Origin of the sequence: Bacteroides clarus (genome assembly GCF_015555825.1) — a bacterium.
GTDB classification, from domain to species: domain Bacteria; phylum Bacteroidota; class Bacteroidia; order Bacteroidales; family Bacteroidaceae; genus Bacteroides; species Bacteroides clarus.
Genome location: NZ_JADNLF010000017.1, coordinates 1 through 57,671, shown reverse-complemented (window position 1 = coordinate 57,671; position 57,671 = coordinate 1). Strand labels below are relative to the sequence as shown.

The 57,671-nt window shown below is 46.1% G+C and carries 31 protein-coding genes and 1 pseudogene (1 of these 32 running past the window's edge); 28 read left to right on the top strand and 4 right to left on the bottom strand.

The features are described 5' to 3' along the window. The 20 genes from I2F54_RS15305 to I2F54_RS15210 form a co-directional block, all read left to right on the top strand. A protein-coding gene (locus I2F54_RS15305; protein WP_009121888.1) for an HU family DNA-binding protein crosses the window boundary here: on the top strand, positions 1-190 show its final stretch. 206 nt of this gene lie to the left of the window's left edge; the window shows 190 of its 396 coding nt (coding positions 207-396); its start codon lies beyond the left edge, outside the window; the stop codon is at positions 188-190. A 235-nt stretch (positions 191-425) separates the two neighbouring features. Then, positions 426-2,930 (top strand): glycoside hydrolase family 88 protein, encoded by a 2,505-nt coding sequence (locus I2F54_RS15300; protein WP_195501762.1) that lies wholly within the window; start codon positions 426-428, stop codon positions 2,928-2,930. Between the two features lie 7 nt (positions 2,931-2,937). Next, positions 2,938-5,727, top strand: coding sequence for an alpha-L-rhamnosidase (locus tag I2F54_RS15295; protein WP_195501761.1), 2,790 nt, complete (start codon positions 2,938-2,940; stop codon positions 5,725-5,727). Continuing rightward, positions 5,724-7,559, top strand: coding sequence for a rhamnogalacturonan lyase family protein (locus I2F54_RS15290; protein WP_195501759.1), 1,836 nt, complete (start codon positions 5,724-5,726; stop codon positions 7,557-7,559). The genes I2F54_RS15295 and I2F54_RS15290 overlap by 4 nt, the downstream gene beginning before the upstream one ends. A 57-nt stretch (positions 7,560-7,616) precedes the next feature. Then, positions 7,617-9,137, top strand: a complete 1,521-nt coding sequence (locus I2F54_RS15285; protein ID WP_022219204.1) for a glycoside hydrolase family 28 protein — start codon at positions 7,617-7,619, stop codon at positions 9,135-9,137. 131 nt (positions 9,138-9,268) lie between these two features. Further along, complete coding sequence (rhaB, locus tag I2F54_RS15280; RefSeq protein ID WP_195501757.1) at positions 9,269-10,735, top strand: rhamnulokinase; 1,467 nt, start codon at positions 9,269-9,271, stop codon at positions 10,733-10,735. Positions 10,736-10,767: 32 nt separating this feature from the next. Further along, a complete protein-coding gene (locus tag I2F54_RS15275) occupies positions 10,768-12,021 on the top strand; it encodes an L-rhamnose isomerase (RefSeq protein ID WP_009121896.1) in 1,254 nt (417 codons plus the stop codon). Positions 12,022-12,111: 90 nt separating this feature from the next. Continuing rightward, positions 12,112-13,143, top strand: a complete 1,032-nt coding sequence (gene rhaT, locus I2F54_RS15270; protein WP_195501755.1) for an L-rhamnose/proton symporter RhaT — start codon at positions 12,112-12,114, stop codon at positions 13,141-13,143. A 35-nt stretch (positions 13,144-13,178) separates the two neighbouring features. Beyond that, entirely contained in the window at positions 13,179-13,988 is an 810-nt protein-coding gene (rhaD, locus tag I2F54_RS15265; RefSeq protein ID WP_009121898.1) for a rhamnulose-1-phosphate aldolase, read from the top strand. Between the two features lie 15 nt (positions 13,989-14,003). Then, on the top strand, positions 14,004-15,158 hold the full coding sequence (gene fucO, locus I2F54_RS15260) for a lactaldehyde reductase (protein WP_087426767.1): 1,155 nt from the start codon (positions 14,004-14,006) through the stop codon (positions 15,156-15,158). An 18-nt stretch (positions 15,159-15,176) separates the two neighbouring features. After that, positions 15,177-16,499 carry a glycoside hydrolase family 88/105 protein gene (locus I2F54_RS15255; RefSeq protein WP_195501753.1) on the top strand — a complete coding sequence of 441 codons (1,323 nt, stop codon included), beginning with the start codon at positions 15,177-15,179 and terminating at the stop codon, positions 16,497-16,499. A 145-nt stretch (positions 16,500-16,644) separates the two neighbouring features. Beyond that, entirely contained in the window at positions 16,645-17,571 is a 927-nt protein-coding gene (locus tag I2F54_RS15250; RefSeq protein ID WP_195501752.1) for a helix-turn-helix domain-containing protein, read from the top strand. 275 nt (positions 17,572-17,846) lie between these two features. Continuing rightward, positions 17,847-21,059 carry a SusC/RagA family TonB-linked outer membrane protein gene (locus tag I2F54_RS15245; RefSeq protein WP_195501750.1) on the top strand — a complete coding sequence of 1,071 codons (3,213 nt, stop codon included), beginning with the start codon at positions 17,847-17,849 and terminating at the stop codon, positions 21,057-21,059. A 20-nt stretch (positions 21,060-21,079) separates the two neighbouring features. Next, a complete protein-coding gene (locus I2F54_RS15240; RefSeq protein ID WP_195501768.1) occupies positions 21,080-23,119 on the top strand; it encodes a RagB/SusD family nutrient uptake outer membrane protein in 2,040 nt (679 codons plus the stop codon). Positions 23,120-23,233: 114 nt separating this feature from the next. After that, positions 23,234-24,616 (top strand): pectate lyase family protein, encoded by a 1,383-nt coding sequence (locus I2F54_RS15235; RefSeq protein ID WP_087426763.1) that lies wholly within the window; start codon positions 23,234-23,236, stop codon positions 24,614-24,616. Positions 24,617-24,724: 108 nt separating this feature from the next. After that, on the top strand, positions 24,725-26,869 hold the full coding sequence (locus I2F54_RS15230; RefSeq protein WP_022219196.1) for a hypothetical protein: 2,145 nt from the start codon (positions 24,725-24,727) through the stop codon (positions 26,867-26,869). A 195-nt stretch (positions 26,870-27,064) separates the two neighbouring features. Beyond that, positions 27,065-30,352: a DUF4450 domain-containing protein gene (locus I2F54_RS15225; protein WP_195501748.1), complete on the top strand. Its 3,288-nt coding sequence runs from the start codon at positions 27,065-27,067 to the stop codon at positions 30,350-30,352. Positions 30,353-30,376: 24 nt separating this feature from the next. Beyond that, positions 30,377-31,990 (top strand): DUF5060 domain-containing protein, encoded by a 1,614-nt coding sequence (locus I2F54_RS15220; protein ID WP_195501746.1) that lies wholly within the window; start codon positions 30,377-30,379, stop codon positions 31,988-31,990. 144 nt (positions 31,991-32,134) lie between these two features. Beyond that, positions 32,135-33,094, top strand: a complete 960-nt coding sequence (locus I2F54_RS15215; protein WP_195501744.1) for a polysaccharide deacetylase family protein — start codon at positions 32,135-32,137, stop codon at positions 33,092-33,094. A gap of 57 nt (positions 33,095-33,151) precedes the next feature. After that, positions 33,152-37,504: a hybrid sensor histidine kinase/response regulator transcription factor gene (locus I2F54_RS15210; protein ID WP_195501743.1), complete on the top strand. Its 4,353-nt coding sequence runs from the start codon at positions 33,152-33,154 to the stop codon at positions 37,502-37,504. Between the two features lie 39 nt (positions 37,505-37,543). Here the strand turns inward: I2F54_RS15210 and I2F54_RS15205 are convergent, their stop codons facing one another. The 3 genes from I2F54_RS15205 to I2F54_RS15195 all read right to left on the bottom strand — a co-directional run bounded on the left by I2F54_RS15205 (position 37,544) and on the right by I2F54_RS15195 (position 41,566). Beyond that, complete coding sequence (locus I2F54_RS15205; RefSeq protein WP_195501741.1) at positions 37,544-37,960, bottom strand: hypothetical protein; 417 nt, start codon at positions 37,958-37,960, stop codon at positions 37,544-37,546. Positions 37,961-37,980: 20 nt separating this feature from the next. Next, positions 37,981-39,552 carry a right-handed parallel beta-helix repeat-containing protein gene (locus I2F54_RS15200; protein ID WP_195501739.1) on the bottom strand — a complete coding sequence of 524 codons (1,572 nt, stop codon included), beginning with the start codon at positions 39,550-39,552 and terminating at the stop codon, positions 37,981-37,983. Between the two features lie 88 nt (positions 39,553-39,640). Next, positions 39,641-41,566 carry a rhamnogalacturonan lyase gene (locus I2F54_RS15195; protein ID WP_195501738.1) on the bottom strand — a complete coding sequence of 642 codons (1,926 nt, stop codon included), beginning with the start codon at positions 41,564-41,566 and terminating at the stop codon, positions 39,641-39,643. A gap of 247 nt (positions 41,567-41,813) precedes the next feature. Here I2F54_RS15195 and I2F54_RS15190 point away from each other — a divergent pair, with 247 nt between their 5' ends. From I2F54_RS15190 to I2F54_RS15175, 4 genes are read left to right on the top strand one after another with little or no spacing between them, the layout of a single operon-like run. After that, a complete protein-coding gene (locus I2F54_RS15190) occupies positions 41,814-43,484 on the top strand; it encodes a fimbrillin family protein (RefSeq protein ID WP_195501736.1) in 1,671 nt (556 codons plus the stop codon). Between the two features lie 10 nt (positions 43,485-43,494). Then, complete coding sequence (locus I2F54_RS15185) at positions 43,495-44,772, top strand: rhamnogalacturonan acetylesterase (RefSeq protein WP_195501734.1); 1,278 nt, start codon at positions 43,495-43,497, stop codon at positions 44,770-44,772. Between the two features lie 27 nt (positions 44,773-44,799). Further along, positions 44,800-45,576 (top strand): hypothetical protein, encoded by a 777-nt coding sequence (locus I2F54_RS15180; RefSeq protein WP_195501732.1) that lies wholly within the window; start codon positions 44,800-44,802, stop codon positions 45,574-45,576. Between the two features lie 10 nt (positions 45,577-45,586). Next, a complete protein-coding gene (locus tag I2F54_RS15175) occupies positions 45,587-48,463 on the top strand; it encodes an exo-beta-1,4-galactosidase (protein ID WP_195501730.1) in 2,877 nt (958 codons plus the stop codon). A gap of 117 nt (positions 48,464-48,580) precedes the next feature. Here the strand turns inward: I2F54_RS15175 and I2F54_RS15170 are convergent, their stop codons facing one another. After that, positions 48,581-49,489, bottom strand: a complete 909-nt coding sequence (locus tag I2F54_RS15170; RefSeq protein ID WP_195501728.1) for a sialate O-acetylesterase — start codon at positions 49,487-49,489, stop codon at positions 48,581-48,583. A gap of 277 nt (positions 49,490-49,766) precedes the next feature. Here I2F54_RS15170 and I2F54_RS15165 point away from each other — a divergent pair, with 277 nt between their 5' ends. The 4 genes and pseudogenes from I2F54_RS15165 to I2F54_RS15150 form a co-directional block, all read left to right on the top strand. Continuing rightward, positions 49,767-52,856 (top strand): SusC/RagA family TonB-linked outer membrane protein, encoded by a 3,090-nt coding sequence (locus tag I2F54_RS15165; protein WP_195501725.1) that lies wholly within the window; start codon positions 49,767-49,769, stop codon positions 52,854-52,856. Between the two features lie 27 nt (positions 52,857-52,883). Then, positions 52,884-54,449 (top strand): RagB/SusD family nutrient uptake outer membrane protein, encoded by a 1,566-nt coding sequence (locus I2F54_RS15160; protein WP_009121921.1) that lies wholly within the window; start codon positions 52,884-52,886, stop codon positions 54,447-54,449. Between the two features lie 47 nt (positions 54,450-54,496). Continuing rightward, positions 54,497-57,469, top strand: a complete 2,973-nt coding sequence (locus tag I2F54_RS15155; protein ID WP_195501723.1) for a glycoside hydrolase family 2 protein — start codon at positions 54,497-54,499, stop codon at positions 57,467-57,469. An 8-nt stretch (positions 57,470-57,477) separates the two neighbouring features. Continuing rightward, positions 57,478-57,618, top strand: a pseudogene (locus tag I2F54_RS15150) (SDR family oxidoreductase); the annotation flags it as partial. Positions 57,619-57,671 lie beyond the last annotated feature (53 nt).

Sequence of the window (57,671 nt, the reverse complement as noted above, 5' to 3'; positions counted from 1 at the left end):
TCTGGACGGGCTTGGCTCTTTCTACTACAAATTGAGCTGCGCGGGAAACGGAGTGGATACGCCCGAAGAGGTCAGTACGGAGCAAGTGAAAGCTGTCCGCGTGCAGTTTATCCCCGAACGCCGTAAGGAAAACGGTAAATATTGCCGTGTCTTGGGCGAAAGGGTAGAGCTGGTGAAATTCGGCGATTGATTCTCTTTGTACGTAAGTGTGTCAAGGTAAGACTTTTGTGCCGTTCGTTGCTTTGAACGGCGGATAGTATAAGGTTTGTAAAAATAAGACAGCTTCTGGCCTTTGTAAAGGCGATAAACGACAAAAACAATAAGAGAACCGCCAAAAGACTCAGAACTCGTTTGCCGTGAAGCTCTTATTTTTGCAATGCAGAATAAAGTTCGTTTCTTAATTCTATTAAAACTATCAAAGGCACATGAAAAAACTACTTGGATTTATTTCCTTTCTTTTAGTATTGGCAGGTTCCGTTTCTGCCAAAGTGGTACTTCCGGCCATCTTTTCCGATAATATGGTTTTGCAGCAAAATGCGCAAGTCAATCTGTGGGGAAAGGCGACGCCCGGTGAACGCGTTTCGGTAAAAACATCATGGACGGATAAAACCGTAACAACCAAAGCTGCGGCTGACGGTAAATGGACCGTGAAGTTGAAAACGCCTGCGGCCGCAAAGGGGCAGTCCGTTACGGTGAGCGGTGAAAATTCGATTACTATTAATAATGTGTTGATAGGTGAAGTATGGCTTTGTACCGGACAATCCAATATGGAATATCCGGTTTCCAAGCATCCCGATAAAAAATGGATGACCGGTATGATAACGGAAGCCGAGGAAATGAAAGATGCGGATTATCCGGAGCTGCGTTTGTTCCGGGTGGAACATCAGTTGGCTCCCGAGGGTGAAATGGATGATTGTCAAGGCCGGTGGCTGGTGTGCACGCCGAAAAACCTGTATGACTTCTCGGCGGTGGGATTCGTTTTCGGACGCAGATTGCATAAAGAACTGAATGTACCGGTAGGTATGATACAGTCTACCTGGGGCGGCACGCATGCGGAGTCGTGGACGAAAATGGGTGTCATGAAGAATAATCCGCTTTATACGGACGTACTCGAAGATTTCGCCCTGAAGAACGTGAAGCAGGAAAAAGGATATTGCAAGGTTCCTTCCACGCTTTGGAACGGAATGATTCATCCTATTCTGGGATATACGGTGAAGGGAAATATTTGGTATCAGGGAGAATCCAATGCCATTCGCCATGAAAAATATCAGCAGGTATTTACCAATATGATCAACAGTTGGCGGAAAGAATGGAAACAACCCGATATGCCTTTCTATTTCATGCAGATTGCTCCGCATAAAGGGCAACCGGCCGGTATTCGTGAAGCGCAGCTCAAAACATGGCAGAGCGGGCTGAAGAACGTGGGTATGGCGGTCGTTACGGATATTCATCCGCGTAATAAGCGGGTGGCCGGTGAGCGCATGGCTTTATGGGCGCTTGCCAAACAATATGGTAAGGATGTGGCTTATTCCGGTCCGCTCTTTAAAACGATGAAGGTCAGCGGCAATAAGGCCGTATTGAGTTTTGAATATGCCGAAGACGGATTGATGACACCGGAAGATGCTCCGGTCAAGGGTTTCCTGGTTGCAGGGGCCGACCGTCGTTTTTATCCGGCGGTGGCTGTGATAAAAGGCAGCCGGTTGGAGGTTTCCGCTCCGCAGGTGGCGGAACCGGTTGCCGTACGTTACGGTTTTTGTAACTTCTTCCGTGTGAATCTCTATAATAAGTCCGGCTTACCCGCAGTGCCTTTCCGTACGGATACATGGGAACAAGGCTCGTATGCACGTTGGTTTGCCGACTCCGAGATGATGCGTTTCCCGCAGGCTTATCAGTTGGACCACGGTAAGCGTTTGTTTTTCGGCTATGCCCAGGGAGTAGGCTGTTGCGCCATGTTGCAGATGTGGAAGACTACGGGCGAACGTCGTTACTATGACTACGTGAAGCAGTGGGCCGACTCTCTGATTAATGAAAAAGGAGAAATTCATCTGTATGATAAGTCTACTTACAACTTGGATTTCATCAACTCGGGAAAGGTGCTGTTCGACCTCTATCGTGAAACCGGCGATCAGAGATATAAGGCGGCAATGGATATTCTTATCAGACAATTGAAAAACCAGCCTCGTACTTTGGAGGGCGGCTTCTGGCATAAACTGATTTATCAGCATCAGATGTGGCTGGACGGGCTGTATATGGCTTCTCCGTTTATGGCGCAGTATGGCGCGGAATTCAACCGGCCGGAATGGATCGATGAGGCGGTGAAGCAATTCCGTCTCTGCCATAAACATACCTATGATGCCGAGACAGGATTGTACCATCATGCGTGGGACGAGAGCAAGAGCCAGCGTTGGGCCGATCCGGCGACCGGACATTCCCCCAACTTCTGGGGACGCAGTATAGGCTGGTGGTTTATGGCGCTGGTGGACGCCTTGGACTTTATACCGGAAAATCATCCGGGACGCGCTGATATGCTCGGCTATATTCGCGGACTGGCGGAAACACTGCCGAAATATCAGGATAAGGCCGGACTTTGGTACCAGGTTATCGACCAACCCAAGCGCAAGGGGAATTTCCCCGAGGCATCCGTAACCACCCAATGTATGTATGCTTATGCAAAAGCGGTGAATAAAGGATATATCGATGCAAAATATCGCGCTGTGGCGGAAAAGGCTCTGCAAGGTCTGAAAGACAAGCTGTTGGTGGAGAAACAGGACGGTACTTTGACTTTGACCCGTTGCTGCCAGGTTGGCGGCTTGGGCGGTCATCCGTATCGTGACGGAAGCTTTGAATATTATATAGGTGAGAAGATGAGGGATAACGATGCTAAGGCAACAGGTCCGTTCATTATGGGATGTTTGGAACTGGAAAAATAAGACAGGTATGAATCGGTTGTTTTGTATTGCCATGTTTGCATTTTGCGCAGGGGCTTTGTCCGCACAAGATGTTTCGTGGCCGGAGATTAGTTTGGATGCCAGGCCGGCTGCCCGCTGGTGGTGGATGGGAAGCGCGGTGGATAAGGAAAACCTGACCCGTAATTTGGAAGCGTATGCTGCGGCGGGAATGGGTACGATGGAGATTACTCCGATTTATGGCGTGCAGGGAAATGACGCGAAGGATATTCCGTTTCTCTCTCCCCGATGGATGCAGATGCTGCAATATACGGAAAGTGAAGCGTCCCGTTTGGGAATGCAGATTGATATGAATACCGGTACCGGCTGGCCGTTCGGCGGTCCTGAAGTGGGAATAGAAGACGCAGCCTGCAAACTGTTTGTCACGGAATACCGGTTGGAGGGCGGGAATACGCTCGACAAAAAGATAGAAGTCGCCGATAGAAAACAGCGGCCTTATGCCGAATTGGAACGTCTGATGGCTTTTTCCGATAAGGGAAAGTGTCTGGATTTGACGAATAAGGTGAAAGACGGAATGCTATGTTGGAAAGCTCCGAAAGGCAATTGGCGTTTGATTGCCGCCTTTTGCGGCAAGACTTTGCAGAAAGTGAAACGTGCGGCTCCCGGCGGTGAGGGGTATGTGATGAATCATTTTTCGGCCCGTGCCGTGAAAAACTATCTCGGACGTTTTGAACGCGCTTTCGATGGACGGTTCAAGGATACGTCCGGCAGCGCTACCGCTTATCCTCATAATTTCTTTAACGACTCCTATGAGGTTTACGGGGCGGACTGGTCGGAAGGACTTTTTGATGAGTTTCTGGCACGTCGCGGTTATAAACTGGAAGAACATCTGCCGGAGTTTCTGGCGACAGGGGAGCGTTCGGACAAAACCCGACGCATCATCTCCGATTATCGCGAAACTCTCAGTGAATTATTGCAGGAGAACTTTACCCGTCAGTGGACGGAGTGGGCGCATCTGCACGGTTCTAAGACCAGAAACCAGGCTCATGGTTCGCCGGGAAATCTGATAGACCTTTATGCTACGGTGGATATTCCTGAGTGCGAAGGCTTCGGCCTATCCGATTTCGGTATACGGGGATTGCGTAAGGATTCGCTGACGCGTCCCAATGACTCCGACCTCTCCATGCTGAAATACGCTTCTTCGGGCGCTCATATCGCCGGCAAACCTTATACTTCTTCGGAGACTTTTACTTGGCTGACGGAGCATTTCCGTACGTCTTTGTCGCAATGTAAGCCGGATATCGACCTCATGTTCGTTTCCGGCGTCAATCATACGTTTTTCCATGGCACGACCTATTCTCCCGCCGAGGCTGCCTGGCCCGGTTGGAAGTTTTATGCTACGGTGGATATGAGCCCGACGAACAGTATATGGCGGGATGCGCCCGCATTCTTCCAGTATATATCCCGTTGTCAGAGCTTCTTGCAAATGGGACAGCCGGATAATGACTTTCTTGTGTATCTGCCGTTGTATGATATGTGGCAGGAGCAGGACGGACGACTGCTGATGTTCGATATTCATAAAATGGCACAGCGTGCTCCGGGCTTTATAGAGGCGGTGCACCGTATCAATGATGCCGGTTACGATATGGATTATATTTCCGATAATTTCATCCGTACGGCTGCTTGTCGCGATAAGAGAATCGTAACGTCCGGCGGAACAACGTATAAGGCATTGGTGGTTCCCGGGGCGCGTTTGATGCCTGCGGATGTACTTGCCAAGCTTCTTGATTTGGCGAAAGAGGGGGCGACTGTTGTATTTTTGGATCAATATCCGGAAGATGTTCCGGGATATGCCGGATTGGAACGGCGCCGCACGGAATTTAAACGTACTTTGGAGCAGATAAAGAAATTAGGGAATGAACGTGGTAAAGACCAAACGGTGCTCTTCGGTACGGATTATGCCCGTACGCTGGCACAGACCGCTGCCATACCGGAGGCGATGAAGACATCTTTTGATTTGAGTTGTATTCGTCGCAAAAACACGGAGGGCTATCATTATTTCATATCCGCACTGACCGGGAAAGATACGGAAAGTTGGATACCGTTGGCCGTACCTGCACGTTCGGCTATGCTTTATAATCCGATGAACGGATCTTCCGGTAAGGCTCTTCTGCGCCAGAAGGATGGCAAGACGGAAGTTTATTTACAATTGGCTTCCGGGGAATCAGCCATATTGAAGACTTTCACGGAAGCTGATGTACAGGTTCCGGAATGGAAGTATCAGACTGTTGCGCAGGGAACTGTCGAACTGTCCGGTTTATGGAGCCTGCGGTTTGTGGAAAGCGCTCCTGCGGTACATAGTGCACCGGATTCCGTTTCTTTGGGCTCATGGACGGATTTATCCTTTGAAGGTGCCGGAACAACTATGGGAACAGGTTGCTATACAACCGCTTTTGTGATTGAAAATCCCGCCTCTGCTCAGGATTGGCTGCTCTCACTCGGTGACGTTCGTGAAAGCGCCCGTGTACGTATCAATGGTAGGGAGGTTGCTATTTTGTGGGCTGTACCCTATTGTTGCCCCATCGGGCAATACTTGCGTTCGGGAAAGAATATTCTGGAAATAGAAGTGACCAATCTTTCTGCCAACCGCATAGCCGATATGGATCGCCGTGGAGTGAAGTGGCGTATCTTCAAAGATATAAATATTGCGGCGCTTGGTTATAAAAAAGGGACTTATGCCGGTTGGGAACCTGTACCGAGCGGTTTGTTAGGCCCTGTACGTATTATACCGCTGAAGATAACTAAAAACGAAATGCAATGAAAAAAATCAGTTGGGCCGGGGTAGCGTTTGTTTGCGCTTTCTGCTCCTTACACGCTCAAGACCCGCGTGAACGAAACTATTTCTATGAGATTCTTGACCCTAAGCACGAGCCTAAACCGTTGGTAGAGGGATTCGCTCAAGAACGGATTACTGAGAAATTAAACCGCGGACTGGCGGTCGCTCCTTCCCGGGACGGCAAATCCGTGTATCTCAGCTGGCGTTTGCTGGCATCGGATGCTCCTGCCACGGCTTTCCATGTATATCGTGAAGTAGACGGAAAGACTCGTCGCTTGACGAAAAAAGCTGTTTCCCGTACTTGCGACTTTGTGGATGCCACCCCTCATGAACAAGCCGTTTATTGGGTGGAGGCTGTTGTAAAAGGACAGAAACCGGTTGTATCGGAAAAACGGAAGGTTGTATCGGCCGATTTGAAACCTTATACATCTATTCGCCTGAAAGATAATGCAAAAGCCGGAAAGATAGCGTTGGCCGACCTGAACGGTGACGGGGCCTATGATTATATCATCCGTACTCCCGAAACAAATGTCGACCCGGGCATGCCGGGTGACACTACCGGAAAAACTTATAAAATATCCGCTTATTTGAGTGACGGCACTTATCTGTGGACATACGATATGGGGCCGGGTATTGAACCGGGTATCTGGTACTCGCCTTTCATCGTTTACGATTTCAATGGAGACGGTAAGGCCGAAGTGGCGATTAAAACGGCGGGTACCGACTATGTGAAGAACGGGAAAGGGCGTGTTTGCGGCGGGAGTGAATATCTTTCCGTATTGGACGGCATGACCGGACAGGAGATAGACCGCGTGGATTGGCCTGAACGCAATGACCGTTACGGAAATCTGATTCGACAGAATCGTAATCAGATGGGAGTTGCCTATTTAGACGGAAAGACGCCGTTCATTCTGGCGGCACGCGGTACTTATAAGTTGATGGTTGTGGATGCCTGGATGTTGAAAAACGGTAAATTGGAACGTGTGTGGCGTTGGGATGGTGATGAGGAAAATCCTATTGTCCGTAGTATGGGCGCGCATAGCATGGTTACTGCCGATGTAGACGGTGACGGTCGCGATGAGGTTATGTTAGGCTCTTGTATGCTCGATGATAACGGAACGCTTTTGTGGTCCTCGGGATTGGGACACAGCGACAAAGCGTATCTTTGCAAGTTGCGTCCCGATATGGAGGGCATGCAGGTGTTTATGGTAAGTGAACCGAAAAAGGAAGACGGCCGTGGCGTTTCGGTAGTGGATGCTGCTACGGGTAAATTGATATGGGGTATCGGACATACGACCTATCATGTAGGCGACGGCATGGTAGCGGATTTTGACCCTGCTCATCCCGGATTGGAGTGTTTTGCCAGCGAAGACCGTAAAGGAGGAAGCACCGATAGATATTTGCTTACTGCCGACGGAAAGAAACTGCAAGTATCTCAAGATGAGATACCCGGTTGCCGTAACTGGATATGGTGGGATGCCGATTTGTTGCGTGAGACATTCAAAGGAGACGATAACCGTTGGGGAGCAGGTTCCTCTTCCGGTGGACGTGACCAGAGTATCTGGAAATGGAAAGGTGAGATATTAACGGAAAATATCAAAGGGGATATATTGCTGATGGCTGATATGGAAGGTGATTGGCGCGAGGAACTGATAACGGCTTTACCCGGCGAACTGCGTATCTATCGCACCAATATTCCTGCGACAGACCGTAGGGTAACGTTGATGCAGGACGCTTTGTACCGTAGCTATGTAGCTCATCGTAGTATGGGGTATCCTCAGGCGCCTGTACCGTCTTATTATTTAGGAGATAATTAATGTATGTATCGGAAAATATGTTCCGGTACGTTTGCTAACTTTAAAACGCTATTAAGAATGACAAAACCATTGTATGTAATCGCTGCTATTTGTTTATGGCTATTCAGTGCTTGCCAGTCTGCGGACTATAAGTATGAAGCTGTTTATCGTAACCTGCCTTTTGACATGCCTCGTGTGGAAGCGCCGAGATTTCCCGACCGTACGGTTAATCTGGCAGAGTTCAATGCTGTCGGTAATGGAGAAACTCTATGTACATCGGCTTTTGCCGATGCAATCAATACTCTTTCCGAACAAGGGGGAGGGCATCTTGTTGTTCCTGCCGGTGTTTGGCTGACAGGACCTATTGTGTTGAAAAGTAATATCGATTTGCATTTGGAAAAAGGAGCCGTTATCCTTTTCTCTCCCGATGTAGACCTCTATCCTTTGGTGGAAACTGTATTTGAGGGTTTGGATACCCGTCGTTGCCAGTCGCCTATTTCCGGTCGTAATTTGGAGAATGTGGCGATAACAGGCGAGGGAGCTATCGACGGAAACGGTCATTACTGGCGCCCGCTGAAGCGTGAGAAAGTCACGGAGAGTGTTTGGAAGCAGACGACAGCCCGTGGTGGCGTATATAAACGTCCTACTTACTGGTTTCCTTATCCTGAAACTTTGAAAGGAGATACTATCAGTAATATGAATGTCCCTCAGAATCTGCAAACGGAAGAAGAGTGGCAAAGTGTCCGTCATTTCCTTCGTCCGGTAATGGTGAGCCTGATAGAATGTAAGAATGTATGGTTGCAAGGAGTGATATTCCAGAACTCTCCGGCATGGAACTTACATCCGCTGATGTGTGAGAATGTACTGGTTGAAGACGTGCAGGTGCGTAATCCGAGCTATGCGCAGAATGGTGACGGACTGGATTTGGAATCTTGTAAAAACGCGCTGATTGTGAATTCTACTTTTGATGTGGGAGATGACGGAATCTGCCTGAAAAGCGGTAAGGATGAAGATGGCCGCCGTCGTGCACGTCCTTGTGAAAATGTAGTGGTAGATGGCTGTACGGTATTTAAAGGACATGGAGGTTTTGTTGTCGGCAGTGAGATGAGCGGCGGGGTACGCAACGTGTCTGTCAGCAATTGTCAGTTCTTGGGAACGGATGTGGGATTGCGCTTTAAAAGTAAGCGCGGCCGTGGCGGTATTGTTGAAAATATCTGGATTACCAATGTTTCCATGATGGATATTCCTACCGAACCGATTACTTTCAATCTTTATTATGGTGGAAAATCTGCCGTTGAAGTGTTGGAAAGCGGTGAAAAGGTTCCGGCTAAAGTCGATCCGCTTCCTGTGGACGAAACAACTCCTTGTTTCCGGAATATTCATGTGAAGAATCTGATATGTGCAGGAGCCCGTCGCGCATTATTCTTCAACGGTATTCCTGAAATGCCGATTGAGAATGTCGTGTTGGAAGATATTGATATTACTTCACGATTGGGCGCCGAATTTATTTATAGCAAGGCTGTTACGATGAAGAATGTAACTATCCGCAATACGGAAGGCGAGCAAGTTGTTACCCGTTTTTGTGAGGATATGAAATAAGAAGTCGGATGTGGTAATAGCGGACGAAATGGATTGTCAAATCTGACACCCTTTCAGTCAAAATAAGTACAAAGAATAGGGGATGATTCCCCTATTTTTGTATCATGAAATAGCGACTAAAACTAATTACCATGAAACAATGTTTTTTTGCGGTCGATTTGGGTGCTACCAGTGGCCGTACTATCTTGGGAACCTTCACACCGGAAGGATTGGAAATGGAAGATGTGAATCGCTTCCCGAATCGTTTGATTGAAACCGGCGGACATTTTTACTGGGATATATATGAACTTTACCGGCATATTATCGAAGGATTGAAAATAGTCGCTCAAAAAGGAGATGTTGAAATTACTTCCATTGGTATCGATACATGGGGAGTGGATTTTGTTTGCGTGGGTAAAGATGGTGGATTTCTTCGTCAACCTTATTCGTACCGTGATCCCCATACTGCCGGAGCGCCTGACGCTTTCTTTGAAAAAGTAGCCCGTAAACAAGTCTATGAGTGGACGGGTATTCAGGTTATGAACTTCAATTCTTTGTTCCAGCTCGATACATTGAGACGGAATGGTGACAGTGCATTGGCCGCTGCCGATAAACTGCTTTTTATACCTGATGCTTTAAGTTATATGCTGACCGGGGAAAAGGTAACGGAGTACACCATTGCCAGCACGGCGCAGCTGGTAAATGCGAAAACCCGTAAACTGGAAAATGCTTTGCTGCGCGAGCTCGGACTGACGGAGAATAATTTTGGCCGCTTTGTTTACCCCGGTGAGAAAATAGGAACATTGACAAAAGAAGTACAGCGTATGACCGGATTGGGAGAGATACCTGTAATTGCGGTTGCCGGGCACGACACGGCTTCTGCTGTGGCTTCAGTTCCTGCAATGAATCCTGATTTTGCATATCTGAGTAGCGGGACTTGGTCTTTAATGGGAGTGGAAACAGAAAGCCCGGTTATTACAGAAGAAACCGAATCTTTAAATTTTACGAATGAAGGCGGCGTGAATGGCACTATCCGTTTATTGAAAAATATTTGTGGAATGTGGCTGTTGGAACGCTGTCGTGCGGCATGGGGAGAGACTTCGTATCCGGAGCTGATATCCGAAGCGAATGCCAGTGAACCGTTCCGCAGTCTGATTAATCCTGATGATGCTTTGTTTGCCAATCCTGCCGATATGGAACAGGCTATAAAGACGTACTGTTCGGATTCTCACCAGCCTGTTCCGCAGACACGAGGTCAAATTGTTCGTTGTATCTTTGAGAGTCTTGCCCTGCGCTATCGTCAGGTTTTGGATAATCTTCGCACTCTTTCTCCTCATCCGATAGATACACTTCATGTTATCGGCGGTGGAAGCCGTAATGATTTATTGAATCAATGGACAGCCGATGCTGTCGGTATTCCTGTTGTGGCAGGCCCGTCTGAGGCTACGGCAATCGGTAATATTATGATTCAGGCGTTGGCGGCAGGAACGGCAAAAGATATTGCTTCCATGCGTCAATTAATCAATCGCTCTATTTCTTTGGAAACTTTCTATCCGGAAGATGCGGAAGTGTGGGATACCGCATATTTACATTTCAAACAGGTGACAATGAATCATTAATGTTTAACAATCATATAAAATAAATCAGTATCATGAAAGAAGAACTAATAACAAAGGCTTATGAAGTAGCTAAGGAACGTTATGCTGCTCTTGGGGTAGATGTAGAAAAGGTAATGGAACAACTTCAGAAGGTTGCGATTTCCATGCACTGCTGGCAGGCTGATGATGTCCTCGGTTTTGAGTCGGGCAGCTCGTTGACCGGCGGTATCCAGACTACAGGTAATTATCCCGGTAAGGCTCGTAATATGGAAGAATTACGCGGCGATATTTTAAAGGCCGCTTCTTATATCCCCGGTAAGCACCGTTTGAACCTGCATGAAATTTACGGTGATTTTGGCGGTACCTTTGTTGACCGTGACCAAGTGGAAGTGAAGCATTTCGAGAGCTGGATGCAGTGGGCCGCTGAAAACGGAATGAAACTGGATTTCAATTCAACCTCTTTCTCGCATCCGAAAAGCGGTAACTTATCTTTATCTAATCCGGATAAGAGCATCCGTGATTTCTGGATTGAACATACCAAACGTTGCCGTGCCATTGCAGAAGAGATGGGACGCCGTCAGGGTGATCCTTGTATCATGAATCTTTGGGTACACGACGGTAGTAAGGATGTGACTGTAAACCGTATGAAATATCGTGAGTTGTTTAAGGACTCTCTCGACCAAATTTTTGCTACGGAGTATAAGAATATGAAAGACTGCCTGGAGTCCAAGGTGTTCGGTATCGGTCTGGAAAGCTATACGGTAGGCTCTAATGAGTTCTGTGTAGGTTACAGCGTGCAACACCAGAAACTGATAACAATCGATACGGGACACTTCCATCCGACGGAAAGCGCTGCGGATAAAGTTTCGTCTATGTTGTTATTCGTGCCGGAATTGATGCTTCATGTAAGCCGTCCGATTCGTTGGGATTCCGACCATGTGACTATCATGGACGACCCGACTCTCGAACTTTTCCAGGAAATTGTTCGCTGCAATGCTTTAGACCGCGTACATATCGGTCTTGACTATTTCGATGCTTCTATCAACCGTATAGGCGCTTATGTCATCGGTACCCGTGCTGCGCAGAAATGTATGTTGCGTGCGTTATTGGAACCGCTGGCTAAACTTCGCGAGTATGAGGCTGCCGGTCAAGGTTTCCAACGTCTTGCTTTGTTGGAAGAGGCCAAAGCTTTGCCTTGGAATGCCGTTTGGGATATGTTCTGCTTGAAGAATAATGTGCCGGTAGGTGAAGAGTTCATCGCTGAAATAGAGAAATACGAAGCTGAGGTTACATCAAAACGTAACTAAGTTAATCAGAGTTAATGATAGTGTTTAGCGGGGAAAGCGTATCTTTGCCCGCTACTTTCATTACTCATAGAATATTAACCATTGATTATCATGAATACACTAATAGGATTATTAATTATCGCTGTGGGAAGCTTTGGGCAGAGCAGTTCGTATGTACCTATCAATAAAGTTAAAGGCTGGTCATGGGAAAACTTTTGGCTGGTACAAGGGATTTTTGCCTGGCTCGTCTTTCCGTTGCTTGGCGCTTTACTTGCCATTCCTGCTGATGGCAACCTGATAGAACTTTGGGGAGCCGGCGGTGCATTGCCGGCTATTATTTACGGTGTCCTTTGGGGTGTCGGCGGTTTGACATTTGGATTGAGTATGCGCTATTTGGGTGTTGCCTTAGGACAGAGTATAGCTTTGGGTACTTGTGCCGGCTTTGGAACTTTGTTTCCGGCTCTGTTTGCAGGGAAAGACTTATTACATGGCGATGGCTTGATGCTCCTTATTGGTGTTTGCATTACTTTGGCGGGAATTGCCATTATCGGTTATGCAGGCAGTCTGCGCTCCAAAAATATGAGTGAGGAAGAAAAAAAGGCTGCCGTGAAAGATTTTGCGCTGACAAAAGGACTGTTGGTCGCTTTACTGGCAGGTGTGATGAGTGCCTGTTTTGCTCTCGGCCTGGATGCCGGAACGCCTATTAAAGAAGCGGCTTTGGCCAGTGGTGTGGCCCCGTTGTATGCCGGACTTCCTGTTATCTTTCTGGTGACTTTGGGCGGGTTTTGTACGAATGCGGCTTATTGCATTCAGCAAAATATAAAGAATAAGACAGGTAAGGAATACTTGTCGGCCAAAGGCAATATCCTTGTGAATAATATTTTGTTTTGCGCTCTTGCCGGAGTATTATGGTATTCGCAATTCTTTGGTCTGGAGATGGGTAAAAGTTTCTTAGGCGGCAGTCCGATATTGCTTGCATTCTCTTGGAGTATACTGATGTCACTGAATGTTACATTCAGTAATGTTTGGGGAATCCTGCTGAAAGAATGGAAGGGATGCGGCTCTCGTACAATAGGCGTACTGATATCGGGATTAGCCGTTCTTATCGCTTCTATTATTGTAGTGGCGATGGCACAAGCATAAAAATAATATCTAATAAATTGTAATTAAATAGACACATGAAATCAATTCTTGAAAATCGTCCCGAGTTGGCTTATGAAGTCAATCAGGCGGCAGAAGTAGCCGGATATCTTTGGCAAAAAGGTTGGGCGGAACGTAATGGTGGTAATATAACTTTAAACATCACTGAATATGTAGATGATGAAATCAAAGCTCTGCCGGCTATCAGCGAGGTTAAACAGATAGGTAAGCAGCTTCCTTATCTGAAAGGTTGCTATTTCTATTGTAAGGGTACTCAGATGCGTATGCGTGATTTGGCGCGTTGGCCTATGGCAAACGGTTCAATAATCCGTATTCTGGATGACTGCGCCAGCTATGTAATTATAGCGGACCAGCCTGTAATGCCGACGTCGGAATTACCTTCTCATCTTGCAGTTCATAATTATCTGCTTGAAAAAGGTTCTCCTTATAGAGCATCTTTGCATACACATCCTATCGAACTGATTGCTATGACCCATAATAAGAAGTTCCTGGAGAAAGATGTGGCTACTAATCTGCTTTGGAGCATGATTCCGGAAACCAAAGCGTTCTGTCCTCGTGGATTGGGTATAATTCCCTATGAATTGCCAAGTTCCGTACAATTGGCTGACGCTACTATTGAAGCCCTGAATGATTATGATGTAGCTATGTGGGAGAAGCACGGAGTTTTTGCAGTAGATGTGGATATTATGTCTGCTTTTGACCAGGTAGACGTATTGAATAAATCCGCGCTGATTTACATTGCGGCTAAGAATATGGGCTTTGAACCGGACGGTATGAGTCAGGAACAAATGAAAGAGATGACTGTGGCTTTTAATTTACCGAAATAAAAGTGAAGCGTAATTATGTATAGGATGATATTGAACGAAACCTCTTATTTCGGAGCAGGCTGCCGGGAGACAATCGCGGTAGAAGCTATTCGCAGAGGTTTTAAGAAGGCCTTCTTTGTGACAGATAAGGACTTGATTCGTTTTAAGGTCGCAGACAAGATAATTGAAGTGTTTGAAAAGAATCATATTCCTTATGAACTTTTCAGTGATGTAAAAGCAAATCCTACTATTGCCAATGTACAGCATGGCGTAGCCGCTTTTAAAGAGTCCGGTGCGGATTTTATTGTGGCGTTGGGAGGCGGTTCTTCCATTGATACGGCAAAAGGTATCGGTATTGTGGTGAATAATCCGGATTTTGCAGATGTGAAGTCGTTGGAAGGCGTAGCTGCGACCCGTTACAAGGCTGTTCCCACTTTTGCTTTGCCTACAACGGCCGGCACTGCTGCTGAAGTAACCATTAATTATGTGATAATTGATGAGGACGCAAAAAAGAAGATGGTTTGCGTAGACCCCAATGACATTCCGGCTGTTGCGATTGTAGACCCGGAACTGATGTATTCCATGCCGAAGGGATTGACTGCCGCAACAGGAATGGATGCCTTGACACATGCCATTGAAAGCTATATAACACCGGGCGCTTGGGCTATGTCTGATATGTTTGAGCTGAAAGCCATTGAAATGATTGCCGCTAATTTGAAAGCTGCGGTAGACAATGGTAACGATGTAGCAGCTCGCGAAGCCATGTCGCAAGCTCAGTATATTGCCGGTATGGGATTCAGTAATGTGGGCCTGGGTATTGTACATTCTATGGCACATCCGTTAGGCGCTCATTATGATACTCCTCATGGAGTTGCCAATGCATTGCTTTTACCGTATGTAATGGAGTACAATGCAGAGTCTCCGGCTGCTCCTAAGTATATTCATATAGCCAAAGCTATGGGAGTAAATACCGATGGCATGACTGAAAGTGAAGGAATACGTGCAGCAGTAGACGCTGTTCGTAAGTTGTCATTAAGTATTGGTATTCCTCAAAAGTTACATGAAATCAATGTAAAAGAGGAAGATTTACATCAATTGGCTGTCGATGCATTTAATGATGTTTGTACAGGTGGTAATCCTCGTCCTACTTCTGTCGAAGAGATTGAGGCTTTATACCGTAAAGCTTTTTAATTATAATTCAAATATACCATGAAGAAAACTATTATCTCGTGTGTGCTGTTTTTAACAGCTGTCACTGCCTTCTCGCAAACAACGATGAAGACTGCGGCTGAAGCTAAACTATCAGCTTCCGACCTTGCCGTAAAAATAGCAGACCGTATTCTTGCAACCACCACTTATGAGTTTAAGAATACCAAGACCGGTAAAACCTATAAGTCGGTTAAAGACCTGCCTTTGGATATGAATGTCAAGGTTGCATGCAAGTATAATAATTGGCATTATACCAATGGAGTGACTCATATCGCTTTAATGGAATTGGCCGATAAAACCGGTGCTAAGAAGTATGATGATTATGTCTTTAAAAATATGAACTTCGTATTTAATGAAGGCAATCTGGACTTCTTCAAGAAGCAATATGATCAGGCAATGAAAGATGAAGGTTGGTATGGAGTTCGTAAATTGAGCTGGCATATGATTTTCCGTGGAAAGCGTTTGGATGACAACGGTCCTATGGGAGCCAGTCTGATTGACTTGCAGATGAAGCATCCGAATAATTCTTTCTTGAATTATATTAATGAAACAGCCGAACATCTGAATTATGGTGAGCCTCGTCTGGCAGACGGTACTATTGCCCGCATTTGGCCTCATGAAAATACAATTTGGGCGGATGACGCTTTCATGGCTATCTCATTTCTTGCCCGTATGGCTAAGATGACCGGTGATATGAATTACATCAATGATGCTGCCAATCAGGTAATCAAATATCATAAATATTTGTGGTGCCCTGAAAAGCGTATTCTCTATCATTGCTATCATACGGATACGGATGAACATGGTGTTGCTCATTGGAGCCGTGCTAACGGTTGGGTTTTTATGGCAACTGCCGATTTACTTGCAGTGATGCCGCAAAATCACCCGATGCGTCCTGAAGTATTGGAATGCTTCCGTCGCCAGTGCAGCGGTGTAGTACGTTATCAAGGTAAGAACGGTTTGTGGCACCAGCTTCTCGATAAGGAAGATTCTTATGAGGAGATTACAGGTACGGCTATGTTTGTCTTTGGTATTGCACGCGGTGTAAAGCACGGATGGCTGCATCCCGACTTTATTTATGCCGCCGAGCAAGGACTTAAGGGTATGATGACGTTGATGTCTGATAAAGGTGATGTTACTAAAATCTGTGTCGGAACAGGTATCATGCCGTCTCCTGCATATTATTATAACCGTCCTACCCAAGAGAATGATCCGATGGGTGAAGGTCCTGTTCTCCGTGCATTGATTGAAATGATGGATGCGCCGAAATATACGGAGATCAAGGCCGAGCAACAGTACGATAAAATTGTGGTTAAGAAGTAGTAGTCCTTTTAGAAATAAGCGAATCCCGGTTGGAAGAATGCCTGTTCTGCCAACCGGGATTTTTTTATTAAATCTTGCATCGCTATCCCTTATTTCATAAATATTTCCTATTTTTGTCCCGAACCCATCATGAAGGACACGTATTATGACAAAGAATTACAATGATTTAGGAGTGGAATTTAAGTATCTTATTGTAAATGACATGGACCAAAAATTTGGTCTTTGGGTAAATACTGTCGGCTTTCAGTCTATTCAGCCGGACTCTCCATATCCTTTGAAAGATCACCCTTCCGGCTATTTCTTTAATGCCCAGAAAGGACGTGTTTTGCGTGAATACCAATTGGTTTATATAACGAATGGGCGGGGATTATTCTCTTCAGAAACCACTCCGGAAAAGCAAGTCTGTAAAGGACGGTTGATGGTGCTGTTTCCCGGACAATGGCATACCTATCATCCTTATCGTCAGACAGGGTGGAATGAATACTATATAGGTTTTGAAGGACCTGTCATTGATAATTTGATGAAAGGCGGTTTCTTGTCAAAGGATAATCAAGTGCTTGAGGTCGGTTTGAATGAGGAACTGGTATCTCTCTTTTCCCGCGCCTTAGAAATTGCCGAAGCGGATAAGATATCTTCTCAGCAGTATCTTGGCGGTATAGTATTGCATATCGTAGGTATGATTCTTTCCATTTCGAAGAATAAGATTTTTGAGGTAGGTGACGTCGATCAGAAGATTGAGCAAGCTAAGATTATAATGAATGAGAATGTCTTTAAGGATATCGATCCTGAAGAGTTAGCCATGAAATTAAATATTAGCTATTCCTGGTTCCGGAAAGTGTTCAAGGACTATACAGGTTATGCGCCGGCCAAATATTTCCAAGAACTGAAGCTACGTAAAGCTAAACAGTTGTTGGTCGGAACTTCTCAGTCCGTCAAAGAGATTTCTTTTATGCTTGATTATAAATCTACCGAACATTTCTTTTCATTATTTAAAAAACGTACAGGGTTTACACCATTGGAATACCGTTCTTTCGGTCGGGAGACTGAAGCGGAGAATGAGGACTTAGATTAAAGTCAAAACAGGCAGTAAACAGTCAAAATACTTACAAAACCCTTGATTTTCTGTTGTTTTAGTACTTGTAAGTTCCTTTTTACTTAAGAGAAAGTCAAAAAGGAAAGTATTTATGTCAGTAATTATATTTAGCTGCACGTTAGTATATTTAATTTTGCACTCACAAGTTTTGTGTCCGATTAATAATTATATCGGACTGTTAATCTTGAATTAATTAATCAACCAATTTATATTAATAGTCTATGAGAATCTTACACAAAAAACTATGCTTATTGATGCTTCTGTTGATAAGTTGTCCTTTTAGTATTTATGCTCAGAACAAGACGATTACGGGTACAGTTCGCGATGCGATAGATGTAGTGATCGGTGCTTCTGTAACAGTGAAAGGTAATACCGGTGTCGGTACTATTACTGATATGAATGGTAATTTTACTCTTTCTGTACCGGCTTCTGCAAAGGAACTGGTTGTTTCGTTTATCGGTTATGATAATCAAACAGTAGTTATTGGTAATAAAACTCATTTTGATGTTACATTGAAGGAGTCTTCGGTAATGTTGGAGGAAGTGGTTGCTATTGGTTATGCCAAAGTGAAGCGCAAGGATCTGACTGGTTCATCCGTGTCGGTAGGTAGTAAGGAACTGGCTATTGCACCAGTGTCTACGGCTGCTCAGGCATTGGCTGGTAAAGCTGCTGGTGTAAATATCGTTCAGCAGAGCGGTGCGCCGGGTGCCGAGATCAACATCACAGTGCGTGGCGGAACGTCTATCACTCAGAGCACCACGCCCCTCTACATTGTGGACGGCTTCCAGATGGAGAACGGCTTGCAGAACGTCGACATCAACGACATTGAGAGTATTGATGTGATGAAGGATGCCTCGGCCACTGCCATCTACGGTGCGCGCGGTTCGAACGGTGTTATCCTCATTACTACAAAGTCTGGTAAGTCTGGCAAGACAGAGGTCAGTTACAACGGTTTTGTTAGTTTCGACCGCTTGGGCAAGAAATTAGAATTGTTGGGTGTAGAAGATTACGTGAAGTACCAGTATGAATACCAACTGCTGCGTGGCAACGAGGATAGTTTTACCGGTATCTTCGGTGGCAACATTAACGATGCCGATTTTTACACAGGGGCTTACCAGCGCATCCATGACCAGTATGGCAATCGTGCGGGCATAGACTGGCAGGACGAGGTATTCGGCAGCACTGGTATCACGCAGAACCACAACGTCAACATCAGCGGCGGCAGTGAGAAAACTAAGTACATGCTGAGCTACAACTATACCGGTGAGGATGGTATCATGGCTAAGCACGGTTACCAGAAAAACAGCATTCGCGCCAAGATCAACCACGAGCTGTGGAAAGGTGTACGTTTCGATTTCTCCAGCAGCTTGCAGATGACCAAACTCGAGGGCGGCGGTTCGTTGGGTGGTACGTTGAAGCAAACCATTCTACAGCCTGTGACTGGCGGTGAGCGTTGGACTAACGAGGAGATGCTCAACAAGGATTTGGCCGACGACATGGAGGAGATTCCCGGAAGCTCGGGTTACGACTCCAATAATCCTCTCTTGAACAACAATGCCATTACCAAGGAGAAATACACCCGTATGGCCACGGTGAACGCCGGTTTGGAGTTCGACATTATTAAGAACCTTACGTTCCGCACGGCGGGCAGTTACATGTGGCAGCAGGTGCGTGATGATATGTGGGACGACGGCTCCACTAAAACCGCTAAGAGCAATAATAGTCCTTATGGCTACGGCTCACGCGACAATAATGAGAAGTTCTCTTACCAGTGGACTAATACGTTGAGCTACGCTTTCGATGTGAAGGATGACCACCATTTCAACGTCCTGTTAGGTCAAGAGACGTGGTATCAGGAATCCATGAAGTTGGAAAATGAATACCGTGAGTTCACCACTGGTAATTTCGGTCTGAACGATGTTTCCATGGGAACACCTTACGAGTGGAAATCCAGCAAGAGCCGCGAGGGCATGGTGTCGGTCTTCGGTCGTATCAATTACAACTTTGGTGATCGCTACCTTATTACCGGTACTATTCGTGGCGATGGTTCGTCCAAATTCGCCAAGGGTAATCAGTGGGGGTTCTTCCCCTCGGCTTCTGCCGCATGGCGCATTTCTGAGGAGGCGTTCATGAAAGACAACACCGACTTCTTCCAAAATCTGAAACTGCGCGTAGGTTACGGTACGTCGGGTAATAACAACATTGACGACAATATGTATTCTACCAACTACGGTTCGGGACACTACGCTATCAATGGTACCGATTTTATCACTTATATTCCCGGTAGCACGCTCGGCAACAAGGAACTGAAGTGGGAGAAAACCACCACTACCAATGTCGGTCTGGATGTTTCCATCTTCAATAGCCGCTTCAACCTGTCGGTAGACTGGTATAACAACGTCTCCAGCAACCTGCTTATCAAGCAGAAGATTCCTACCTCTACGGGTTACAGCGACCAGTATCAAAATATCGGTTCCATCCGTAATCGAGGTGTGGAAGTAGTGCTGAATTCTACCAATATCCGCACAAAAGATTTCACTTGGACGATGGATTTCAATATCGCTTTCAACCGCTCCAAGGTACTCGACATCTACGGCGATAACAACGAGGCGAACAGTTTCATCCAGGACTATGAAAGCCGTATGGGCTTCAAGATTGAAAAGGACAAGCCTATGGGGCAGTTCTACGGTTTGGTGTACGATGGTATCTACACTACTGACGACTTCGAACAAGTGGATGTTGATACCTACCGCTTGAAAGACGGAGTCGCCTCGCTGAAAGGATTCGATCGTAACAGCGTGAAACCCGGCGACGTGAAATATAAGTCGATTGCCGGCGAGACTGATGATGACGGAAACCCGGTGTGGAGTACCAACGATCGTACGGTCATCGGTAACGCTTCGCCCAAGTTTACCGGCGGTTGGAACAATACCTTTACGTATAAGGGTTTCGACTTGAATATCTTCATGAATTTCTCCGTGGGTAACGATGTGTTCAACATGAGTACGCAGCGCTTCGTAGGCCCCTATTTGGCCAACCAGAACTCCATTGGTGACATGGTGAACCGTTTCACACTCGTCGACCCGCTTACCGGCAAGGAGAGTAAGAGTTTGGCACGTTTGGCGGAACTGAACCCTGGGCAGCACAATGACGACATGATGTGGAATATTTCGAGCAATAACAAAACTGCTATTAGCGACCATAGCAGTTATTACATTGAGAATGGCTCGTTTTTACGTCTCAGCACTATCACTCTCGGCTATACGCTACCTAAGGGACTGGTTCGGCGCGCCAAGATAAGCAATGCCCGTGTGTATTGTACGATGAACAACGTCTGCACCATTACAGGGTATAGCGGCTACGACCCCGATGTCGCTTCTTCTAGCAGTGCTTTGACACCAGGTATCGACAACTCTTCCTATCCGCGCTCTAAGAGCTGGGTAGTGGGTGTAAACTTAACTTTTTAACAAAAATGAAGAAAGTAGTCATGAAAAAGATAACAACTATTTTAAGTATATCGGCATGCCTGTTGGCATTCACTTCTTGTGAGGATTGGCTGGACATGCCTTCCGAGTCAAAAGCCGACAGTACCACCATTTTCGAGTCGCTGGATCGCGCAGAGATGGCGGTGGTGGGTGCCTACAATTCACTGAATAATCAAGAACTGGGCTACCAGCTCTTGGAGGGAACGGATGAGAGTGCTTCCACCGAAAACAACTCTAAATATAATGTGAGCAACTACGATTACACCAATACATCGTCCATGCTCAACTCTACCTACACCAGCATGTACAAGGCTATTGAGTATGCTAATGTCTGTATCAAGAACCTGCCGGACATGAGTGTGGACGAGAGTGAGCAGGTTAAACTGAACGGCTTGCTGGGTGAGGCACTTGCCATCCGTGCTTATGCCTACTGGAATATCGTGCGCTTCTACGGCGATGTGCCCTATACCGATGTGCCTACCAGTGAACTGACCACGTACTCCTCGTCCCGCGTGAGTCGCGACACCATCTATGATCACTGTGTGACTGACCTACAACGCGCTGTTGAGTTACTACCTTGGTACGATGAGGGTTATTTGTCGACGCCGGAGCGTATCTCCAAAAATGCAGCTTACGGCATTTTGGCCCGTGTGGCTCTCTATGCCGCTGGTTACTCTTTGCGCTGGGACTTAAACACGGTCCCCTATGACAAGTCTACCGTTAAGATTGCGCAGCGTGATGACACGGAACGCATTCGTGAGTTGTATCAGATTGCTGCCGATGCTTGCAAGGCAGTCATCAATCATGGCAAGAACGACCTGCTTGACGACTACGACCAGCTTTTCCGCGATTTAGCCAACCAGACTTACAATGAGGAGACGATGTTCGAATTCGGCAGTTACGGTCCCAACGGTACCAATACCCGTACGGGCTACACTAACGGCATCCCTACCAGCGGACAGGACAACTCCACTGGTGGGATGGGCAAGGGAGGCACACAGATGGTGGCTATGCCGACATTCTACTTCGAATTCGATGAGGACGACCAGCGCCGCGATGTTTCCGTCTGCAACTATGGTTTGAAACTTTCCAGCAACGGCAATAAGTATCAGATGAACACTTTTGCTGGTATGGGCGTGGGTAAATATCGTATCAACTGGAAGTCCGAGAAAGGTACCAAGGATGACCGTCGCGACATCAACTGGCCACTGTTGCGTTATGCCGATGTGCTGCTGATGTATGCCGAAGCGTTGAACGAACTGAACAACGGTGCCACACCCGAGGCCGTGAACGCTGTGAAGCAAGTACGCATGCGTGCTTTCCACAACGATGAAGACAGGGTCGGCAGCATTCCCACCGACTATACGGCTTTCCGCAACTATATCATCAAGGAACGTAAGTTGGAACTGAGCAATGAGGGGTTGCGCAAGAGTGACTTGGCACGCTGGGGCATATTGGTGGACTATCTTACCGAAGAGAAAGCTAAGTTGGTACGTTTGTGCAAGCGTGAGGGAGAGTATGCCAATGTGAAGCCCTATCGCGCTTACAAACTCACTTCTACCCCCGAGTTCCTTGACCCCACCATTGCGCTGGATTATATTGAAATGGACGAGAGTGACGTAACCTCTATCCTGAAGCCCTATGAATTACAAACATTGCACACCACAAACAGCAGTTCCAAAGGTGCTGTGGAGAAAACATTCTACGAGGTAGGTGACGAGGTGTACTATCTTGAGAATCAAGTGCCTGTCGGTTCAGAGTTCAAAGAGGTGAAATACACGATATTGAATATGTTCAGTGTGAATACCATCAAACAGAAAGGCAACTTGAGCGTGGATGAGAAGAAAGAAGCCGGTGTTAAAGAGGATGGAACTTCTACGGGTTCAGATGTGACAATCAGTTCAGAGAACTCTTGGATTACAGGTAACGCAGGCGTCTACTACGGCATGAAGAAAAATATGGTAGAGATCCTGCCGTTTAGTACGACTGCTATAATAGACGTCAATCCTGGTTTGAAAGATCAGCAACATCCTTGCTACTAAAATAAGTAATTGAATAATAGGTTAGTGAAAAATAAAGGCGGATACTCTTGTTTGAGTTCCGCCTTTGTCATATATTCGATTATTTTTGTTGTTTTATTTTAAATTTTTCTTCCCATGAAAAACATATATCTTATTATCATCTTGTTCTTTTCTGTTATCGGAGTCTGCGTACACGCCCGTCCTTTGGCCTTTCCCGGCGCCGAAGGTTATGGCAAGTACACAACCGGTGGACGCGGCGGGCGAGTTCTGATCGTAACCAATCTGAACGACAACGGCGAGGGGAGTTTGCGGTATGCCGTAGAACAGAAAGGGCCGCGTATCATAGTCTTTGCCGTAGATGGCACTATTGAGTTGAAGTCTTCGCTTCGTATTGATAATGATAGTATTACCATAGCCGGGCAGTCGGCTCCGGGTGATGGTATTTGTTTAAAAGATTATCCGTTGATTGTTAATGCGAGTAATGTTATAGTCCGTTATATTCGTGTCCGTGTGGGTGATCGTCATCAATTGGATAGTGATGCCATAGGTGGCGGGCGTTATGGACAGAAGAATGTTATTTTAGACCATATTTCTGTTAGTTGGAGTATCGATGAATGTCTGTCTATTTATAAAACGGAGAATCTTACCGTACAATGGTGTTTGGTGACTCATAGTTTGAATTCTTCGGTTCATACGAAAGGCAGTCATGGTTTCGGCGGCATTTGGGGCGGATACAAGGCTACATTTCATCATAATCTTTTGGCGAATCATGCAAGTCGCAATCCACGTTTTGCTTCGGTAGATGGTACAAAATGGGTGGACTATCGTAACAATGTCATATATAATTGGGGATTTAAGACCGCTTATGGTGGCGGACATCATGCTGAGATAAATATGGTGAATAATTACTATAAGCCGGGACCTGCTTCTCAGCATCATCGTTTGCTTGATGTAGCTGAAGACGGTACTGGTCGTTATTATGTAGCCGGTAATGTAATGGAAGGTGATAAGGCCGTGACTGACAATAATCGTAGGGCTATTACAGACTGTGCCGGGAAATGTTATATTCGTAATGTAAAAAGCGCCTCGCTTACTTCCGGAATAAATCTGGAAGCAGTACCTGACAGGGGTGAAGAGTGTAGTTCTTGCTTAGTAGATACTCCTTTCCCGTACGAACCAACAGACGAGGATATTCCCTTTATAGCTTACCGGCGTGTATTGAAATCTGTGGGGTGTAGTTTTTCGCGTGATTCTTATGATCAAGAAGTATTATATCAAGTGAAAGAGGGGCTAGGCACATTTGGTACAAATGGTATCATTAATTCACAAGAAGATGTGGGTGGATGGCCAATATTGAGGGTAGGTAAGCCCTTAATAGATACTGATGCAGACGGGATGCCTGATGTTTGGGAGAATGCTCATGGATTGAATGCAAATGATGCTTCCGATGCCTCCAATTATACATTAGATGAAAAATATACTAATATTGAGGTGTATCTCAATAGTCTTGTTCGATAATCATTTTTCTTAGCATTTCTGCCAATACATACAGAGATTGGTTGCTGAGGAAGCGTTATCTTTGCTTCGTTCACAACTATGAGATATATTACTTACACTAAAAATACCATGAAAAAACTATTTTATTCTCTACTTGCAGTCGTTTTGGCAGCTTGCGGTTCGGAAAAGCAAGCGCCGATAGATCGTGAGGCATTGGTTGCCCGTAATAACCCTCAGGTTTCTTCATTTGACTCCCTGGCGTCGCTGTCGGTGGGTAACGGTGAATTTGCCTTCACAGTGGATGCTACCGGACTTCAGACTTTCCCTGTTGCATATAAGAAAGGCGTACCATTGGGTACGCAAAGCCAATGGGGCTGGCACAGTTTCGGTAATCCTGATCACTATAAACCGGAAGAATACTTGAAGGAATACGATTTCGGGCGCGGCCATAAAGAATTGTACGCCTGCCAGTTTAAGGAAGACGGACGGCAGAAAGAAGCCTCTAACTGGTTCCGTGTGAACCCTCACCGCCTGCATTTGGGCATCGTAGGGCTGGAGTTGGGCGATAGTGTGAAGATTTCGGATATTACCGATATTGCCCAAACACTGGATATGTGGAACGGTGTTATCAACAGTCATTTCGCATTGAATGGCAACGCTTTTGATGTACAGACTGTATGTCATCCGGAGTTGGATATGATTTCCGCCTGCATCACCAGTCCGGCACATGCAGGAGTGAAGCTGCACTTCCCGTATCCTACGGGTGCCCATGCCGATGACGCTTGCAATTGGGATGCTAACGACAAACACACTACAAATATAGTTTTTGAAGATGCGCAAAGCGCTGTTCTCAAACGTACGCTTGATTCTACGGTTTACTACGTATCTTTGCATTGGGAAGGCAAAGCCTCCCTCAAAGAGAAGTCGGCAAACTATTTTGTACTGACACCGGAAGAAGATAAATTCGCTTTCTCTTGCAAGTTTACTTCCGATTTCCCCGGAACCGTACTCGAAAGTGAACCTGCGACTTATACAGCCGATGCGCTGCCCGTCTTTGCCGAAACTCTGGCTGCCGGCAACAGCTATTGGAATAACTTTTGGAAGAACGGCGCAGCCGTAGATTTCTCACATTGTACCGACCCGCGTGCCAAAGAACTGGAACGCCGTGTTGTATTGAGCCAATACTTGCTGGCCATTCAGTCGGCAGGTAGCGTTCCGCCGCAGGAAACCGGATTGACGTATAACTCATGGTTCGGTAAATTCCACCTCGAAATGATATGGTGGCATCAGTCCTGGCAGGCGCTTTGGGGGCATCCGGAGTTGCTGGACCGCACACTCGGCTGGTACGAAACGGTGGAACCGGTTGCCCGTGAGATAGCACGCCGTCAAGGTTTCGACGGAGTCCGTTGGATGAAAATGACCGATCCCAGCGGAACGGAAGCACCGTCTAATGTCGGCAGTTTCCTGATTTGGCAACAACCGCACTTTATTTATCTGGCGGAACTCGTTTACCGTGCCAATCCTTCGGATGAAGTAATTAAGAAATACAACCATCTGGTGCAAGAGACTGCAAAGTTCATGTACTCTTTCGCTACGTACGATGATTTCCATGGCCGCTTTATCCTGAAAGGCGCGATTCCTGCACAGGAAACATTACGTGCCGCTACTACCATCAATCCGCCGTTTGAACTCTCTTACTGGCACTATGCAATGAATGTAGCGCAGCAATGGCGCGAACGTGCCGGTGAAAAACGCAATCTGGAGTGGGATGAAATGATTGACAAACTCTCACCGCTGGCCTATAATGAAGACAGCCTTTATCTGGCTGCCGAAAATGCGGTAGATACGTATAAGGATATTCGTTTCACCAGTGACCACATGGCTGTACTCGGTTCTGTCGGCATCCTGCCTATGAACAAACTGATACGTGCCGACTATATGAAGAATACGCTTCATTGGGTGTGGGATAACTGGAATTGGGGTAAGACATGGGGTTGGGATTATCCGATGACCGCCATGAATGCCACTCGTCTGGGTGAACCCGAAAAGGCTGTCGGCGCTTTGCTGATGGATAAGCGTACCAATACTTACTTGCTGAATGGGCACAACTATCAGGACGGCCGTTTACGTTGCTACTTGCCGGGTAATGGCGGTTTGCTGACTGCGGTAGCGCTGATGTGTGCAGGTTGGGACGGCTGTGAAGTGAAGAATCCCGGTTTCCCGCAAGACGGTACGTGGGATGTACGTTGGGAAGGACTGAAACAGATGCCGTAATCTTCTGGCTGTACATAAATATTATTATGTATGCCTGATAGGAAACTCCTTTTACCATACCCTCTCGGAATACCCTGTAAGAGGGGGTAGTCTCACTATACGACTGAGCCTGCCTCAGTCGTATACTTAGGGTATCTCAGTCGTACTGTGAGATACCCTAAGCTATACTCTCATCTTTTGAAATCAACGAGCCCTATGAATCGTACCTCTGTTTTTGCAATTATTTTTACCATACTCTCCCCTTTGGGTTCTTACGCGCAATATGCTTCTTCGTCTAAAGCGCCGAAGAAAGCAGGTGATTTGATAGAATCCACTTCCTACAATGACCATAAGCGGGGAACTCCCCGTGCGTTGCAATACCTGCCGTCCGGCGAGGATTTTGTCTGTGTTAACGGAAAGAACCGTTATACCCGTGCTCTCTACGGCAGTCCTACGGCATGGCGTCTGGAAACCAGCGATCGTCCGATATTTGCCACTTATGTCAAGAACGACAGCCGTAATATCCGTTTTCGTCTGCGCCTGCCGGATGGGACGGTTACACCGCTGGAAGAGACCGCTTGGTGCGAGGCTCGCTATAATCCGGGTAGCCGCATTTATTTGTTGAAAGACAAAACATGGGGAGAGAATTGCGTCCTGAAGATTTCCGTATTGGCAAGTTTGACGGAGGAAATGGCTATGTGGAAGTTCTCCGGAGAATTGCCTGCCGGCTGTGAGCTGGAAGTGTTGAATTCGCCTATCCGTCAGAAGAAGCTTTTCCGTAGCGGAGATATGGGAGCAGACCCGCCGGGATGTTTCGAACCGGCAGAAGACGGTACGGTATTGCAAACGCTGAAATGCCGTTTTCCGTCCGACGGAAATTTATACATAAGTATTGTCCGTAACGAATTGAAAGAAGTACCGGATGGCGATGTACAATATCTTACTTTGCAGAATGCTTGCCGTGAACTTGCCGGACGCATCAAAATTACTACTCCCGATCCTTATTTCAATACGCTTGGCGGTGCGCTTGCCGTTGCCGCCGATGGCATTTGGGGAGAAGAGGGCGTATGGCTGCATGGAGCTATCGGTTGGCGTATGCCGCTGAGCGGTTGGCGCGCTGCTTATGTAGGCGATGTATTGGGTTGGCACGATCGCGCACGCACTCATTTTGATAACTATGCCGCCAGTCAGGTAACCGGGATTCCTAATACGATTCCGCATCCTGCACAAGATTCCGCTCTTGCACTGGCGCGTTCGGCCAAGATTTGGGGAACACCTCAATACAGCAACGGGTATATTTGTCGAAATCCCCGGCGAAATAACCAGATGCACCATTATGACATGAACCTCTGCTACATAGACGAATTGCTGTGGCACTTCAATTGGACCGGAGACCTTGATTATGCCCGTCGTATGTGGCCTTTGCTGACGTTGCATCTTGCTTGGGAGAAACGTAACTTCGACCCTGATAACGACGGCCTTTACGATGCCTATGCCTGTATCTGGGCAAGTGACGCACTGTACTATAACAGTGGAGCTGTCACACACAGTTCCGCCTATAACTATCGTGGTAATAGGCTGGCTGCGCTGATTGCCGAGAAAATCGGCGAGGACCCTGCACCTTATCGGGAAGAAGCCGATAAGATATTGAAAGCGCTCAACGCCCGCCTATGGTTGCCGGAGAAAGGACATTGGGCTGAATTTCAGGATTTCATGGGACACCGCCGTTTGCATGAAGACGCTGCCGTATGGACTGTTTATCATGCCCTCGATAGTGATGTGGCAGATCCGTTCCAGGCATATCTTGCTACAAGTTATGTAGACCGTGAAATTCCTCATATTCCTGTCGTAACTTCGGATGATGTCCTTACCGCCGGTACTGCCGCTTTGCCTGTCAATGCGGTTTCTTATGCCCGTTGGCAGAAGCAGTTGAAGGAAGCGGGGGCTGCCATTAATGCCGGGGAGTATGCCACAGTGGCTACTACCGACTGGATGCCCTACTCATGGAGTATCAATAATGTAGCTTTTGCCGAGGTGATGCATACGTCACTGGCCTATTTTCAGGCAGGACGCAGAGAGGCGGGCTTCAAATTATTGAAAAGCTCTGTTCTCGATGGCATGTATTTAGGTGAGAGTCCGGGCAACTTCGGACAGATAAGTTTCTATGACGCCGCCCGAGGGGAGTGTTATCGCGATTTCGGTGACCCTATCGGAGTAGCTTCCCGTACATTGATTCAAGGACTTTACGGTATCTTGCCTGATGCTTTGAACGGTCGCTTGTTGATAAAGCCCGGTTTCCCGACGGAGTGGGAGTATGCTTCATTGCATACGCCGGATATTGACTTTGATTTTAAGGCGGGTGAAGCGGTTGCCGGCAAATATTCTTCCCGCGATCGCTCGCTTTATACCGTTACTCATCATCTGTCTGCGGTGCGTAATCTGGAATTGCAGTTTCCGGCACGTCGCTCTTCCGTAGCGCGTCTGACAGTGAACGGACAGGAGGCGGCATGGAAATTGGTTGAAAATTCGGTTGGCCGACCTATGCTTAGTGTTTCCGTTCCGGCTTCTTCCGGTGAGGAAATAACAATCGATGTCAATTGGGAAGGAGAGTCGCTCACAGTTCCCGTTTCTATTGATGCTTATCCTTCGGCCCGTGTTCGTGAAGCGGGACCTGTCAGCTTTATTGCCATGGAACAGGGACAGATGAAATGGTGGGCGCCGGTGGAACAACCGGTAGCCGGCAGTTGTAAACAAACTATTCCGGCTGGTGACTTTAAAGCCGTCGACTCTGCCAAATGTACCCCCGTTGATATGCAGAAGGTGTTCAATGCAAATGTAACGGATATTTTCCGCAATGAATATCTATCGCCCCGTTCTCCGTACACTACGTTGCAATTACCCAAACAAGGTATAGGCGAGTGGTGTCATCCGCTGAAAACGGCCGGGATTGATGATACGGGTCTGCGTGCCGCTGTGCGCGAAGGTGTGCTGGAAACAAAACTCGGAATACCTTTCCGTACTCCTGCCGCGGGGCATAACATTGCTTTCACCTCTCTTTGGGACAATTATCCGGACAGCTTGCAGATTCCTCTGGCCGGTAAGGCATCCCGTGCCTATCTGTTGATGGCGGGCAGTACCAACCATATGCAGTGCCATATTGAGAATGGCGTAATCCGCGTATATTATGAAGATGGCACTTGTGATACTCTGCCTTTGGTAAATCCGGACAATTGGCCTCCTATCGAACAAATATTCTTTGAAGACGGACAGGCCTTTAATCGTCATGCTCCGTCTCTCTATCGCTTGCGTTTGAAAACAGGTGAGCTAAGTAATAATTTCGGTGAAGAACTTGGTTTTACCGGGGTGTCGCGTGAGGTTGACGGCGGTGCGGCTGTCTTGCTGGAAATGCCGTTGAATGCCAAGAAGAAACTTTCGCGTCTGGTATTGGAAACGCTTTCTAATGAGGTGGTGATAGGAATAATGGGTATTACGCTTCAACAGTAAGCCCGGATTTCAAGACAGGGAATTATGGAATATTTCAGAAAAATAGCTTTATGCGTGCTGTGCCTCATAACTTCTGTTTGGCAACTTAATGCACAGGTGAAGAAAGTTCCGCAGTGGGAACGGTTTGAGGTCGCGTTGCAAGGTACTTCCGATGGAAATCCTTTTACGGATGTCAGTCTGGCCGCCACTTTTTGGCAGCAAGGAGGAGACACGGTCAACGTGCAGGGTTTTTATGACGGAGACGGGCGGTATATTATCCGCTTTATGCCTGCTTTACCGGGGATGTGGCATTATGTCACGCAAAGCAATATGCTTTCTTTGACCGGAAAGCAGGGCGCTCTGGAATGTGTGCCGGCTGTTGCGGACAATCACGGTCCGGTGAGGGTGAAAGATACGCATAATTTTATGTATGCCGACAGTACCGTATATTATCCGCTGGGCACTACGGCGTATGCCTGGACCCACATGTCACAGCCGGTACAGGAGAAAACGTTGTTGTCATTGGGGAAAGCGCGGTTTAATAAATTGCGGATGTGTGTGTTTCCGAAGAATTACGGCCTTTGCAAGGAAGAACCGGTAATCTATCCTTTTCTTGTCAAAGGGTATTCTTCCGGGAAACCGGTGTTTGATTTTACACGTTTCAATCCTGCTTTTTTCCGCCATTTGGAGAAACGCATTGATAATCTGAAGCATTTGGGTATCGAAGCGGATTTAATTCTGTTCCATCCTTATGATAAAGGACGTTGGGGATTTGACAGTATGCCGATGGAAGTCAATGTGGCATATATCAAATATCTGACGGCGCGTCTTGCTTCTTTCAGTAATGTGTGGTGGTCATTGGCGAATGAGTATGATTACGTCAAGGCCAAAAACGAAGCAGATTGGAATATTTTGATACGGACTGTTGCCGCGTCAGACCCCTATGGGCATTTATGCTCCATTCATGGGAGTACGGCAACCTATTTCCCTTATTGGATGGAAGAACTGACGCATACCAGTATTCAGGATGAGGCTCCGGTTGAGGATTTCGGGCGTGCTTCTATTGTGCGCGGTGTTTACCGCAAGCCGGTCATCTTTGATGAAGTGTGTTATGAGGGGAATCTGGCTTCCCGTTGGGGACGTTTGAGCGGACCTGAAATGCTTCATCGTATTTGGCAAGGATTGATAGCCGGTACATACGTCACGCACGGAGAATGCTACCAGTGGAATACCGGCAGCATGGACACTATTTTCTGGGCAAAAGGCGGAGAGTGGCGTGGTGAATCGTGGAAACGTATTCCTTTTACCCGCAGTCTGCTGGACTCACTGCCGCAACCGTTGCAATTGGCGGATGTCAGCCGTGACCATCGGACAGCTACGGCCGGAGATGGTTATTACTTGATTTATTTCGGCAGGCAGATACAGGATGAATGGTTATTCAATCTTCCGGCAAAGAACGCTTCTTATCAAAAAGTGCGATCCGGTACAAAATATAAAGTGGAAATCATTGATACATGGAATATGACTGTCACTGAGTATCCCGGTACGTTTGAAGTCGGAAAAACGATAGATTACCGGCATTATGATGTGAATCTCCGGAAAGTTCGTTTGCCATTGTTGCCGTATCTGATGTTACGCGTTACGGTAACGAATGAATAACCGCGATGCATGATAATAAGTGGAAGCGGTATGACGCAGATGAGGTAAGTGTACAAAACTACATGGTTTCCGAATATTCATGGCTGCTGTATATCAGGACGTTTATTTATCTTTGTCGAGGATAAACTTAAATATAGGACAACCATGAGAACTTTTTTGACTATTCTTTTATGTACGCTTTTTTATTCCGGTTTTTCATTCGGGACGGATTGGAATGTATATGTCGCCAAGTATCGGCATGATAAAGTTTGCGCTATCAGTTATACCTTTGATGACGGGTTGGCAGAGCACTATACACTGGCAGCTCCGCAATTGGAACAACGGGGTTTTCGCGGAACTTTTTTTGTTAATGGTTCTAAAGTGAATAAGGATGAGCGACGCGTGAGAGATACTACTCGTGTAACGTGGCCTCAATTGAAAGAAATGGCGGAAAACGGGCATGAGATTTCCAATCATGGCTGGGCCCATCGTAATTTTGCCAAATTCCCGTTTGACGTACTCAAGGAAGATATAATGAAAAACGACAGTGTGATATATGCCAATGTCGGTATAATGCCTCGTACATACGCTTATCCCAATAATACGAAGCAAGGAGACGCAATGGAATTTGTTGCTCGAAACCGTGTGGGTACGCGGCTAAAACAACGTTCCGTAGGCAGTAAGCGTACAGCCCGCGATTTGCAGAAGTGGCTGGAAACACTGATTAGGACGGGTGATTGGGGTGTGGGTATGACGCACGGTCTGACTTACGGGTATGATGCTTTCCGAAATCCGCAACTTTTGTGGGAACACTGGGATCAGGTCAAAGCCAATGAAGACAAAGTATGGGTCGGAACTTTCTGTGAGGTTGTTTCCTATCTCAAAGAAAAGGAAGCGATTCATTTGAGGGTAACGGAGAAAAAGAATAAATTATATATCATTCCGGAATTATCTTTGGATAAGAAACTTTTTACAGAACCGTTGACTATGGTTATTGAGGGGAAAACTATAAAGAAACTTTCCGTCCGACAAGGGAAAAAGAAACTTCCCGTACAACTTCGTTCCGATAAAGCATTTTTCGACTTCGACCCTTTTGGCGATGAAATTATAGTAACTATTAGATAGAAGTTCCCCGTAATACGGAGAAAATCACTACTTTTGCCGTAACGACATCGGAAACTTATGAAAAACATAGAACAAAGAGTCTGCGGGAGAAGAATTTATACCTTTCTGGTAGTGTGTCTTGTTGCACTAATGAATTTGTCGGGTTATGCTTCCGTTAAGGTACATGTACAATATCTGACTACAGCGGACGGATTGTCCAATAATTCTGTCCGTTATATTTATCAGGATAGCAAAGGCTTTATTTGGATGAGTTCACTGAACGGACTGAACCGTTATGACGGTAATTCGTTTCGTACTTTCCTGCCTAAAAATAACGGACGTATTTCACTTGCAGACCGACGGGTCAAGCATTTGTATGAAGATAATAACGGCTTCTTGTGGATATCTACCTCTGCCGATCGTTTCAGTTGTTATGATTTGAAGAAGGATTGTTTCGTGGATTTCACCGGATGTGGGGAACATGAAGACCACTACGGATATATAACCATATTATCTGACGAAGTCTGGTTATGGGGACGGGGGCAAGGCTGTCGGCGTATACAATATAGAGAAGGCAAGTTTGTTTCGGAAGTCTTTAATGCGAAAAGTGGACAGCTCCAATCGGACAATATCCTGTTTGTGTTGCAGGATAGCGGTAAACGGGTGTGGATTGGCACGGATAGAGGACTTTATTATTGGAAAGATAATGCGTTGCAGTGTGTTGATAAGTCACATTATTTCCAGCGTGCCTATCGTTTTAAAGACAAAACCTGCTTTATAACCATCGAAGGTGAAATTTGGACTGCGGATAAGAAGGGGCGGCTTGCCTTTGCGGCAAAGTTGCCGGATGTATCTTCGGGTATGGATCTGCCGGGTAGTTTGTCGGTTGGGAACCAATGGGTTATCTTTACTTCAAAAGGCAGTTTCGTTTTTGATTTGGAGAGCAATGCTTTGAAACCCTCACCACCGGAGTGGAATATTCCCGGCGGTGAAGTTGCTGTAGATAACCGGGGGAATTATTGGGTACACAACAAGACAGGTAAGCTATATTATATTCAGTCGGGAACCGGCGTCGTGAAAGTTTTTCAACTGATGCTCCAAGAAAAGGTGGGGTATATCGATATGGAACGCTATCATGTAGTACACGACTCACGTGATATTCTTTGGATTTCAACTTATGGCAACGGGCTTTTTACCTATGATTTGCGGACTGACGAACTGCGCCATTTCAAAGCGGATGACAGCCGTTCCTCATTGATTTCGTCCAATGCCCTGCAATATATCATGGAAGACCGTTCGGGGAGCATTTGGTTGAGTTCCGAGTATACGGGAGTGTCTCATTTGAAGGTAGTGAATGAGGGAGCCGCACAGTTCTATCCGGAGCCGGTGAAATACGATACGGAAACACATGTGAATAATGTTCGTATGCTGGCTGCCGCAACTAATGGGGATATTTATCTGGGTACTCGCGATGGAAAGGTTTATGTATACGATGCTGTACTGTCTTGCCTAAAGGACAAAGCTGTCTATGGCAAAAATATATACGCGCTTTGTGAAGATTCCACAGGTGTCCTTTGGTTGGGAAGTAGGGGTGATGGACTGTATGCGGGAGATAAAAAGTACACTTATCGGGTTGATGATGTGAATTCGCTTGCAGCCAATGAAGTATTTTGTATGTTGCGCGATAGTAAAGGGCGGATGTGGATCGGTACCTTTGGCGGTGGGCTGGACCTTGCCGAACCCGATGGACAGGGCGGTTATAAATTCCGTCATTTCCTCAATGAATACTATTCGCAGAAACGCATACGCGTATTGATTGAGGACAAACAAGGATGGATTTGGGCAGGCACGAGTGATGGTATATTTGTATTCCGTCCTGAGGAATTGTTGGCAAATCCTAAAGCCTATCACCATTATAATTGGAGTAACCGAAGTTTACTGAGTAATGAAGTGCGGCATATAATGCAGGACAGCAAGGGAAATATCTGGATTGCCGAATCCGGTGCGGGGTTCTGTATTTGTACGCCCGGTAATGATTACGGCAAGCTGAATTTTACTCATTATGGTGTAGCCAATGGTTTAGTGAACAGTATGGTACAGGCTTTCGTAGAAGATACGGAAGGTAAAGTATGGATTACTACCGAATATGGAGTTTCCTGCTTTTTTCCTGGCCCAAAGACTTTTGAGAACTACTTCTTCTCCAGCGATATGCTGTGCAATGTATATAGCGAAAGCAGTGCGTTGAGATTGCGGGATGGCAGGATTATTATGGGAACCAATCAAGGACTGACTATCGTTAACCCGTCGCAAGTGGAAAGCGTGCAAAGTATTCCTTCCGTTACTTTCACCGAATTGAAGCTGAACGGTATATCGGTATCTTCCGATGAACCTAATTCACCTTTGGAATATTCCCTTGCTTATGTCCGTGACATTCATTTGAGATATAACCAGAATTCGTTCGGAATAAACTTTTCTACGCTGGATTATTCTACTACGATTCCGCCAAAGTTCAGCTATAAATTGGAAGGGTATGATAAAGAATGGAGTATTCCGTCTACCTTGACTTTTGCAGCCTATAAAAATTTGAAACCGGGTATCTATAATTTGCATGTAAAAGCATGTAATGCTGCAGGACAGTGGGGCGATAAGGATACGATGCTCCAGATTGTCATTGCGCCGCCGTTCTGGCGTACTACTTGGGCTTATCTGCTTTATTTTCTGTTTATAGTTTTTGTGTTCTATACGGTCTATCGTATTATTCGCAACATGAATGATTTGCGTAATAAGATCAAAGTGGAGGAACAGCTTACGGAATACAAGCTGGTATTCTTTACCAATATCTCCCATGAGTTTCGTACTCCGTTGACGCTGATTCAGGCTGCTTTGGAGAAGATGCATCGTGTTGGCAAGATACCCAAAGAAATGGCCTACTCGGTAAAAGTCATGGATAAGAGCACACAACGCATGCTGAGACTTATTAATCAACTGCTTGAGTTTAGGAAAATGCAGAATAACAAGCTTGCTCTTTCGTTGGAAGAAACCGATGTTATAGCGTTCCTTTATGAAATCTATCTGAGTTTCAAGGATGCCGCCGAGTCCAAGAAAATGGACTTCAGGTTTATCCCTTCCGCGGCGTCTTATAAAATGTTCATTGATAAGGGTAATTTGGATAAGGTTATTTATAATCTGCTTTCTAATGCGTTCAAATATACTCCATCGGGTGGGAAAGTAGATTTCTCTATACAGGTGGATGCCGCCGCTCATAAATTAGTTATTAAGGTAACCGATTCCGGTGTCGGTATCCCTAAAGAGAAACGCGACCAGCTTTTCAAACGTTTCATGCAGAGTAACTTTTCCAGTAGCAGTGTGGGGGTGGGGCTTCATCTGACCCATGAATTGGTAAATGTTCATAAAGGGACTATAACGTATGATGAAAATCCCGAAGGCGGTTCTGTCTTTACGGTGGTGCTTTCTACCGATACTTCGGTTTATGAAGAGAAAGATTTTTTGATACCCAACAATGTTCTTCTTCGTGAGGAAGAAATGGCGCAGAAACATTTGTCGGACATGGAAGAGAGGATGGTTTCCGGTATAGGTGAGGATACAGGGCAGGATAAGGAAGAAACACAGGAAGAAGGTCTGCCGGTCGTACCTTTGAATAAACGGAAACTGTTGATTATAGAAGATGATACGGATGTACGTGAGTTCTTGAAAGAGGAGCTTTCCGTTTACTTTGAAGTAATGGCGGAAGCAGACGGTAATGCCGGGTTGGAACGGGCTTACTCGTATGACGCTGATTTGATAATTTGTGATGTCCTGATGCCGGGGCTATCGGGATTCGAGGTTACCGGAAAGTTGAAAAACGACTTTAACACGAGCCATATCCCTATCATTCTGCTTACTGCTTTGAATGCGCCCGAAAGTCACTTGGAAGGGGTGGAAAGCGGAGCGGATGCCTATATTACGAAACCGTTCAGTACAAAGCTATTGCTGGCACGCGTATTTAAGCTGATTGAGCAACGGGATAAACTGCGTGAGAAGTTCTCGAGCGACCTTTCCATGATACGTCCGGTGATATGCACGACAGATAAGGATAAAGAGTTTACCGATAAGCTGACACGTATCGTGGAGGAACAATTGGATAATCCTGATTTTACCGTGGATGATTTTGCTTCTATGATGGCATTGGGACGAACCATATTTTACAGGAAAGTGAAAGGAGTTACCGGTTATGCGCCCAAAGAGTATCTGCGTGTAATGCGTATGAAGAAAGCGGCGGAGTTGTTACTGAAGACGGATGCCACTGTTGCGGAAGTGGCTTATCAGGTAGGCATCAATGATCCTTTCTATTTCAGTAAATGCTTCAAGACGCAATTCGGGGTGTCTCCTTCAACTTATCAAAAGAACAAAGACGGTATATCACAAGCTTGATAATGGTTGTTTTGTGACATTCCGTCTGCTCTTGCATGGTTATTTGGAGAATAGCAATATACCCGTTGCTTCGCCTTTTTGGAAATGGATGTTGTAATACATTCCATTGATGTCTTCTATGAGCAATGCGTCGAGACGGATGGTCTGCAGTTTCTTTCCTGCTTCGGCTATCTTTAAAATACCGTTTGTCTTTTCTCCTGCTCCCGAACCGCCGTCCCATGAGAGATGGTATTGGCATTTTTGATGGAAATTGCTAAGGGCGATGCGGTTGGCAAAGCGGGTAATACCCCAACCGTTGTCCGCTTCCAGCTGAAATGAACTCCCTTCCCAGAAGAATGAGGGAGTGACTTCCTGAGGTGAGGAGATGTTACCGTCGTCCTCTTTGCAGGCGGTGAGAACTGCTGATAAGATGATAAACTGAAAGGTGATAACGAATGTATGGATGATTCTTTTCATGATTATGCTGTTTATAAACTTTATTTGTGTAGGGTAAGTTTCACGATGCCGCCTTGAGTAGAGGTCGCTTTCAGATTCAGTTTGCCGTTATATGCGGATAGGTCGACAGTTCCGTTACTCATTTTCACTTTTTGTCCGTTGATGTAGAAAGCGGTAAATTCTTCCGCTCCTGGTCCTTCTATGCTGGCAATGCTGTTATTTACATGAATGGCGGCTTCTATGAGCCAGTCTTTCTCACCAATTATTGTATTGTCATCGACTCCGTCATTGTCTTCATCGGTAACAGGGGCTTCGAACGAATATCCTATCCGGGTGGCGTAAAGCCGGCTGCTTTCCGAGGGTTGCAGGAATGTAATGTCCGGCAGGCTGCCGTCTGCTTTGCGCTCTGCTGTTAGCTGGCCGGCATCCAGACTAAGGAAATCTGTTTCTGTAAGCATCATAACCGTAGGCAGAAAACTGTTATTGGCTGTTTGACACAGACTTTCATTAATGTCGATGATATGTTTCTCCGCGCTTCGCGGACTGTACGAGAGATTGTTTTTTAGGATATGTCCGTATCCGGCTACATCAACAGCTTCTTCTATCGATTTACGGTTGAGCATGCAATAGTTGGACGGGTTCTTATATCCGCTGTTGTTGGACCAAAGGATGCCGCCCGGGTGATGATTGGCATAAAAACCTTTGTTGCTGTTATAATAAGCTATACAGTTTTTTACTTCGTGCATCGGTATGATTTCAGGGGCTTTGGGACTGTCACTCATGCCGTAGCCACCCGCCTTGAAACCGGTACCGTCTCCCGCTTTGGCGGAGGTGCTGCCCGGCCGGTAACCGTTGTAAAAAGACCAGCAGTGGTCTATCACAACGGCTTGGCCGGAGTTGATGAGGTCGAAGCCGTCGTCACTGTTCCACCATGCACGGCAACCTCTGAATACATTACCGCTTCCATTGTTGTCGGGGTGTCCGCCGAAGCCGTCCACATTACCGCCCCTGCCACCGTCCGAAACGGTATCGTAGTTATTGTAAGCGTCGCAGTTCAGTATCAGGTTGTCAGCTCCTTTCACCAGATAAAAACCGATTCCCATGCCATCGTGCATGGACAGGTTCTCATAGATATTGTTATTGCCGCCCCGGTTGCTGAAACATTCAGATTGGGTATGCCCGACAAGGGTGACTTGTGTACCTACTACTTCGATATTCTTGAAATGCAGGTAGGAGCCGCTGACATAGAACACGCTGACACGCTTCTCGAAGGGCTTTACTTGAGAGAGGTCGAATATCGGACGTTCACCCGGATAACCGAAGTAACGGATACGGTGTTCGTTGTCCGTTCCGCTTTTGTCCATCAGGAATACGCAGGCGTAGATTTTTTCTCTTTCTCCCATAATTTGCGACTCTTCCATGATATATCTCCCGCCGCGGATATATACTATATCGCCGGCTTTTACTTCCGCCTGCGCACGCGCCAGCGTAGCGAAAGGAGAATCGATGCTGCCCGTATTGGCATCGTCGCCGTTGGTTGCCACATAGTATTCTTTGGCTGTCAGCATTATCGGCAGGCAAAGTAAAAGGAATATTGTTTTTAATCTTTTCATGATGACAGATGTTATTGTTATGGTATATGGCGGCCTATTTTGAAACGTTTGTTTGCTGGTAGGAAATTTCAATAACCTATTACCTGATTTATTTTTGTTTTAACCGGTATCCTCTGAATACGCCTTTTAAGTCCGGTCCGAAGTAGAATCCGGGTTGGGTAGGCTGGTTATATCCTACGTTTTGAGTGGCTATGCTGATACGGTATACAGGGTCTTCAAGGAATGTGTGAAAACGATACTCTGTGGGAACGGTACTTACGTATAGGCGTAATGCCGTGTTGTCGGTGGTGCGTAACAATACTTCTTCACGCCAGTCACCTATGATGTCACCTTGCAGGCATGGATTGGATTTTGTACCGTTATTGCCGGCTGTACCTTCGAAAGTGACAAGCGGTGTGCATGTTTCCACTCTCCAGTTATATTTGCTGATGATATTCTTGTCGAGCATCTCCCGTAGTAAATCTCCGTCCCACCATACGGCCATGTTCATCGGGAGCTTCTTTACTTTGGGAGCCACGATTTCTCCTTTGATATTGCGTATGCCTTCGGAACGTGCCGACCACATCTCTACGCCGGGGTGGGTTGGGTCGATATCGGCTGCCATGCAACGCCCTACGTCCGTATGATGCGGTAGCTGGAAAATGACTTTCCCTGTGGCTGCATCTCTGAAGGTAGAGCCGTCTTTCTTATTTTCATGGCACGCCCATATCTGCAACCGCGGATTGGACGGGTCGAATTGTGTGAGGTGCAGTGCGTCACCGTGTCCCATGCCGGTGGAGTACAGTCCTTTCCCGTTGTGGTCTACGGTCATGGAACCGTAGACTATCTCATCACAGCCGTCGCCGTCTATGTCTGCTACACGCAGGTTGTGATTACCTTGACCGGCAAAATTCTCATTGCCCGGTTCATTCGTATCAAAGGTCCAGGAGTTCGTCAGATTCTTTCCGTCCCAGTTGAAAGCGGCAAGGACGGTACGGGTATAATAACCGCGGCACATGACTACACTGGGATGGATACCGTCCAGATAGGCGATACATGCAAGGAAACGATCGCTACGGTTGGCACGATTATCGCCCCAGCCTCTCAACTCATTTCGTTGGGGAATGTAGTCGATGGACTGCAAGGCTTCTCCCGTCATGCCGGAGAATACGGTGAGGTATTCTTTTCCTTTAAAGATACGTCCTTGATTACGGAGTCTCGGTTCGGGTGTTCGGGTATCTCCTTTCTTCTTTCGGGGAGTATACATCTCTCCCGGTTCACGATAGTCGGCGGTGGCATCACCTATGATATTGCCTTTACCGTCTATGCTTCCGTCGGCTGTACGCATTACTACTTCGGCCTTGCCGTCATTGTCCAAATCATAGACCATAAACTGTGTGTAATGGGCACCGGCACGGATGTTCTTTCCGAGGTTGATACGCCATAGTTGTTCGCCATTCAGGCGGTAACAGTCTATCAGCACCTCACCGGTATAGCCGTCGTGAGCATTATCGTGGGAATTGCTCGGATCCCATTTCAAGATGATTTCATATTCCCCGTCTCCATCTATATCGCCTATTGAGGCGTCGTTGGGCGAATAGGTATAAGTATCTCCCGCAGGAGTGACGCCGTTTGCAGGTTTGTTCATCGGTATCCGGATATAACCTGTCGGGGCATTGGCGGGCAGGGTATAACGGCCGTTCTTATGATTGGTCTCTTTTCCTTTTACAACAGGGCGCACTTCATAAGTTACAGCATTCCGGCTTGTGTACGCGTCATTATATAAGGTGCCGGTACTGACCGGTTGCGAGGTGATTTTTTTTCCGTTACGATATACGTTGAATTCGGTATCCATAGGGTCGGATGAGAGGTATCTCCATGAAATGGTGACGGTAGAAGCGTCTTTGCGGATAGCGACTACACCACGTCCGAGATTTTCACGTTGCAATTTCTTGTAGTTGTAGTTAGTCTGGGCGTTTAAGCTTATAGTAATAATCAGCATGGATGCGATTAGATAATACAGGTGCTTTCTCATATCTTTTTCAGTTCTTGGGTTACGGGAATATTGTTTTTCGAGGTTAAAAGTAACGGATATTTTTCTATTAATTATGTATATATGTACACAATACATGGAAAAAGAACGCTTTTGGGGCAGTGGATGAAATTACATGCAAAGTGAATAAACGTCATGGCTGGTTTGGGAGACATTGTTTACATTTGCAACAGAATCAGCGAATAAACATGGCGGTTTAACTTTAATAATCTAATAAATATTTAATATCATGAAGATGAAAAAGATTCTTTTGACAAGTGCTGTTGCAGTAGCTCTGCTAAGCGGCTGTAATAACGATTATGACGGGCAAGATATTGCAGGGTCTAAACTGATAGTGTCGGCCAGTATCGATCAGGTGAACACGCGCGTGAGCGATGACGGTATTGCTTGGACGGTAGGTGATGCAATCGGCGTAAGCGATAATCTCTCTAATCCGAATCTGAATATCAAATATGTGGCAGGTAGTGTTACCGGTGAATTTTCCAGTACTACAGGAATTTATATTTTAGGTAATGATGAGGTTGAATATACTGCTTATTATCCGTATACAGGTAATGAAAATATATCCGCAGGAGTACTTGATTTTAAGATTGTTGATGGAGCAGGTAAGTATGTAGGCCATAATGCGATAGATTTTATGTATGCTAAGGCAACTGCTTCGCGGAGTAATCCGAATGTAGCCTTTAAATTCAAGCATCAGATGAGTAAAGTGAGTCTGAATATTGCGAATGGCGGCGCTGCTGAAACTAAAGTGGAAACTTCTATCTCCTATACATTGCAGGGAGTTATTATTGATGGAACTTTCGATACTGCTACCGGTGAAGTGAAACCTGGATCTACTAAAGGAAATGTAAAGGTGGAAACTACATTAGGTACTACCTCTTCTATTATTTTACCACCGGTAGTTGCCGAAAGTGAAGCGGAGCCTATTCAATTGGTTATTGAGGTAGGAGATAAAATCTATGCAGGAAGTTTGAAACCTGCTTTGGATAGTTCTCAGGAATACCAGTATACTGTTGATTTGAGTAAGACGGAAAGTGGTGAAATGTTACAGATTGATTCTCCGACTATTGATGGATGGACACCTAATGTTGAAGAGAATATCGGTGTGGAAGAAGAGGTTAATTATAATCCTACGCTGGAGATAGGGGATTTCCTTTGTAAGGATGGTACGACTATTGATAAAGATTATAATCTGGAGCAATTGGATGAAGCTGTAAAAGCAAGTATTATTGGTGTTGTGTATTATGTAGGTAATCCTCAACCGTCAGTACTGTATAATGGTACATATACCGAGACTCAAGATGTCTTGAAGAGAGAATGTCCTTCATGTGTTAATGGATTGGCGATAGCGCTTAATAATGCTATCAGTAAGAGTGGTGCTGTTAGCGGTAGATTTGGATCAACCAAATCTGATTATAAGGAATGGCTGAACACCCAAGATTATGCCTCTGGTTATATTGACGCTACGTTAAGTATTAATAATGTTCCTACAAAAATAGTAGGTTATAATAATACTAAGGTTACAGAGCTCGCTGCTGATAATGTAGGGGGACTAGGAACGGATTTTGTAGATTTCCTTAATACTTATCGTACTACTGTGGTTATTGAAGAAGGAAAAACTTCTGGATGGTATTTACCCTCTTATGAGGAACTGAATATTATCGAAAATAACTATGCTGTTATTTCTGCAAGTATCACAAAAATTGGAGGAAGCTTATTACAATATAGTGACTATGATGCTGTGGCTTCTGATAGATTTTATTGGACAAGTGATTTTAGAGGATCATCTAATGCGTGGATATCTCCTTTATGTGCAGTTGCTGAGGGAACCAATTTATTTATTGGTAGAGTTAGTAATGGAACCAAAGGTTTCTTCCGCTTTGCCGTAGCTTTTTAATCATTGAATTATGAAAAGAATATTTGTTTATTCTCTGCTGCTTGTGGCAAGCTCTTTGCTTGCCCAAGCTCAAACTTTCAAATTCGATTTCTCGTCTGATAAGAAAGAACAAGAAGGCTTTACCAAAATAACTCCCTCAACTTTGTTTAATAATGATTCGGGTTATGGTTATGACTTTCAGCCTGCTTGGGACGGTAAAAGTGACGCGCCTTTCTTTTTCTCGGTAAATGTTCCTGATGGTAATTATAGAGTGGCTGTAACATTGGGAAGTAAAGACTCTGCCGGCAGTACCACAGTTCGTGGTGAATCACGCCGTCTTTTCATTGAGAACCTCGACACAAAGAAAGGAGAACTCGTAACGGAGACTTTTACAATTAATAAACGTAATACCGTTATTAAGGGTAATCAGAAAGTAAAAATCAAGGAACGCGAGAAGAAGAAACTGAATTGGGACGATAAACTGACCTTGGAGTTTAATGGTGATGCTCCCCGTTTATCTTCTTTAGTGATTGAAAGGGTTGACAAGGTTCCTACTGTATTTCTTTGTGGTAATTCAACGGTCGTTGATAATGATAATGAGCCTTGGGCAAGCTGGGGACAAATGATTACCCGTTTCTTTACGGATAAAGTTTGTATAGCGAATTATGCCGAATCGGGGCTTTCTGCCAATACTTTCATCGGTGGAAAACGTTTGGATAAACTATTGACCCAGATGAAAAAAGGCGACTACTTGCTGATAGAATTCGGTCATAATGACCAAAAACAGAAAGGACCGGGTAAAGGAGCTTACTATTCTTTCTCCTATTATATCAAACAGTTTATTGATGAGGCTCGTCTGAAAGGAGCTTATCCGGTGTTGGTTACGCCAACTCGCCGCCGTCAGTATGATAAGAATGGCAAAATCAAGGATACGCATGCTGATTATCCTGCCGCTATCCGGGATATTGCTGTACGTGAGAATATCCCTGTCATTGACTTGCAGGACATGACAAAAGTATTATGTGAAACAATGGGGGTAGAAGAATCCAAGCATCTCTATGTACATTATCCGGCAAATACTTATCCCGGACAGACTCAGGAACTGAAAGATAACACGCATTTTAATACTTTTGGAGCTTATGAAGTAGCAAAATGCGTAATTGAGGGAATGAAGAAAGCAAATCTTCCTATTGTGAAAGATTTAAAAGCAGATTATGCTAACTTTGACCCCGCAAAACCGGATAAATTCAAGAATTTTAAATGGAACCTGTCACCATTTACAGAGATAGAGAAGCCGGATGGAAATTAAAGAATAACAACTTAAATACATAAAATCATGAAAAAGGTAATTTTTACATTGGTATTGGCTGCATTTGCTTTTACCGGAAATGCACAGATTTTGAAAAAAGACTTATTGCAAGGATATAAAGATGGTGACAAATTGGAGAAATCGGTTTATAGTGAGAAAACGGCGCCAATTGCCATAAATACATGGTGTGGAGCATTTTCTTCAAAACCTAATACCAATCCAAGTCCTACCATAGGTAAAGAGCTTGTTTACGAAGGATATGCAGAAAAGGGCCCGTCTATTAGCATAGGCGGTTATCCTGCCGGTACGAAAGGCGCTCGTTTCAGTATCTACTCCATGACTGATGGAAAGCAATATGGTCGCGGTACATTTTACTTGTCTTGCTTAGTAAACTTCTCCAAGCTCGGAGCAAGTGGTATGGCAGACTTTTTGGGAGTAAGCGCCAGCTATGTGGGCGGTAGCAACCGTGCCAATATTTATGTGGCTCGTGAGGGTAGCGATAGAATCCGTTTCGGAACGAGTCTGTTGAAAGTGAAGGCTGAAACAACCATGGCTTACGATTATGATAAAACTCACTTACTGGTGTTGAAACTGGATTATGCCAATCAGAAAGTGTCTTTGTTTGTTGACCCTGAACTGACTGCGGAAGAGCCGGCAGAGGCCTCATGTGTTGCCGAGGGAGATGCGGAAAATGTATTGAAACATGCCATCCGTTCCATTTCTTTCAGAAACCGTAGCGGTTTCATTGGCAATGTAGGTAATTTCCGTTGGTGTAACAGTTGGGCGGGAGTCATTGCAGAATAGAGAGTAATTTATGAAACATATTATAGCAAGTTTGCTTATAGCATTTGCCGGCTCGTTGGCCGTAGTGGGACAAAACCACTCGGTCAGCTTGTCCGGCAAATGGGCTTTTCAAATAGACCGTGAGGATAAAGGTGTCCGTGAAGAGTGGTTTAATAAAACCTTGAGCGACCGGATAAATCTGCCCGGGTCAATGCCCGAAAAACTGAAAGGGGATGATGTAACCGTCCGTACCAAATGGACAGGGAGCCTTTATGATAGCTCTTACTATTTCAACCCTTATATGGAAAAGTACCGTATAGACGGTCAGGTTAAACTGCCTTTCTTCCTGACGCCGGATAAGCATTACGTTGGGGTGGCATGGTATCAGAAGAAGGTGACGGTTCCTGATAGCTGGAAAGGAGAACGGATCGTACTCTTTCTGGAGCGTCCTCATATAGAAACTACCGTGTGGATTAATCATCGGGAAGTCGGTATGCGGAACAGTCTTTGCGTGCCTCATGTGTATGACCTGACTTCTTATGTCACTCCGGGAAAAAGTAGCTTGGTGACTATTCGTGTGGACAACCGGATTAAAGAGATTAACGTAGGTCCGGATTCGCATAGTATCACAGACCAGACACAAGGTAATTGGAACGGTATTGTCGGTAAGATAGAGTTGCAATCTACACCGGAAGTGTTTTTTGAGGATATACAGGTATATCCCGACCTTGCAGGAAAGAAAGCTCTTGTACGTATGAATGTGCGGGCATCTTCTTCAGCAAAAGGGGAGATAGCTCTTTCAGCGAGGAGCTTTAATACGAATGTCAACCATGAGATTGCTCCGGTATACCAAACCGTTACTGTGCGAAAAGGTGATAATCCGCTTGAAATGGAACTGCCGATGGGACAGAATTTTCTGACGTGGGATGAGTTCAGTCCGGCTCTCTATCGTTTAACGGCAACTTTGAAGAATGGAAAACAAATAGAAACGAAGCAGGTACAATTCGGAATGCGCGAATTTACGATAAACGGTAAATGGTTTTATGTAAACGGGCGTAAGACGATGTTGAGAGGTACAGTTGAAAACTGTGATTTTCCGTTAACGGGGTACGCTCCGATGGATGTTGCTTCTTGGGAGCGTGTATTCCGTATTTGCCGTAGCTATGGATTGAATCATATGCGGTTCCATTCTTTCTGCCCACCGGAAGCGGCCTTTATTGCTGCTGACCTTGTAGGCTTTTATCTTCAACCCGAAGGGCCGAGCTGGCCTAATCACGGGCCGAAGCTGGGGAATGGACAACCTATTGACAAATATCTGATGGATGAAACCATTGCGCTGACGAAAGCGTATGGTAACTACGCTTCCTACTGTATGCTTGCTTGTGGCAACGAGCCTTCCGGGCGTTGGGTAAATTGGGTGAGTAAGTTCGTGGATTATTGGAAAGCGACAGATCCCCGTCGTGTATATACAGGAGCGTCGGTTGGTGGCAGTTGGCAGTGGCAACCGCATAATCAGTATCACGTAAAGGCCGGTGCGCGGGGATTGACATGGGCGGAACGGCAACCGGAAAGCATGTCGGATTACCGTGCCAAGATTGATACGGTGAAACAACCTTACGTTTCGCATGAGACAGGGCAATGGTGTGTGTTTCCTGATTTTAATGAAATCCGTAAGTACACCGGAGTAAATAAAGCCCGGAATTTTGAGATATTCCGAGATATACTGGAAGATAACGATATGAGTGGTCAAGCTCATGATTTCATGATGGCGTCGGGTAAGTTACAAGCTATTTGTTACAAGCATGAAATAGAGAAAACATTACGTACACCCGATTATGCGGGTTTTCAACTATTGGCATTAAATGATTATTCCGGCCAGGGAACGGCATTGGTGGGAGTGCTTAACGTATTTTTCGAGGAAAAAGGTTATATCGATGCGGAGAAGTTCAGACGTTTTTGTAGTCCGACTGTTCCGTTAGCGCGGATTCCTAAATTTGCGTATACCGGTGATGAAACTTTTCATGCGGATATAGAGGTTGCCCATTTCGGAGCAATGCCGTTACGGGGAGCAAGAACTGTTTATACGGTTAAGGATAAATATGGAAAGGTCTATGCTCATGGAGTAGTTGGTAGTGGTAATATTCCCATAGGTAATCTTATCTCTTTGGGGAGTGTGGATTTAAAGTTGGATGCTGTTGACACTCCGCGGAAATTGAATCTGGAAATACGCATTGAGAATACGGATGCCGTGAACGATTGGGACTTTTGGGTATATCCGGCACGTGTGGAACCGGCGGAAGGTGATGTGTACATTACGGATACATTGGATGAACGAGCTATTTCTGTGTTGAAACAAGGAGGCAAGGTTCTGATTACCGCAGCCGGAAAAGTGAGCTATGGTAAAGAAGTGGTACAACATTTTACTCCCGTATTTTGGAATACATCCTGGTTCAAAATGCGTCCGCCGCATACCACCGGCATTTTCCTTAATGAATATCATCCGTTGTTTAAGGAATTTCCTACCGAATACCATAGTAATTTACAATGGTGGGAGCTGCTGAACAAAGCGCAAGTGATGCAGTTCACAAATTTTCCGGGTAATTTTCAGCCGATAGTTCAGAGTATAGATACCTGGTTTATCAGCCGTAAGCTAGGAGTCTTGTTTGAAGCAAATGTGTTGAATGGAAAGTTAATGATGACGAGTATGGATATTACTTCACAGCCGGAAAAGCGTGTTGTTGCCCGTCAGATGTATAAAGCTATTCTGGATTATATGAATTCTGATAGTTTCCGTCCTTCGGCTACTGTATCTCTTGAACAGGTACAGGAGTTATTTACAAAAGTGGCAGGGAATGTAAAGTCGTATACAAAGGACTCACCGGATGAGCTGAAACCTAAAATAAATTGAGGATTATTGATTGGGAAGACAGATATTGAATATCTGCCGTGTATATCAAACATAAAGGTTCGGACTTTCACAAGCCCGAACCTTTTTACTTACACAAAATTTTCTACGAGAATCTTATTATTTAATACCTATTTTCTTTGCTTTTTTACCGGCAATGCCCAATTCAACCAGCTTATTATACATCTCAATTCCTAAATATTCGGCGGCTTCAGCAGTAAAATGCAGTTGGTCTCTTTGTAGTTCGGCTTTAGACATATCTATGACGTAAAAGTTCTTATCTTCCTTGGCGAGCTTGTAGAGCGCGGCTTCTACGTCGGCGCTGTATTGTTTATTACTACGGGATACTGTACCACAGATGAAGGGGAGCTTTTTGTATCGCTTGTTTCCGGTTTTCTCTACAAGGAAGTTACGTACATACGCTACCACGTCCTTTAGATTTTTATAATAATTTTTGCCTTTGTGCCGATCGCTTTCGCCTTGATGCCATAGAAAAGCTTTGATTTCATATCCTTCGGGGAGTTTATCCAATTTATTGTCGATACATGCTGAAATGTTTTCTGTAAACGAGAGTAAAAGTGATTTTCCACCGGTAGCTGTTGAATGGTTGACGGCAAGCCATTTCGGGTCGGCCGACCAATATTTACCGCTTGTACTGCTGCAACCTGTGTCGATAGCTGTTCCGCCCAAAGACCATTTTATTACATAGAAGTCTTTTTGAAGCGCCTGCTCCAACCAGTAATAGGTTACGGCGTCATAAGCCCATCGACCCGGACGCGCTTGGTGTACCATGCGGGGCCAGAAAGTTTCAAACTCTCCCGTTATTTGCTGGCCGGCACTTCCATAGCACCATTGGCAATACTTATATTTATTTTGTCGGATATAATCGGGAAGCACATTGTTTAATACACGTCCGTCTGTGTTTGACTGTCCGGCAGTGATGATGACGGTTGCCGGCTGGTTGCGCTTACTTTGTCCGAGAGCAGTCAGCGAGCATAAAATTGCTGCTGTCAATAGAAACTTTTTCATGATATTTATTTCAGGATTTGATTTATCTGTTGGCAAAGTTACGCAACCTTTATTTCAAATACATGCAATATTATTCAGATATCCTATACATTTATACAGTGATTGCATAGAATGCTTTGTGGGCTTTATGAATGGCGTATAGTGGGCTTTTTTGCATACTTTCTGTACATAATTACATGCGGGAATCGACTCAGACCGCTACTTTTGCAGATACAAAATATACGAATGGTAGTATGAAATGCACATTTCGGTTTCTTATATGATAACTTTATTGACCATGAAAAATAAGATGAGAAAGATTTATGACTTTAGGCGGGCGACAGTCTCAATGCTCTGCATTCTGTTGTTCCTGCTATGTGGTGTCACGGCAACGGCGCAGAATCGGGAAATCGGCGGTACTGTATTGGATGAAACGGGACAACCTGCTATCGGCGCCACTGTAGTAGTGAAAGGAACAAATAGTATGACTATTACCGGGTTGGACGGACAATTCAAGCTTTCTGTTCCCAAAGATGCCGGACAGCTGGAGATTTCATACGTGGGCTACGAAACAGCCAAGATAACATTGGGCAGAGGGAAAAATGTATATAATGTGAAGTTGAAAGTGGCAGATTTGGCGTTGGACGAAGTTGTGGTTATCGGTTATGGCACTGCCAAGAAAGGGAATGTGACCGGTTCCATCGCTACCTTGAAAGGCGAGAAAGTTGCAGATAGGCAGAATGAAAACGTACTGTCTTCGCTGCAAGGACAATTGGCAGGTGTGGAGATTACTACAAACAGCGGGGCGCCGGGTGGCGAACTGGAAGTACATATCCGAGGCGCTGCATCTATCAATGCCAGCGATCAACCGCTTTATGTAGTTGATGGTATTCCGGTAGATGACCTAAGTGATTTGAATGCAGACGATATCGAATCCATCGATGTGTTAAAAGATGCCTCCTCTTCTGCTATCTACGGTTCGCGCGGCGCTAACGGCGTTATCCTTATCAAAACTAAAGAAGCGCCGAAAACGGGTAAGGTGAACGTGCAGTTCTCCGCTTCTTTCGGTATTCAGCAGATGGAGAAGAAGCTGGATGTGCTGACACCGGAAGAATGGATTGCCTGGCGCTCGGAAATCAATAACCAGAATTATGTAAAGGCGTATGGTTCGAAAGGCGCTATGGCGACCGATGATTATGAAATACGTCTGGCTTATACCGGCGGTTCTGTAAATACGTCGTATGTAAATGACCCTCGCTGGATACAGCCCGGATACGGCGACCTGATGGCTATTGACTGGCAAGATGAAGTTTTCCGTTTGGCTCCTAAACAAAACTATACCTTGTCGGTATCTAATTCTACAGACCAGTCCAACTATCGTGTGAGTTTGGGTTATGTAGACCAGAAAGGTATTGCTGTCAATACTTCTTATAAAAGACTTAACCTGCGTGCCAACATGCAGACTACCATATTCAACCGTATTACATTGGGTGTCAATCTGGCTCCTTCCATGTCGTGGAATAACGGTGGAACGGCGGATGCTGTGGCTGTACTTTCTATGGTACCGTTTGCCGAGTCGGAAGCAGGCCTTTATACAGGGGCGGAGCCTTACAGCAGATATAGCTGGGCCGGTACCCGTGTCAGTCCGGTAGCTACGTTGGAACGTAAGTCGAGTATGACGGAAGATGCCCGCGTCAATACTTCCGCATTTATCCGTGCCGAGTTGTTTGATGGTTTGCGTGCGGAAGTAACAGGTTCTTATAATTTTCGTAGTACGCAGGCGCGGAGTTTCTTGCCCAGTTCCATCTCTAATCGTTGGAACACGGGCGAAGGTTACTATGCTACCGCTAATCGCACCGACGGACGTAATCATTCCTACCTGTTTCAGACGTTACTGAATTATGACAATTCTTTTGGCAAGCATACTGTAGGCGCTATGGCAGGTTTTTCAATGGAAGCCAAAACTTCTTATTCTTCCCGCCTCGCAGCAACACATTTCCCTGATAATTTGGTGGAGAGTTTCGATATGACTGACGTAGATTTGACTACGGCTTATGCCACAATCGGATATCCGGGACGTATGGCTTCTTTCTTCGGGCGCCTGCAATATGAATATGACAACCGATACCTGATGACTGCCAGTATTCGCCGTGACGGTTCGTCTAAGTTCGGTAAAAATAAGCGTTGGGGTATTTTCCCTGCCGTATCGTTGGCTTACCGTATTTCGAACGAACGGTTCTGGTCGGAAGATTTCGTCATTAATTCAATGAAATTGCGTGGCAGTTGGGGCGCCAATGGTAATAATTCTCTCTCTGACGGGGCGGCATTAGGATTGATGTCGAGCGCAAACTACTCTTTAGGCGGTTCGTTGCTGAATGGCTATGCCATGTCATCGCTTGATGTGGAAGACCTGACATGGGAGAAAGTATATAGTTGGAATGTCGGTGCGGACTTTTCGTTGTTCAACAGTCGTTTGTCGGTATCGTTGGACTATTACCGGAAGAAAACGAGCGATTTGCTGTATAAAGTGACAATGCCCGGTATTATAGGTTTCAGTAATATGTGGGATAATGTGGGTGAGGTTCAAAACAAAGGCTTTGAGTTGGAACTGCAAAGCCAAAACCTGACGGGAACTTTGCGTTGGAGCACCTCTTTTAATATGGCTTACAATAAGAACGAGGTAACCGATTTAGGCAATAATGACAAGATATTCAGTGACAGTAATACACAAGTATTGATGGTAGGACAGCCTATGCGCAGTTTCTATATGTATGATGCTGTGGGTGTGTATCAATATTCCGAAGATTTACGGAAGTATCCGGTACGTAAAGGTACGGCATTGGGTGATGTGCGTTATCGTGATGTGAACGATGACGGAGTTATTAACGATGATGACCGTACGTTGGTGGGCAAACCCAATCCCGACTTCACTTTTGGGATGACGAATAAGCTGAGTTGGAAAGCGTTCGACTTGTCCGTACTGTGTACGGCACAATTCGGCGGTATGCTCTACAGTATGTCACCGGGGCGTTATATGGACAATCCGGGTATGGCTATCTCGCAGAACGTCTTTTCTTGGTGGAAGAATATGTGGCGTTCGGAAGAGGAGCCGGGCGACGGAAAGACGCCGGCATTAAGCTCCACTACCGGTGAACTGCGTGATACACGCTGGCTTTATAGCTCGGACTATTTCCGTATTAAGAATATTACTTTGGGATACAAATTACCGCTTAACCGAAAGATTATACGCAACGCGCGTGTCTATTTCACTGTGGAGAACGTATGGATGTGGGATAAATACGACGGCGGCTATTCACCCGAAAATAAAGGTAACAATGCCTATCCGCAGGCACGTACTTATACGGTCGGTGCCAATTTCAGCTTCTAAAGAAATAACCTTTAAAAAACATCACTTATGAAAACGATTTATCATATATGTATCAGTATCATTCTGTTGGCAGGTGCGCTGTTTACTACAACTTCCTGTGAAGATTGGCTGGAGGTGAAATCGCCGACCTCACGCGCTACGGAGGATTTCTTTCAGACACCTATTCAGGCAGAGCAAGCATTGCTGGGTATTTATAACGGATTGCTGCCTGTTCCTGAATATATTCTGCTCATGTCCGACGGGCGTTCGGATGACGTATGGACCGAACCGGCCGATGACAAGCAACGTGACTACGTGGATATCAGTGTTTTTAATCCGAGCATATACACTGCCGGAACAATAAACAGCGCTTGGAATGCTTTCTATAAAATAGTATCCCGCGCAAATCTCTTCCTTGAGAGAGTAGAGCATCTGGAGTTCAATGTGGAAGACGATGCTGAGGAGGTAGATGTAAAAGCTACTTTTATGGCCGAAGCGCGCTTCTTGCGAGCCTATGCCTATTTTGAGCTGGTAAGGTATTGGGGGCGTGTACCGGTTGCCACTAAATCGTTAAGTGCGGCAGAGGCAATGAGTACGCCGCAGTCCGAAGCGCAAGATGTATACGAGCAAGTAATCATTCCCGATTTGCAGTATGCCATAGAAAACATGAAAGACCGGGCTTACACAAGCAGTGGCGGTATTGCCGAATCAGGGCGTGCTACACTTCCGGCTGCGCAGGCATTGCTTGGCAGGGTTTATCTGACTATGGCCGGTTTCCCTTTGTATGATACGTCTAAATTATCACTTGCCAAAGAGGTATTGGGAGAGGTAATTACATACGCAGAGAAAAACAATAAATACTGGGCTGCTGACGGTGACACATGGCAACGTATCTGGATTAGCGATAACGACAATAAATATCATATTTTTGAGGTACAATATGTTGCCGAAAAGAATTATGGCAACCCCGTGGTCTTTATGTCCGTACCCAATGTGGGAACAGATTATATTGGCATTCAAATGTCGGGTAATCGCATAACTTGTTCGGAGGCGCTGGCTGCGCTTTATGAAGAGAACAAGGCGGATGTTCGTTATGAAGCGACGGTCGATCCCAAGAAGAACTACTTTACAAAGTTCTTTGAACATAAAATCAAACGGAAAGAGTTGGGATACAGTGATATTGACGGGCAAATAGTGGATCGCACTTATTTCCCTATCAATTATCCGCTTATCCGTTTGGAAGATGTAATGCTGATGTATGCCGAGATTGCAGGTCCTACGGATGAGGGCGTGCGATTGGTAAATAAAATACGTACCCGTGCCGGGTTGGCGGCATTGAGTGCGGCGCAGAAAAACGAAAACGCTTTCCTGCAATGTGTAGAAGATGAACGCCGGCGTGAACTTGCCTTTGAAGGTATTCGCTGGCACGATCTCGTACGCCATAATACATACATGGAGAAGATACGTGCCAAATTCTCGGATAAAGCTGCCGGAACATCCGTTTATGATAACTACATCAATAACGTGCAACCGGGTACTTATCTCTATCCTATTCCTGATACGCAAATGAAAGCGAAAGAAGGATTGTATCAGCAAAACGAAGCATACAAATAATGAGTGACAAGGAGTAATGAACACTAATAAACAATAGTAATAAGAACATGAAGAACAGATTCTATCTACTTACATTTCTGCTGATAACCCTCTTTGCGGTAGACGGTTATACGGCTGAACGCAAGAAGTATAATTTCAACAGTGAATGGCGTCTGCAAGTAGGGGACTTTCCACAAGCGAAAAAGCCCGACTTTAGAGATAGCGATTGGAAACAAGTGACATTGCCGCGTGCTTTCAATGAAGATGAGGCTTTCAGACTATCTATCGAACAGCATACTGACACGGTTGTTTGGTATCGCAAGCATTTCCGGGTAAAAGAATTGAGAGGTAAAAAAGTATTTGTCGAATTCGAGGGAGTTCGCCAGGGTGGTGAATTCTTCCTGAACGGACACTATTTAGGACTGCATGAAAACGGGGTCATGGCCGTAGGATTCGACCTTACTCCCTATATGAAAGAAGGAGATAACGTGTTGGCTGTGCGTACGGACAATAACTGGTTCTATCGCGAAAAACGTACTAACTCTAAGTTTCAGTGGAGTGACCGTAATTTCAACGCCAACTATGGCGGCATTCCCAAGAACGTATTTCTGTATGTGACGGACGAGGTATATCAGACTCTGCCTCTGTACAGCAACCTGAAAACAACCGGTGTATACATCTACGCCACCGACTTCGACATCAAAGGCCGCAAGGCGAAGATACATGCCGAGTCCGAAGTGAAAAACGACAGTCGCGAGGCACGCAGCTTCAGCTACCGGGTAACCCTGACCGATGCGGACGGTAAGCCGGTAAAGACCTTCCATGGCGGCAAGACAGTGCTGAAAGCCGGTGAGACGGGAACCGTGAAAGCCGCTGCCGATGTGAGCGAACTGCACTTCTGGAGCTGGGGATACGGCTATCTGTACACCGTGAATACGGCTTTGCTGGACGACCGCGGCAATGTTTTTGACGAGGTTGTGACCCGTACCGGTTTCCGCAAGACAAAGTTCGGCCGGGGAAAGGTATGGTTGAACGACCGCGTCATCCAAATGAAGGGCTATGCCCAGCGTACCAGCAATGAATGGCCGGCAGTGGGGCTTTCCGTTCCCGCATGGCTGAGCGACTACTCCAATGGCCTCATGGTGGAAAGCAACGCGAACCTTGTCCGCTGGATGCACGTCACTCCCTGGAAACAGGATGTGGAGTCTTGCGACCGTGTCGGCCTTATTCAGGCCATGCCTGCCGGCGATGCGGAGAAAGACCGTCAAGGCCGCCAATGGGAACAGCGTACGGAACTGATGCGCGATGCCATTATCTACAACCGTAATAACCCGAGTATCCTGTTTTACGAATGTGGTAATGAGTCTATCAGCCGTGAACATATGATTGAGATGAAGGAAATCCGCGACAAGTTCGACCCTTTCGGCGGACGTGCCATCGGCTCGCGTGAGATGCTCGATATTAACGAAGCGGAATACGGCGGTGAAATGCTTTATATCAACAAGAGCAAGAAGCATCCGATGTGGGCTACCGAATATTGCCGCGATGAGGGACTCCGCAAGTATTGGGATGAGTACAGCTATCCGTTCCATAAAGAAGGGGCGGGACCGCTTTACCGCGGTCAGTCTGCAACAGATTATAATCATAATCAGGACATGCTTGCATTGGAAATGGTTCGTCGCTGGTACGATTACTGGCGTGAGCGCCCGGGTACGGGCTTACGGGTCAGTGCAGGCGGTACGAAAATCATCTTCTCCGACTCCAACACACATTATCGCGGTGAGGAGAACTACCGCCGCAGCGGCGTGACCGACCCCATGCGTATAGAGAAAGACGCCTTCTTCGCCCACCAGGTAATGTGGAACGGCTGGGTGGATACGGACAAGTTCCAGACTTATATCATCGGACACTGGAACTATCCTGAGCATACGGTGAAACCCGTATATGTCGTATCGAATGGCGAACAGGTGGAACTGCTGCTCAACGGCAAATCCCTGGGTAAAGGTAAACGGGAAAGCCATTTCCTTTTCACTTTCGATAAGGTCGCTTATCAACCGGGCAGGCTGGAAGCGGTAAGTTACGACGGAAAAGGCAGGGAAGTGAGCCGCTATACATTGTCAACAGTGGGGGAAGCCGCCCGTCTGGAACTTACCGCCATGCAGAACCCCGAAGGTTTCCACGCAGACGGAGCCGACATGGCCCTGCTTCAGGTGGAAGTTGTGGACAAGGACGGCAGACGCTGTCCGCTGGATAACCGTACGGTCCGCTTTACCCTGAAAGGCGAGGCCGAATGGCGCGGCGGTATCGCACAGGGGAAGGACAATCATATCCTGGATATGAACCTTCCGGTGGAATGCGGCATCAACCGTGCGCTGATCCGCAGTACGGCCAAAGCCGGCAAAATAGTTGTCACCGCCGAGGCGGAAGGGCTTCCGGCCGCAAGGCTTACGCTGCAGACCGTTCCTGTGAAAGTGACAGACGGACTGAGTGACTACCTGCCCCAACTGACCCTGAAAGGCAGGCTGGATAAGGGGGAAACTCCGCTGGCTCCTTCCTATACGGATACCAAGCGCGACATCGCCATTGTGTCCGCCGAAGCCGGCGCCAACCGTACCGAAACGGGCAACAGCCACGATGACAACGAGTTGAGCGAATGGGCGAACGACGGTCGGTTAAGTACGGCCTGGATTACCTATACACTGGCTGAAAAGGCGAGCGTCGATGACATCTGCATCAAGCTGAACGGCTGGCGTTCCCGCAGTTATCCTTTGGAAGTGTATGCCGGAGACGAGCTGATTTGGAGCGGAAACACGGAAAAGAGTCTGGGATACGTACATCTGGAAGTGGACAAGCCGGTATGTTCCGATAAGATAACCGTCCGTTTGAAAGGCAGCACTACCGACAAGGACGCTTTCGGCCAGATTGTGGAAGTGGCGGGCGGAGCGGCCAATGACATGGAGAAGAAAGCAAAGGAAGGCAAGGGAAAACATAATCTCCGGATTATAGAAATAGAGTTTCTGGAAAGCATAAAAAGTAGGTAGTAATGCATTTAGCGCACACACCGTGCGGACGCTTTGCGGAACCGGAGGTACTCTTCGGAACCATTCACTACCTCATCAGTGACGCTTCCAGCTTCGTGACCGGAGCGCTCTCGGTAGTGGACGGTGGTTTCGACGCCTTCTCAATCTGATAAAATCCGTCCCGCAAGACGATGCCTTTTGTCTTGCGGGATGAAATATTTCA

What these genes read in the sequence shown, in the direction of transcription:
- I2F54_RS15300 (WP_195501762.1), top strand. Translation starts at nt 426, where the DNA reads ATGAAAAAACTACTTGGATTTATTTCCTTTCTTTTAGTATTGGCAGGT.
- I2F54_RS15295 (WP_195501761.1), top strand. Translation starts at nt 2,938, where the DNA reads ATGAATCGGTTGTTTTGTATTGCCATGTTTGCATTTTGCGCAGGGGCT.
- I2F54_RS15290 (WP_195501759.1), top strand. Translation starts at nt 5,724, where the DNA reads ATGAAAAAAATCAGTTGGGCCGGGGTAGCGTTTGTTTGCGCTTTCTGC.
- I2F54_RS15285 (WP_022219204.1), top strand. Translation starts at nt 7,617, where the DNA reads ATGACAAAACCATTGTATGTAATCGCTGCTATTTGTTTATGGCTATTC.
- rhaB (WP_195501757.1), top strand. Translation starts at nt 9,269, where the DNA reads ATGAAACAATGTTTTTTTGCGGTCGATTTGGGTGCTACCAGTGGCCGT.
- I2F54_RS15275 (WP_009121896.1), top strand. Translation starts at nt 10,768, where the DNA reads ATGAAAGAAGAACTAATAACAAAGGCTTATGAAGTAGCTAAGGAACGT.
- rhaT (WP_195501755.1), top strand. Translation starts at nt 12,112, where the DNA reads ATGAATACACTAATAGGATTATTAATTATCGCTGTGGGAAGCTTTGGG.
- rhaD (WP_009121898.1), top strand. Translation starts at nt 13,179, where the DNA reads ATGAAATCAATTCTTGAAAATCGTCCCGAGTTGGCTTATGAAGTCAAT.
- fucO (WP_087426767.1), top strand. Translation starts at nt 14,004, where the DNA reads ATGTATAGGATGATATTGAACGAAACCTCTTATTTCGGAGCAGGCTGC.
- I2F54_RS15255 (WP_195501753.1), top strand. Translation starts at nt 15,177, where the DNA reads ATGAAGAAAACTATTATCTCGTGTGTGCTGTTTTTAACAGCTGTCACT.
- I2F54_RS15250 (WP_195501752.1), top strand. Translation starts at nt 16,645, where the DNA reads ATGACAAAGAATTACAATGATTTAGGAGTGGAATTTAAGTATCTTATT.
- I2F54_RS15245 (WP_195501750.1), top strand. Translation starts at nt 17,847, where the DNA reads ATGCTTCTGTTGATAAGTTGTCCTTTTAGTATTTATGCTCAGAACAAG.
- I2F54_RS15240 (WP_195501768.1), top strand. Translation starts at nt 21,080, where the DNA reads ATGAAAAAGATAACAACTATTTTAAGTATATCGGCATGCCTGTTGGCA.
- I2F54_RS15235 (WP_087426763.1), top strand. Translation starts at nt 23,234, where the DNA reads ATGAAAAACATATATCTTATTATCATCTTGTTCTTTTCTGTTATCGGA.
- I2F54_RS15230 (WP_022219196.1), top strand. Translation starts at nt 24,725, where the DNA reads ATGAAAAAACTATTTTATTCTCTACTTGCAGTCGTTTTGGCAGCTTGC.
- I2F54_RS15225 (WP_195501748.1), top strand. Translation starts at nt 27,065, where the DNA reads ATGAATCGTACCTCTGTTTTTGCAATTATTTTTACCATACTCTCCCCT.
- I2F54_RS15220 (WP_195501746.1), top strand. Translation starts at nt 30,377, where the DNA reads ATGGAATATTTCAGAAAAATAGCTTTATGCGTGCTGTGCCTCATAACT.
- I2F54_RS15215 (WP_195501744.1), top strand. Translation starts at nt 32,135, where the DNA reads ATGAGAACTTTTTTGACTATTCTTTTATGTACGCTTTTTTATTCCGGT.
- I2F54_RS15210 (WP_195501743.1), top strand. Translation starts at nt 33,152, where the DNA reads ATGAAAAACATAGAACAAAGAGTCTGCGGGAGAAGAATTTATACCTTT.
- I2F54_RS15205 (WP_195501741.1), bottom strand. Translation starts at nt 37,960, where the DNA reads ATGAAAAGAATCATCCATACATTCGTTATCACCTTTCAGTTTATCATC.
- I2F54_RS15200 (WP_195501739.1), bottom strand. Translation starts at nt 39,552, where the DNA reads ATGAAAAGATTAAAAACAATATTCCTTTTACTTTGCCTGCCGATAATG.
- I2F54_RS15195 (WP_195501738.1), bottom strand. Translation starts at nt 41,566, where the DNA reads ATGAGAAAGCACCTGTATTATCTAATCGCATCCATGCTGATTATTACT.
- I2F54_RS15190 (WP_195501736.1), top strand. Translation starts at nt 41,814, where the DNA reads ATGAAGATGAAAAAGATTCTTTTGACAAGTGCTGTTGCAGTAGCTCTG.
- I2F54_RS15185 (WP_195501734.1), top strand. Translation starts at nt 43,495, where the DNA reads ATGAAAAGAATATTTGTTTATTCTCTGCTGCTTGTGGCAAGCTCTTTG.
- I2F54_RS15180 (WP_195501732.1), top strand. Translation starts at nt 44,800, where the DNA reads ATGAAAAAGGTAATTTTTACATTGGTATTGGCTGCATTTGCTTTTACC.
- I2F54_RS15175 (WP_195501730.1), top strand. Translation starts at nt 45,587, where the DNA reads ATGAAACATATTATAGCAAGTTTGCTTATAGCATTTGCCGGCTCGTTG.
- I2F54_RS15170 (WP_195501728.1), bottom strand. Translation starts at nt 49,489, where the DNA reads ATGAAAAAGTTTCTATTGACAGCAGCAATTTTATGCTCGCTGACTGCT.
- I2F54_RS15165 (WP_195501725.1), top strand. Translation starts at nt 49,767, where the DNA reads ATGAAAAATAAGATGAGAAAGATTTATGACTTTAGGCGGGCGACAGTC.
- I2F54_RS15160 (WP_009121921.1), top strand. Translation starts at nt 52,884, where the DNA reads ATGAAAACGATTTATCATATATGTATCAGTATCATTCTGTTGGCAGGT.
- I2F54_RS15155 (WP_195501723.1), top strand. Translation starts at nt 54,497, where the DNA reads ATGAAGAACAGATTCTATCTACTTACATTTCTGCTGATAACCCTCTTT.